The 57,671-nt window shown below is 46.9% G+C and carries 44 protein-coding genes (2 of these 44 cut by a window edge); 24 read left to right on the top strand and 20 right to left on the bottom strand.

Annotated elements, in window-relative coordinates; genetic code table 11:
• The 4 genes from R8N47_RS06910 to R8N47_RS06895 all read right to left on the bottom strand — a co-directional run.
• On the bottom strand, positions 1-597 hold the 5' end (the start) of the coding sequence (locus R8N47_RS06910) for an alpha-amylase family glycosyl hydrolase (protein ID WP_064354974.1). 1,017 nt of this gene lie to the left of the window's left edge; 597 of the gene's 1,614 nt are visible here — the first part of the coding sequence; the start codon lies at positions 595-597; the stop codon falls past the left edge of the window.
• 120 nt (positions 598-717) lie between these two features.
• A complete protein-coding gene (locus R8N47_RS06905; protein WP_017634473.1) occupies positions 718-1,224 on the bottom strand; it encodes a hypothetical protein in 507 nt (168 codons plus the stop codon).
• A 316-nt stretch (positions 1,225-1,540) separates the two neighbouring features.
• Positions 1,541-2,350, bottom strand: a complete 810-nt coding sequence (locus tag R8N47_RS06900) for a MalM family protein (protein ID WP_064354976.1) — start codon at positions 2,348-2,350, stop codon at positions 1,541-1,543.
• Between the two features lie 100 nt (positions 2,351-2,450).
• Positions 2,451-3,722, bottom strand: coding sequence for a maltoporin (locus R8N47_RS06895; RefSeq protein WP_005374784.1), 1,272 nt, complete (start codon positions 3,720-3,722; stop codon positions 2,451-2,453).
• Between the two features lie 446 nt (positions 3,723-4,168).
• On the opposite strand from R8N47_RS06895, the gene glgX reads away from it, so the two are divergent.
• Entirely contained in the window at positions 4,169-6,160 is a 1,992-nt protein-coding gene (gene glgX / locus R8N47_RS06890) for a glycogen debranching protein GlgX (RefSeq protein ID WP_017634476.1), read from the top strand.
• Positions 6,161-6,238: 78 nt separating this feature from the next.
• Here the strand turns inward: glgX and R8N47_RS06885 are convergent, their stop codons facing one another.
• Complete coding sequence (locus R8N47_RS06885) at positions 6,239-7,609, bottom strand: L-serine ammonia-lyase (protein WP_017634477.1); 1,371 nt, start codon at positions 7,607-7,609, stop codon at positions 6,239-6,241.
• A gap of 11 nt (positions 7,610-7,620) precedes the next feature.
• Entirely contained in the window at positions 7,621-9,165 is a 1,545-nt protein-coding gene (locus R8N47_RS06880) for a sodium:solute symporter (protein WP_213913621.1), read from the bottom strand.
• Positions 9,166-9,504: 339 nt separating this feature from the next.
• Between R8N47_RS06880 and R8N47_RS06875 the strand changes: the two genes are divergently transcribed.
• From R8N47_RS06875 to R8N47_RS06865, 3 genes are all read left to right on the top strand, one after another.
• Positions 9,505-10,800, top strand: coding sequence for an MFS transporter (locus tag R8N47_RS06875; protein WP_064354978.1), 1,296 nt, complete (start codon positions 9,505-9,507; stop codon positions 10,798-10,800).
• A 101-nt stretch (positions 10,801-10,901) separates the two neighbouring features.
• Complete coding sequence (locus R8N47_RS06870; RefSeq protein WP_064354979.1) at positions 10,902-11,918, top strand: nuclear transport factor 2 family protein; 1,017 nt, start codon at positions 10,902-10,904, stop codon at positions 11,916-11,918.
• Positions 11,919-12,095: 177 nt separating this feature from the next.
• The gene (locus tag R8N47_RS06865; protein ID WP_064354980.1) at positions 12,096-13,181 is read left to right on the top strand and encodes a porin; all 1,086 of its coding nucleotides are present in this window, start codon (positions 12,096-12,098) and stop codon (positions 13,179-13,181) included.
• A gap of 69 nt (positions 13,182-13,250) precedes the next feature.
• Here the strand turns inward: R8N47_RS06865 and R8N47_RS06860 are convergent, their stop codons facing one another.
• The 4 genes from R8N47_RS06860 to hisD form a co-directional block, all read right to left on the bottom strand.
• Positions 13,251-13,964 carry an alpha/beta fold hydrolase gene (locus R8N47_RS06860; protein ID WP_064354981.1) on the bottom strand — a complete coding sequence of 238 codons (714 nt, stop codon included), beginning with the start codon at positions 13,962-13,964 and terminating at the stop codon, positions 13,251-13,253.
• 1 nt (position 13,965) lies between these two features.
• The gene (locus tag R8N47_RS06855) at positions 13,966-14,970 is read right to left on the bottom strand and encodes a hypothetical protein (RefSeq protein WP_064354982.1); all 1,005 of its coding nucleotides are present in this window, start codon (positions 14,968-14,970) and stop codon (positions 13,966-13,968) included.
• An 83-nt stretch (positions 14,971-15,053) separates the two neighbouring features.
• On the bottom strand, positions 15,054-15,788 hold the full coding sequence (locus R8N47_RS06850) for an SDR family NAD(P)-dependent oxidoreductase (RefSeq protein WP_064354983.1): 735 nt from the start codon (positions 15,786-15,788) through the stop codon (positions 15,054-15,056).
• Between the two features lies 1 nt (position 15,789).
• Entirely contained in the window at positions 15,790-17,082 is a 1,293-nt protein-coding gene (gene hisD, locus R8N47_RS06845) for a histidinol dehydrogenase (RefSeq protein ID WP_005374756.1), read from the bottom strand.
• Between the two features lie 289 nt (positions 17,083-17,371).
• On the opposite strand from hisD, the gene R8N47_RS06840 reads away from it, so the two are divergent.
• The 12 genes from R8N47_RS06840 (at position 17,372) to R8N47_RS06785 (ending at position 30,578) form a co-directional block, all read left to right on the top strand.
• Entirely contained in the window at positions 17,372-18,121 is a 750-nt protein-coding gene (locus tag R8N47_RS06840; protein WP_033906643.1) for an HpcH/HpaI aldolase family protein, read from the top strand.
• Positions 18,122-18,271: 150 nt separating this feature from the next.
• Positions 18,272-19,228: a LacI family DNA-binding transcriptional regulator gene (locus R8N47_RS06835; protein ID WP_025768661.1), complete on the top strand. Its 957-nt coding sequence runs from the start codon at positions 18,272-18,274 to the stop codon at positions 19,226-19,228.
• A gap of 267 nt (positions 19,229-19,495) precedes the next feature.
• Positions 19,496-20,491 (top strand): TRAP transporter substrate-binding protein, encoded by a 996-nt coding sequence (locus R8N47_RS06830; protein WP_213913619.1) that lies wholly within the window; start codon positions 19,496-19,498, stop codon positions 20,489-20,491.
• Positions 20,492-20,549: 58 nt separating this feature from the next.
• Entirely contained in the window at positions 20,550-21,113 is a 564-nt protein-coding gene (locus R8N47_RS06825; protein WP_025768663.1) for a TRAP transporter small permease, read from the top strand.
• Positions 21,110-22,390 carry a TRAP transporter large permease gene (locus R8N47_RS06820; RefSeq protein WP_033906641.1) on the top strand — a complete coding sequence of 427 codons (1,281 nt, stop codon included), beginning with the start codon at positions 21,110-21,112 and terminating at the stop codon, positions 22,388-22,390. The genes R8N47_RS06825 and R8N47_RS06820 overlap by 4 nt, the downstream gene beginning before the upstream one ends.
• Before the next feature lie 524 nt (positions 22,391-22,914).
• On the top strand, positions 22,915-23,889 hold the full coding sequence (locus tag R8N47_RS06815) for an ester cyclase (RefSeq protein WP_017820104.1): 975 nt from the start codon (positions 22,915-22,917) through the stop codon (positions 23,887-23,889).
• Between the two features lie 49 nt (positions 23,890-23,938).
• Positions 23,939-24,934, top strand: a complete 996-nt coding sequence (locus tag R8N47_RS06810) for an ester cyclase (RefSeq protein ID WP_017634491.1) — start codon at positions 23,939-23,941, stop codon at positions 24,932-24,934.
• Positions 24,927-26,660 carry a sodium:solute symporter family transporter gene (locus tag R8N47_RS06805; RefSeq protein ID WP_064354985.1) on the top strand — a complete coding sequence of 578 codons (1,734 nt, stop codon included), beginning with the start codon at positions 24,927-24,929 and terminating at the stop codon, positions 26,658-26,660. The genes R8N47_RS06810 and R8N47_RS06805 overlap by 8 nt, the downstream gene beginning before the upstream one ends.
• A 216-nt stretch (positions 26,661-26,876) precedes the next feature.
• Positions 26,877-27,884 (top strand): LacI family DNA-binding transcriptional regulator, encoded by a 1,008-nt coding sequence (locus tag R8N47_RS06800; RefSeq protein ID WP_318124386.1) that lies wholly within the window; start codon positions 26,877-26,879, stop codon positions 27,882-27,884.
• Between the two features lie 146 nt (positions 27,885-28,030).
• Complete coding sequence (locus R8N47_RS06795) at positions 28,031-28,675, top strand: recombinase family protein (RefSeq protein WP_064354986.1); 645 nt, start codon at positions 28,031-28,033, stop codon at positions 28,673-28,675.
• Complete coding sequence (locus R8N47_RS06790) at positions 28,672-29,856, top strand: multidrug effflux MFS transporter (protein ID WP_017820099.1); 1,185 nt, start codon at positions 28,672-28,674, stop codon at positions 29,854-29,856. The genes R8N47_RS06795 and R8N47_RS06790 overlap by 4 nt, the downstream gene beginning before the upstream one ends.
• 77 nt (positions 29,857-29,933) lie before the next feature.
• Positions 29,934-30,578: an START domain-containing protein gene (locus tag R8N47_RS06785; protein WP_017820098.1), complete on the top strand. Its 645-nt coding sequence runs from the start codon at positions 29,934-29,936 to the stop codon at positions 30,576-30,578.
• 81 nt (positions 30,579-30,659) lie between these two features.
• Here R8N47_RS06785 and R8N47_RS06780 read toward each other — a convergent pair whose 3' ends face one another.
• Entirely contained in the window at positions 30,660-32,414 is a 1,755-nt protein-coding gene (locus R8N47_RS06780) for a hypothetical protein (protein ID WP_318070357.1), read from the bottom strand.
• Between the two features lie 427 nt (positions 32,415-32,841).
• Between R8N47_RS06780 and R8N47_RS06775 the strand changes: the two genes are divergently transcribed.
• Positions 32,842-33,795 (top strand): M23 family metallopeptidase, encoded by a 954-nt coding sequence (locus R8N47_RS06775; protein ID WP_005374721.1) that lies wholly within the window; start codon positions 32,842-32,844, stop codon positions 33,793-33,795.
• Positions 33,699-34,151: a bactofilin family protein gene (locus tag R8N47_RS06770; RefSeq protein WP_080276973.1), complete on the top strand. Its 453-nt coding sequence runs from the start codon at positions 33,699-33,701 to the stop codon at positions 34,149-34,151. Before R8N47_RS06775 ends, R8N47_RS06770 begins: the two co-directional genes overlap by 97 nt.
• 87 nt (positions 34,152-34,238) lie before the next feature.
• On the opposite strand, the gene R8N47_RS06765 is transcribed toward R8N47_RS06770, so the two are convergent.
• Entirely contained in the window at positions 34,239-36,989 is a 2,751-nt protein-coding gene (locus R8N47_RS06765; RefSeq protein WP_318070356.1) for a M16 family metallopeptidase, read from the bottom strand.
• A 364-nt stretch (positions 36,990-37,353) separates the two neighbouring features.
• Between R8N47_RS06765 and R8N47_RS06760 the strand changes: the two genes are divergently transcribed.
• A complete protein-coding gene (locus R8N47_RS06760; RefSeq protein WP_064354987.1) occupies positions 37,354-39,240 on the top strand; it encodes a methyl-accepting chemotaxis protein in 1,887 nt (628 codons plus the stop codon).
• A gap of 117 nt (positions 39,241-39,357) precedes the next feature.
• Here the strand turns inward: R8N47_RS06760 and fecE are convergent, their stop codons facing one another.
• The 6 genes from fecE to R8N47_RS06730 all read right to left on the bottom strand — a co-directional run bounded on the left by fecE (position 39,358) and on the right by R8N47_RS06730 (position 47,447).
• Entirely contained in the window at positions 39,358-40,122 is a 765-nt protein-coding gene (fecE, locus tag R8N47_RS06755; protein WP_064354988.1) for a Fe(3+) dicitrate ABC transporter ATP-binding protein FecE, read from the bottom strand.
• A gap of 2 nt (positions 40,123-40,124) precedes the next feature.
• Positions 40,125-41,096, bottom strand: coding sequence for a FecCD family ABC transporter permease (locus R8N47_RS06750; RefSeq protein WP_005374716.1), 972 nt, complete (start codon positions 41,094-41,096; stop codon positions 40,125-40,127).
• Positions 41,093-42,052: a FecCD family ABC transporter permease gene (locus R8N47_RS06745; RefSeq protein WP_372061600.1), complete on the bottom strand. Its 960-nt coding sequence runs from the start codon at positions 42,050-42,052 to the stop codon at positions 41,093-41,095. Before R8N47_RS06745 ends, R8N47_RS06750 begins: the two co-directional genes overlap by 4 nt.
• A 74-nt stretch (positions 42,053-42,126) precedes the next feature.
• Positions 42,127-43,050, bottom strand: a complete 924-nt coding sequence (locus R8N47_RS06740) for a Fe(3+) dicitrate ABC transporter substrate-binding protein FecB (protein WP_025768676.1) — start codon at positions 43,048-43,050, stop codon at positions 42,127-42,129.
• A gap of 101 nt (positions 43,051-43,151) precedes the next feature.
• Positions 43,152-45,290 (bottom strand): TonB-dependent siderophore vibrioferrin receptor PvuA, encoded by a 2,139-nt coding sequence (gene pvuA / locus R8N47_RS06735; RefSeq protein ID WP_213913616.1) that lies wholly within the window; start codon positions 45,288-45,290, stop codon positions 43,152-43,154.
• 120 nt (positions 45,291-45,410) lie between these two features.
• Positions 45,411-47,447: a TonB-dependent siderophore receptor gene (locus tag R8N47_RS06730; RefSeq protein WP_318070355.1), complete on the bottom strand. Its 2,037-nt coding sequence runs from the start codon at positions 47,445-47,447 to the stop codon at positions 45,411-45,413.
• Positions 47,448-47,698: 251 nt separating this feature from the next.
• On the opposite strand from R8N47_RS06730, the gene R8N47_RS06725 reads away from it, so the two are divergent.
• The 5 genes from R8N47_RS06725 to R8N47_RS06705 are packed head-to-tail and all read left to right on the top strand — an operon-like array spanning position 47,699 to position 54,946.
• Positions 47,699-48,910, top strand: a complete 1,212-nt coding sequence (locus R8N47_RS06725) for an ATP-grasp domain-containing protein (protein WP_053307985.1) — start codon at positions 47,699-47,701, stop codon at positions 48,908-48,910.
• Positions 48,907-50,739, top strand: coding sequence for an IucA/IucC family protein (locus R8N47_RS06720; protein WP_064369566.1), 1,833 nt, complete (start codon positions 48,907-48,909; stop codon positions 50,737-50,739). Before R8N47_RS06725 ends, R8N47_RS06720 begins: the two co-directional genes overlap by 4 nt.
• A gap of 5 nt (positions 50,740-50,744) precedes the next feature.
• Positions 50,745-51,950 carry an MFS transporter gene (locus R8N47_RS06715; protein WP_064354993.1) on the top strand — a complete coding sequence of 402 codons (1,206 nt, stop codon included), beginning with the start codon at positions 50,745-50,747 and terminating at the stop codon, positions 51,948-51,950.
• On the top strand, positions 51,922-53,751 hold the full coding sequence (locus R8N47_RS06710) for an IucA/IucC family protein (protein ID WP_064354994.1): 1,830 nt from the start codon (positions 51,922-51,924) through the stop codon (positions 53,749-53,751). The genes R8N47_RS06715 and R8N47_RS06710 overlap by 29 nt, the downstream gene beginning before the upstream one ends.
• A complete protein-coding gene (locus R8N47_RS06705) occupies positions 53,744-54,946 on the top strand; it encodes a type III PLP-dependent enzyme (RefSeq protein ID WP_064354995.1) in 1,203 nt (400 codons plus the stop codon). The genes R8N47_RS06710 and R8N47_RS06705 overlap by 8 nt, the downstream gene beginning before the upstream one ends.
• Positions 54,947-55,018: 72 nt before the next feature.
• Here the strand turns inward: R8N47_RS06705 and R8N47_RS06700 are convergent, their stop codons facing one another.
• Positions 55,019-56,263: an ABC transporter substrate-binding protein gene (locus R8N47_RS06700; protein ID WP_064354996.1), complete on the bottom strand. Its 1,245-nt coding sequence runs from the start codon at positions 56,261-56,263 to the stop codon at positions 55,019-55,021.
• A gap of 2 nt (positions 56,264-56,265) precedes the next feature.
• On the bottom strand, positions 56,266-57,671 hold the 3' portion of the coding sequence (locus tag R8N47_RS06695; RefSeq protein WP_064354997.1) for an ATP-binding protein. 25 nt of this gene lie beyond the right edge of the window; only the last 1,406 of its 1,431 coding nucleotides appear in the window; the start codon falls outside the window, past its right edge; the stop codon is at positions 56,266-56,268.

The following is a 57,671-nucleotide window of genomic DNA, read 5'->3' as shown; positions in this document are numbered from 1 at the left end:
TGGGTAATCAACGGGGTTGCTCGATCCCGATGGCAACAAACCGGAGGGAGATGGTTTGATCAAACCATTCTTATGGTGGCCAAATACGCCATCAAAAAACACGTACAAACCGCGTTTGTGTGCTTCATCGACCAAGGTTCTCGCCGTTTCTAAATCACCAAAACGTGGATCAATGGTGAAGTAATCCGTAGCAAAGTAGCCCGTGGCATCCAGACGATCGGCCCAGTGTTCTTGGCCCGCTATCGCTTCCGATTCAAAAACTGGCGTCAACCAAATCGCGTTCATCCCTAAATCTTGGATGTAATCGAGTGAATCAATCACTCCTTGCAAATCGCCGTTATGATGGCTGGTGCCATAACCTGTACCGTGACCAATGCTCGCATCACCATCTACAAAACTCTCTACCATGATTTGATAAGTACGAAGTTGGTTACTTTGCGCCATGACATTGGCTTGGCAAGCATAACTGGTATCCGGTAGCGGAGTGCTACTATTAGTGTCGCCACCACCAGAAGAATTACACGCAGATAAAGCACCAATCACACTTAACGCAAGCAACGATCGAGACAGGCGATGGTTACGTAGGATATTACGCATTTTATTCTCCCTAACTTACTCAAATAAACTACGGAAATTTGAGTAATAAAATTAACCCCGACATGTGTTTCATGCAGGGGTTAATAAATAAAAATAGATTTTAAATAATTGAATGGAATATTATTGGCACTTATTTACCATGACATGAACAGGTTTGCCTTTTCCTTCAAACTGAAGACTCCATACATATTTACCATCTTCTTTAATATCAACCGAAGTATCCGTACCGTAACCACCAAATGTTAATGGTGTTAATTCACCAACGTTCATTCGATTACCTTTTGCGGTAAATTGTGGGAACCATAATTCGGTCGCATACTGCATTTTGTAGGAGCCTACTTTTTCTTGAACCACGGCTTGGTAGAAATTATTCCCTTTGTAGGTGTATTGACGCTGAGGCACGTGTTTCCAATCGGAATCCGCAAAAGTACCCACCACAAATAGTGGTTTAGAAATAGGTCCTTTCGCCGTGCTGTCTGGGTTGTCACACGCTTTCATGAAAGCAACCACTTCGTCTTGAGACATATTAACAACTGGCTCTGTGGCCGCTTCAGGTTCTGCCGTCGATTGACAACCTACTAAGGCAACAAGTAGGGCAGCAGCAAGAGAGGTCTTCATCATGTTCATTTCACGTAATTCCTTTTTAGTATATCCAAAGCAAAATAAACTCAACGGTTAAAAGAAATATTAATCGTTATTAAAATGGAAATATCAAACGCCAAATAAATATCGTCAGATTGCGAATTTAAATCACTTCGAGAAGTTTGTTTATTTCCTAAGTACAAAAAATAAGTTAGGAACTGCCATTAATTATTGATCCAACCTATATAAAAAACAAAGTAATAAAAATAATTATGTGAATAAGGTAACTCTATGTAGGGGTATTTTTATTGGTTTATTTTCTATGAAAAAGGTCAGCATTTCGCTGACCTTTTTTATCTGATTATTTTCTATTTACGGCTTTCACAAACACTTGTTGTGCACCTTCGATACCCAGCTCTTTTGCTTCATCAAGCAAAGTGAGCGCTTTCGGAATATCATTCGCTGCGACTGCTGCTTCAATTGAGCTGTAGTAGTAGCTAGTAAGGTCCGTACCTTGGGGAATGTTGTCGTTTTTCGCAACAATCTTAGTATTCACAATATCATTCGCGGATACCGAAAAGCGGAACTGACCGAGTGGGCTATGTTTCGCTAGAGGGTCTGCAATATCTGGCGGCTGAGTGTGGCGCGCCATGGCGAAGGCTTTTGCAGGGTGTAAAACTTGTGTACTTCCTTTTAGATCGGCGGAAGTCGTGTAAACCAACACATGCAGATCGTTACCTGTCATGTCTGGAATCACATTGAGATCAAGTACGAATTTATCGTTGTCCAACAGTTTTGCTGGTTCGTACTTAAACTTTGAAAAATCTGCTTGGTAAATGGTTTCTCCTGCCGAGTTCATCACTGCGACATTAGGAGCATAAAATTGAAGTTCTTTACTTACGAATGTCTCTAATTTGATATCGAGACTGCCACGGTTACCTGGAAGAGCAAACGCTGCAATAGCGCCAGCACTGTTACCATCCAACAACATTTGGCTTTTATCAGTCAAAGCGAATTCAGTAACCACAGGCACGTTAAGCGGTACCCATTGAATATCACGCGATTGCGTGATCACTTGTTGCTGACCTTTTGGACTCATCTCTACTTGTTCTACAGACGCACAACCAGTAGCCAACATGCCCAGCAGTACGGGAGCAAGCCATTTTTTCATTACTGTCTACCTCGACTCTTTATTGTTTTTTAAATAAATACAGCCAGATAAGTTCTGGCTGTATCATTCTAGGACAATTTAGGACTTAGTGGTTAGATGATTACCACCAAGCTTCAGCTTGTACACCGAACTGGAACGTATCGTCTGAACGACCGTTGTCAAATGTGTTTGAGTTGTCTTCTTTGTCAGCCGTTAGGTAAGAAGCGTAAACACGGATTTCAGGACGAGCCCAGAAGCTAGAGCCAGCAGACCATGCTTGAGCAACAGTTAGCTTACCGTATTTGTTTTCTTCGCCGTCGTTATCGTCGATAGCGTAACCAGCTTCGAAGATAGTTTTGTGGTTGTCATCCCATTTGTACATTGGACGAACAACAACAGACATTGTTTCCCACTTGTCTTGGCCAGCCCACATGTCTTCACCAACACCGTACACTAACTGGTGACCCATTTCCCAGCTGTCGCCCATGCCGATTACACCCCAGTTGATTAGGCGGTAACCAGATGCACCGTTGTCAGCTTCTGCGCCGTACCAGCTACCGTCGCCGTAGAATGCCATTGTTTTAGAGTAACCTTCAGTACCGTACTGAAGCACTGTTTTGTTGAAACCAGCGTCTAGACCTTGAGTCAATTCTGCTGTGAACATTACGCCGTTTTTCGCATCTTTAGTGCCGTTTGGCGCAGCGTCAGTTTCGTTAAGAATTGCGTAGTTCAAGCCCATTTCTAGAGAGCCGTTGTCCCATAGAGGAAGACCTGCGTAACGTACGTCTAGAGTGTTTACGTTTGTTGCGCCACCATCGTTGCCTGGGTCTGCGATATCGCCGCGGTCGTTACGAACCCAAGCGAAAGAAACTTTACCAGGACCAGCTTCGATACCTTCAACACCAGCGCCCGCGCCAGAGATGTTCCAGTAGTAGAAGTCAGAGATATGAATGTCGTGACGTTGGTAGTAGCGTTTACCTGCCCAAAGCGTTGCTTCAGGAGCAAAGTTTAGTAGGCCTTTAGCTTGAACGTTGAACTGACGTAGTGCGAATTGTGCATCGTCTACACATTTCACTTCGCCGTTATCCAAACCACAGTTAGCAGAAGTGCTTTCCCAGTCGTTTGAACCGTTAGAAGTCATTGCAACCATAGAGTCTACGTAGAACGTTTTGCCGTTGTTGTTGTAAACTTCTTTACCTAGTTGAATCTCGCCGTAGATATCGCTTTCATTACCTAGACGACCGATCTTGTTCTTTTCGAATGTTAATTGTTGACCACCGTCAGCGTTCACGCCAACGCCAGCACGCATGTAACCGTGGAAATCCACTGCGAATGCAGAACCAGCAGCTAAAGTTGCAGCTACAGCAGCAGCAATTGCACTTACTTTTTTCATTCTTAACTCCATTAAGGGTATTTATAATTCTGTCTTCCCTGCTCACTCTTTTAGGTGAATATAGGCAGTAAAAACACACCTAAAGAAAGAGAGGTAAGATGGGAACGAATCCCCGTTTGTTTCAACAGTTGTGAGATTACCCGAGGCGTACAAGGATGACTTCCTCCGCCCTAAACTAATTTAAGGGGGATGAGAAGGGAGTAGAAAATTTACCGAATGGTGTTTTTTCGAGTCAGATCACCAATCTAGGGAGGAATTAGTAAGTTTGTTCGGTTTTGAGCCGCTACAAAGTGATAGCCATTTCATATTTTTGACTCTAAGCCGTCACATAAAGTAATTAAATTACACGAATATTTTTATATTTAGGGTGGTTGACCTTAGTAAGACAAAGTTTTTAACTTATAGTTTCCTAAAGGTAGCAATAAATATTAAATAAAGTATCTCCGATGACACGACTTCTCTCTCGCCCCTACCCCCTGGGCGCAACATTGAATAAAGAAGGCTGTAACTTCTCTATTCATGCTCCAGGCGTAAAAGACATTCAACTGGCATTGTTTGCAGACGATGGCAGCTACGAGCTTCACGGTTTACCGAATGAATACGCTGGCATACGTCATACTTTTATTCCAGATATTAAGCCGGGGCAAAAATACGGTTACCTTGTCTCCCACAAGGAAGAGCCACTGTTAATTTCTGATCCGTACGCAAAATCAATAGATAAAGCCCTCCACTATCACCCTCCGTACTCTCCAGCCAAAAGTTTCGATATGCCGAAGTGCGTCGTTATCGAAGATGATTTTGACTGGCAAAACACGGATCACCCGCGTATACCCAGAGAAGAGATGGTGTTGTTTGAGACGCACGTCAAAGGGATTACCCAACGCCACCCAGAGGTTGAGGACAAGCTGAGGGGGCGCTATTTAGGTCTTGCATCACCTGAAATGCTGGCCTTTTACGAACAACAAAACATCAACACGCTGCAATTGCTACCTGTCGCAGCATGCATGCATGAGCCTCACCTACTAGAGATGGAAAAGGTCAATTATTGGGGATACAACCCTTATCTCTTTATGGTGCCCGATCCGCGCTACGCAGAACAAGACGCCGTTACGGAATTAAAAACAACAATTCGCGAATTGCATAAAAACGGCATCGAAGTGATTCTCGACGTGGTTTACAACCACACTGCTGAAGGTGGTGAAGGGCCTACAATTTTCAACCTGAAGGCCCTCGATTCCTGTTTTTACATCAAACATGGCAACCACTTCGCCAATTACACTGGCTGCGGAAATACAGTGGATCTCACCTACCAACCAGCCTTAAACCTTGTGATGGATACATTGCGCTACTGGGTTAGCGAATTTAAAGTCGATGGCTTCCGTTTTGACTTGGCTGCAACGTTAGGTCGACAGGGCGATGATTACAACCCAGAAGCAGCTTTCTTTAAAGCCGTTGCGCAAGACCCAATTTTGCGTGAAACCAAATTGATTGCCGAACCTTGGGATATTGGTCCAAATGGCTACCAAGTGGGTAACTTTCCATTTGGTTGGAACGAATGTAATGACAAACTGCGTGATATTTCCCGCAGTTTTTGGCGCGGTGATCAAGGCTATTTAAAAGAGTTTGCCACTCGATTAATGGGCTCTCGTGACATTTACAGTGCAGCGAACTGGCCATACAAACTCACCGTAAATTACATCACGTATCACGATGGCTTCACACTGCAAGATTTAGTGTCTTACAAGCACAAACATAACGAAGCCAATGGCGAAGAAAATCGCGACGGTCACGGTGACAATCGTTCAGAAAACTACGGTGTTGAAGGCGAGACCGAAAATCTGATGATCATCGCCACGCGTGAGAAGCAAAAACGCAACCTTATTGCTAGCTTGCTGTTTGCCTTCGGTATCCCACACATTCTCACTGCTGATGTTCTGTCTCACACCCAAGGCGGTAACAATAATGCCTATTGCCAAGATAACGAAACCAGTTGGCTGAACTGGGAAGAGACAGAACGTAAGCAACATTTCAAAGCATGGATGTCACAAATGGTCGCCAACCGAAATCAATACATGGTGCCATTTATCCGAGCTTTCAGTGGCGAGAATCGCAATAACAACCGTATTTTCTGGCGCCGTACAGACGGTCGCTTAATGGAGCACGATGATTGGAACCGTTTAAGCTCTGTCGCACTTCACCTTGGTATCGGTAAAGAAGGACAAGAGCTGGTTTACCTCATCAACCAAACTAACGCCACAGCGCGCTTTAAGCTCCCCAATGAGCGAAAGCAAGAATGGGTGACGATCTGTGATACAAACGTACGTAACCTCAACCCAGGACATGCTGAAGGCGAAGTCTTGCTGTCACCCACCTCGATGGTGATTTTGCACTATCAACCAAACCAAAGCACACCAAAAGGTGAGCAAACGCATAGCTAAGTTATAAACGCTCCAAAAAAGGAAAGCCGATGCATCTCAGTGCTTCGGCTTTTTTGTTGGTTAGATGTGCCTAACTCATTATTCGCAAGGCGGCGCTAGGTGAATCAAAGCTAACCCACCCAGTGACGTCTCACGGTATTTCTTGTTCATGTCTTTGCCCGTTTGGTACATGGTTTCAATTACCTTATCCAACGAGATCAGACATTTACTATTACGCTTTAATGCCATGCGAGATGCATTGATCGCTTTCATTGCGCCCATTGCATTACGCTCAATACACGGTACTTGCACTAAGCCACCGATTGGGTCACAAGTCATGCCTAGTGAGTGCTCCATGGCAATCTCAGCCGCAATACAAATTTGCTCATTGCTGCCACCACGTAGCGCGGTCAAGCCAGCTGCCGCCATAGAAGAAGAAACACCGACTTCACCCTGACAACCTACTTCGGCACCCGAAATAGACGCATTGGTTTTGTACAAAATGCCAATCGCACCGGACACAGCAAGGAAGTCTTTAAGCTGTTTAGTATCAAGCTCTTTGATGAAGCGATGGTAGTACATCAATACCGCAGGAATCACACCCGCCGCACCATTAGTTGGCGACGTTACGACTTGTCCACCAGCCGCGTTTTCTTCACTCACAGCAAAAGCAAACAGGTTAATCCAATCCATGATTTCCATCGGATCGTTTTCGATTGCTTCATTTGCTTCAAGCTTCTTCAGTAAGTTAGGCGCACGGCGGGTCACATTCAAGCCGCCATCCAAGATGCCTTCTGTTTCGAAACCACGCTCCATGCAACGCGTCATCACACGCCAGATCTGTTCTGCACGTTGATTGATGGCTTCCATATCCTGAAACGCTTGTTCGTTTTTCAGAATCATGCCGCCAAGGCTCATGCCATTCTTCTCTGCCTGTGCCAACATTTCGTCTGCACTGGAGAATGGGAACTCAACTTCTACGGGAGCAGTCGCACTGCCATTTTGCAGTTCATCCGCCGTTGCGATGAAACCACCACCGATAGAGTAGTAAGTTTCAAACCCAACCTGATTGCCGTGCGCATCTAACGCAGTAATCGTCATTCCATTCTCATGCAGAGGAAGGTTCTCTTCATGGAACAACATGTCCGTTTTGTAGTTGAATTCGATTTCATGACGGCCATCGACAGACATCATGCCCTCTTCAATCGCCTTGCGCATCGCTTTGTTCGCAGAAGCGATTTTGATGGTATCTGGTTTGTTACCCAACAGACCCAAAATGGTCGCACGGTCTGTATGGTGACCAATCCCCGTTAACGAAAGTGAACCGTATAAATCAACTTGAATACGAACCACTTTTGCCAAGTTAGATTCAATCAAACGAGTGAAGTGGTAACCCGCGATCATTGGACCATTGGTGTGAGAGCTAGAAGGACCCACACCAATCTTGTAAATATCAAAGATGGACAGCATAAACTTACCTATTACGACAATGCAGCATAAAGCCAATCAGGGAGAACCATACAAGCAGCGATGGTCGCCACGGCGAACACCAACAGCCCGTAATGGCTTGCGGTTGGCTTTGCAAAAAGATGTTTTTGATTATTGATAAAAATTTGTTGCTCGGCAGTCACAGCGCCCCAACGACGGCTCACTAACACACCAAACAAAAGGAAGACAAACGTACCAATTGGCGCGAACCACGGCCAAGCCACGTCGAGATACATGGCAGTAAACACCGCAATCACACTCATGATACTGCCAACGATCACGCCTTTCTCATTGGCTTTCGCCCAGAATAAACCAAGCACGAATGAACCCAGACGGATACCAACAAAGATAGAAGTCAGACTAGCGATGGTTTTGAGTACCGATTCATTCGATACCGCCAGAAGAGCTGGCACTACCACCATAGCCGCAGCGAGCAAACTCATCTTTCTTGCGACTTTTTCGTAGTGCTCATCATCGGCACTTTTGCGAACGAAACGCTTGTAGATATCGAACGTTGCGACGGTCGCCATTGAGTTGTAGGTAGAATCCAAGGTCGACATTGCGGCGGCCGCCGCCAATGCGGAAATGATCAAACCAACGACGATTGGGTTAGTGTGGTTGAAGACGAAATCCAAAATCACTTCGTTGCTGTTTTCAAACGATTGATCTTGATAGAAAACACTCAAAAGAACACCGAGTACCGCGAAGAATAAGTACACAAAAAATGCACCGTAACCACACAACAGCATCGACTTCTGCGCCGTCTTTTCACATCTCGTCGCTAACGTGCGTTGGATGATCAATTGGTTGGTGCCGTACACACTCAAATGCAAAAAGCTCACGGCAACCACGCCAGCCCAGAGTGTGGTATCTACGCCTAAATCAAAGTCTAAGTTGATGATATTCAGGTGATTACGAGAAAGGTAATCTGCCGCATTAATCTCTGTCATTAGAATGGCAAAGATAGCGATGCTGCCTGCTACCAATACTGCAGATTGCAACATATCGGTCCAGATAACCGTGGAAATTCCGCCCGCATAGGTATAGCAAGCGGTGAAAATACTGATGTAGATAATGGCTTCAGAAATACTGATAGGCAGAACTTGCACTAAGATCAGCGCCACGGCATACAGAATCACACCCGCAGATATACATTGAACCACAATGAACACAATCGAGTTGATGGTTCTTGCATACACCCCAAAGCGGTGCTCAAGATATTCATAAATCGAAGTCAGACCCAGCTTATAAAAGACAGGCACAAAGAAAATAACAGTGAAAAAGATAACGATGGGATAGTTAAGGTGAATACTCATCGCTTCCATGCCAGAGCTATAAACCCAACCTGGCATCCCTACAAACGTCATCGCACTAATGTAAGTCGCAAGTATCGAAACACCTGCCGTAAACCAGCCAAATTGCTTTCCACCCGTAGAAAAGTCGCCACCATTGCTGTAGCGATTATTCACTAAATAGCTGATTAATATGGTGATTAACACGTATAACGCAATCACCACAAAACTTGAGTACGTAACCATTTCAGGGTTTCCATAATTCTGGGTGCTAATTATTTGTGCTTGGATATTACTTTAAAAAAGCATATCTAAACGATAATCCCGCCATAACTGTGACTATAGTCACCAATATAGACGGTTATATATTCAAAAATGCCAAAAAGACCGATTTAATGAGACTCCCATCACTAAAAACCACTAATTGGGTACGCATTCATTTTAAAATTGATATTGATCACGGATCTAATGACCTTAAAAAAACTATGATTCACCACGACACGAAATCGAAGATGATCCCAATAAGATCGTGTTCTTTAAGTTTGAATAGCAACAAATCCTAAGTGAAATAGAGGTTTATCGGTCATGAATGCCAAAAGACACATGAGCGAAGTTCCTATGATTCAAAGGGTAGCTGCCTATCTAGCGATACTGGTTGGTTACTTTTTCTATTGTTATAACTTTGTAATTATTGACTACGTACGCCCATACATCGTTGAAGCGTATGATGGTATTAGCCTGTCAGACACTGCCCAGTTCTATACATGGCAGTCGGTTGGTGCACTTATCGGTGCATTGAGCTGTGCTTGGTTCGCAACAAAATTTGGTAAGAAATCCACTCTTATTACCATCACAGCCCTAAACGGTGGCGCAACGATCATCAATATGATGTTCACCGACTACACAACATGGGCAGCAATGCGTTTCATCATTGGTTTGTCACTGGGTGGTTACTTCACCGTGGCAGTAAGCCTAATGATCGGCCTATTTACGCCAACGGTACGTGGTAAGTTGACGGCATTCGCGTCTTCTATGTTCTCTGTAGCACTGATGGTAATGGGTGCGTATGCAGCGTTTATTGCAAGCATCGATGCACCATGGGAAAGCCTAATGCTTGTAGGTGGTATCCCACCATTGGCAGCCGCTGTAGTCATGATCTTTGTACTACCTAACGACAGCAAAGTGATCGCTTACGGTGAAGAAGAGCAAGCAAAGGCAGAAGAATCAAATGCACCAGCGAAAAAAGGCTCTTGGGGCGAAATGTTAAGTAAGCCTTACCGTAAGATCACTCTAACGTGTCTATTGCTGGCTGGCCTTAACTTCTACGGTTTCCAATTCTTTGGTGGCTTCGTAACCACTTACCTACGTGATGTGCGTATGTTCGACGGTGCAACCATCGGTCTCATCTTCTCTATCTCAGCATTTGGTTCACTGTTTGGTGCGTGGTTCTGGGGTTGGGTAGCTGACAAATTCGGTCGTAAGGTGAACGCATTTGGCTTCATCCTAGCGGGCATCATGGTTTCAATCTTCTTTGTTGCACCTGGCGACATGGTGATTGGCGGCCTAAACATGCTGGCTCTACTTGGTCTGATTTACAACTTCGGTCTGTCTTCTTCAGCGGTATGGGGTGGTTACTTCTCAGAACTGTTCCCAGCACACCTACGTAGCTACGGCGCAGCGCTATTCCACGGCGGTCGTATCCTCGGTATGTGGGCACCAATGGTACTTATCTTCATCCAAGAGCGTACCGACCTACAAACCGCAATGTGGGGTTCACCAATCGTATGGATCCTTGCTGGTCTTCTATGGCTATCACTGCCAGAGACACTAAAAGGCGGCGTGTTCAATAAGAGCAAAAAAGCCGAAGCAGCAAAAGCGTAACTGAATTTCAAAAACTCCGGCTGGCTCCCCGGCCGGATGAAAAAACTTAATTTCGAGTCCTGTTCCCAAAGCCGACTCGACAGCAAATAAGAGAGTTTATTATGTCTAAATATCAAGAAGCGAAACACGTTGTGCGTGAATACTTCAGCGCAATGGAAAACGCAACTCACGAGAACGTGGCAGAAGTACTAAAAGCACACACTTCAGAAGATTACCTATGGCGTGGTGTTTACCCATTCCGTGAACAACAAGGCGCTCAAGCAGCGGCTGACGTTTTCTGGGCTCCTTTGATGAAATCAATGACTCGCATGCAGCGTCGTCAAGACATCTTCATCGGTGGTGAGAACGAAGTAACATCAGGTGAAATCTGGGTAATGAGCATGGGTCACTTCATGGGTCTATTCGACGCTGAATACCTAGGCATGCGCCCAACTGGCAAGATCATGAACATCCGTTACGCAGAATTTAACTGTGTTGAAAACGGCAAGATCACTAAGACTGGCCTATTCCTAGACCTTCTAGGTGCAATGGACCAAGCGGGTTGTTACCCACTACCACCATCAACAGGTAAGCACTTCGTATACCCTGGTCCTCGTAACCACGACGGCCTACTGTTCGAAGACGCAGCACCAGAAGAAGGCGTAGCAACACTAGCACTAGTGAACAAGATGGTTGATGACCTATCTGCACTAAACGACAGCGGCGCTATGGGTTGCCCACCAGAAGTTCTTGAAAAGAGCTGGTCTAAAGACATGATCTGGTACGGTCCATGTGGTATCGGTGCGTCTTACACAATCCCTCGTTACCAACAGCAGCACCAATTGCCGTTCCGTAACAACCTGAAAGACAAGAAGTTTAATGGCCACGTATGTCGTTTCGCAGAAGGTAACTTCTCTTGTTTCTTCGGCTGGCCAAACCTATCTAACACGCCAATCGGTGGTTTCCTAGGTATGACAGGTGGTGAAGTACGTGCAGACATGCAAGTGGTTGACGTTTACTACCGTGACGGCGACAAGCTATCTGAGAACTGGGTACTGATCGACCTACCTTACTGGCTAAAACAGCAAGGTCTAGACGTATTCGAGCGTACTCAACAGATCCTAAACCCTTCTCTATAAGAAGTCCTAGGGGCGGATTGTCAACCCGCCTTTATGTTGCCTGAATCCCCTCTCGGTTCAGGCGACATGCTCCCAACTCGTGCCTCAAGGATGGGGCACAACCTCAAGATAGAACCCTTATTCAAAACGGGCATGAACGCACGGTGGCTTTCTGCGCCCTGAATAATGAGATTGATGATGAAAAAGTCGACCCTTTCTGCAGTGATTTTAGCAGCGCTTACTTCTAGCTCAGCCTTTGCTGCACACACTTTTGTTAATGACGCTGGCGACAGCCTAACCATCGATGGCCGTTTCGATCTTCGCTACCAAGACCGTGGCGGTGATGACAACGGCGAATGGAACAGCGGCAGCTCACGTTTCGGTTTGAAAGGCCAAATGGGTCTGGATAACGGCTGGACTGGTTTCGGTCACGCGGAATGGGGCTACAACTCTGGCGCGAACGGTGACAACATTTACGACCGCTTGCTATACGCAGGTGTTGATCACGAAAAATACGGCAAGATTGCTGCAGGTACTAAGCAGTGGTCTATCTTCTACGACGTAGCATGGTACACCGATTTAGGTCGTGTATTCGGTACTCGTGGCTCAGGTGTTTACAACCTAGCTGACTGGGGTATCGCATCCGGTGCTGGTCGTGCAGAAAACTCAATCACGTACCGTAATTCAATCAATGAAAAAGTGAGCTACGGCTTTACTTACCAAACCACGCGTGAAGATGTTGCTCTAGCAAGCAATGCGACAGCCTCATTGAAAAACGGCATGGGTGCGTCTATCACTTACAAACCGGTTGATGGCGTAACACTTGGTGCGGCTTACCATCAAAATGAAGTTGCTGATTTAGACGCAAGCGTGGTTGGCGTAGAAAACGGCGACAACATGCGCATCATGCTATTGGGCGCAAACTACAGCAACGGTGGCTTCTACGCAGGTGCGACTTTCCACGTTGGCGAAAACTGGGAAGCAGTGAGCCAAGGCGGTACGGACGTAATGTTCGATACCCTAGGTGGCGAAATCTACACTTACTACCACTTCGATAACGGCCTACGCCCAACGTTGAACTACAACTACATGGAAGATCGCGGTGACGAGACACAAGGCTACGAGCGTAACTTGCTGATTCCTGGTCTTGAATACCACTTCCAGAAGAACAAATTCCTAGTTTGGACTGAATACCAGTTCGACCTAGGTAAAGATCAGTACGATGGCAGCAAATTCGAAAACCGTGATGATCAATTCGCGGCAGGTATTCGCTACTACTTCTGATAATACTCATCGCTCACCACCTATACCCAAGTAACCTTAAGGTGGTGAGTGATGAAGTTCTTATCAACACTAAGCAAAGTTATCTTGAAGCCAAGTAGTCATCACTTCACTAACAATTAAAGGCTGCTCAAGCGTAGATAGATGCCCACACTCAGGGATAACATGAAGCGTGACGTTTGGGATGCATCTCTCCATGAGCAGATGATTGTCTAGCGGACAAAGCTTATCTTCTTTACCTGTTATCACCAACGTAGGAACTTGAATGTCCGCCAATAAAGGTCGAGCATCCGGGCGAGTTGCTAACGCTTTAGCATGTGCTTCAAATGCCTCCAAACCTACATTGACCGCCATGCCTTCTATACGCTCAGTTAACGCTTTGTCTTGCAAACGGCTTGGATGAATCAGCACAGGCATCAGAGTGTCAGGCGTAATGCGTTCAAACTCACCATTTAATGCCTGATTAACCAGTGCATCACGCTTTTGTGTCACCTCTGGCTTTTCATCTGCTGCATTGGTATCCATGAGGATCAAGCCTTTGACTCTGTTTGGCGCTTGACGGTACACCTCAAAGGCAAGAATCCCACCCATTGATAAGCCACCCAAGACAAACTCCTGCGGTGCGTCTTGCAACACTTTCTGCGCCAGCTGTTCCATTGACGGCAATGAGGCCAGCGTCGGGCATGAAGGCTCAACCCAACTTGGCAACGCTCGGTTGACTTCCTCAAACAATGTGCCATCACAAAGTAGTCCGGGTAGCCAAACTAACGAGGTGGGTTGTGTCATTTTATTCTCCTGCCAGCGGCTTTGGTTGATCAGACCCAAGAATGCAATACGTCAAACTATTACCACGCAAGTTCGTCAGTGAATAAGACGTACCTTCTGGAACATTCAGCACATCACCGCGCGTTAAAACAACACTCGCTTGTTCGCCTTGATGCGTGAGGACCACTTCAGTATCGCCATCAAAGTTGATAAGCACTTGTTTTTCTTCTCGGCAGTGTTGAGGAATCGAGCCACCTTCAGAAAGCTCATAAGCCATGATGCTCACTTCATCTTCACTCTTTACTTGGAAGTCATAACTCGCCAAAGGATGACCCGTTAAGGCGTATTGTTTCACGTTGCTTCCGCCGAAATCGCCTTTGATTTCACGATAATCTTTTTGCAGAGCGACAAATGGCATCATCTCTTCTGCGGTGTAGGTATCGAAGGTCGCGAGCTCTTCTTCGGTAAGCAGCGGCATCAATTCTGATTCTTGTGGCACCGGGTCGCCATTAATGGTGTCCACGAGTGTGCCATCGGCTTTGAGGTATAAACCATAACCTTGACTGTCTTTAATAACGTTTGGATGCCAAATAACGCCGCCACCTGAATCGTCGCCGCCAAGTACCGAGAACATAAAGCCGTAATCGCGGCCAACCACTTCAAATCCACGGAAGAGATTGGTTGGAATCGAGATGACGTCACCGTGAGACAACACCGCCTCATGCTCTCCATCGTTCCCCCAATAAAAACGGAACTGACCTTTGAACACCAAGAAAAGCTCAGCGGTGCGATGAGAATGTAACGAATTTTTGATGCCCGGCGGTTGGCCTGCGGCACCAATATTAAAGCCCGCCGTATCGCGAATATGAACATGCTGACGACTGCTCTCTGCCACCCCAGCACCGATAATGCAGAAGTTATCTTTCAGATCACTGCCTGGCGTGCGCGCATCAATAAACGCACTCGTACCCGGAATCAGTTCCATGTAGCGGACCAGATTATTATTCATTTTAGATTGTAGAGTCATTGTAAATCCTTGTTGTCCTTGTTTGGACCTAGCCTTTGAATTGTTAGTTACAAGCCTAAAGTTAGTTACAGACCGAAAGTGTGTTACAGACCTAAAGGTCGCCCACCATCAACCGCGATGGTATTGCCTGTCGAGAAGGTCAGAAGATCTGCCGCGGCGTACACGGCTTGAGCGACTTCTTCATCATTGGCTAAACGCTTAAGCGGTGTGGATTGTTCTTGTTGATTACGCCATGCGTCATCCAAGCCTTTGACAAACTCAGTGTCGACAAGCCCTGGAGCAACAGCCAAAACGCGAACCTCGGGAGACAGAGCGCGAGCTAAAGAACGGGTCATGTTCTCCGCGGCAGATTTACTTGCACAGTAAGCAATGTTGCTCCCCATCGCAGTCTGTGCCGCGATAGAAGTAATGTTCACCACACAACCATTGGCTTGCTTAAGCCAAGGCTCAAACGCTCGAACCATGGCAAAAGGCGCACGAACATTCACTTGGAATATTTGGTCAAACAGCTGGTCATCTAAGCTTTGCAAATCAGAGTGCGCGACGAATTTCGTCATCCCCGCACAGTTGACCAACAGATCCAGCTTGTCGCTTATTTCACTGACTTGATGTTTAAGCTGTTCAATCGCACTAGAATCTGCCACGTTCAGTTTGAATGCTAGATGCTCGTTACGTGGCAGCGAAGAAAGCACATCCTCGGCCGCTTTCTGATTACTGTTGTAAGTCAGAATTACGCGATATCCCGATGCAGCTAGCTTGCGACAAATGGCGGCACCCAGTCCGCCACTGCCGCCTGTGACTAAGGCAAGTTTCGACATATTACGCCTCTTCCACTTTGCCTTTGTAACGGCGTACACGAATATCCGCTTGCTCTTTGTGACCTGCGAAACCTTCGAGAGCACACAAGCGAGAGCAGTACTCACCGACTTTGAGGGACGCCGCTTCCGTTACACGCTGGTAAGTACAGGTTTTGATAAACTTACCTACCCAAAGGCCACCGGTGTATCGCGCCGCTTTCTTCGTTGGCAGTGTATGGTTAGTACCAATACATTTGTCGCCGTAAGAAACGTTGGTTTCACGACCTAGGAACAAGGCACCGTAGTTGGTCATGTTATCTAGGAAGTATTTAGGATCTTCCGTCATCACTTGAACGTGTTCAGAAGCGATATCGTCTGCCACTTCCACCATTTCTTCGTAGCTATCACACACAATCACTTGTCCGTAATCTGCCCACGCTTTACCCGCGACTTCAGCCGTTGGAAGAATGGTTAACTGACGTTCAATTTCTTTGATGGTTTCTTGCGCAAATGTTTCGCTATTGGTCAACAATACAGCGGGAGAGTTGTAACCATGCTCAGCCTGACCAAGCAAATCTGCCGCTGCTAATTCTGGGTCACAACCTTTCTCATCGGCAATGACTAGGGTTTCCGTTGGGCCTGCAAACAAATCGATACCAACGCGACCAAACAGCTGACGTTTTGCCTCTGCTACAAATGCGTTACCCGGCCCTACAATCATATCGACCGGTGCAATAGTCTCCGTCCCCAGAGCCATTGCACCTACCGCCTGAACACCACCAAAGCAATAGATTTCATCCGCACCCGCCATTGCCATCGCAGCGACAATCGCCACATTCGGCTGGCCATTAAACGGTGGCGCACAAGCAATAACACGTTTTACGCCCGCGACTTTCGCCGTCAGTACACTCATGTGAGCGGATGCAACCAATGGGTATTTACCGCCAGGGATGTAACAACCCACGCTGTTGACTGGAATATTTTTATGCCCCAGTACCACACCAGGCATGGTTTCTACTTCGACGTCTTTCATTGAGTCACGTTGAATTTGAGCAAAGTTTCGAACTTGTTGCTGAGCGAACTCGATATCATGACGAGTCGATTCATCAAGCGCATCCACACAGGCTTGGATTTGCTCTTCTGACAGGCGGAATTGCTCCGGCGACCAGTTATCAAACTTTTCAGACAACTCACGTACAGCGCTATCACCTTTCGATTCAATATCAGCAAGAATGTTTTCGACAATCTGACGCACTTTTGCGTCATTTGATGCTGATGCTTCTTCAGTGATTCCGTTTTTTAAAATGCGTGCCATTGGGTTTCTCCTTGAACATTGAGGCTGACGAACGGTTATTTTTATGCTTTTGGATACGAATGCAAAATCAGATTAAACACTTAATTAACATTTGACAAGTTAAGTAAACAAACCACAAAAACAATCCTTAAGCCTTTGTATTTATTAGTTTAAACAAATAAAAGCAAGTAATAAGGACCTTGATTGAGTTTAATTTTTAATCAAAAATGAGTTTTAGATCACATCATTTTTACTCATCATTTACATTTCGCCGTGTTAGCTTTTGCATACCTTTGCAAAGGAGATAATCATGAGCAATTTTAAGCAACGTCTGACTAAAGAAACGCTATTAGGTACATTTGTTAAAACCCCTCATCCTCACATTATCGAGGTATTGGCACTGGCAGAGTTGCCTTTTGTGGTACTGGATGCAGAGCACGCACCTTTCGATCGTTCCTCGCTTGATCTGTGCATCATGGCGGCCAGAGCGAATGACCTCGCGTGCGTGGTACGAGTACAAGACAGCGCCCCTTCAACCATTTTGAACGCGCTTGACTGTGGCGCGGCGGGTGTACAAATTCCCCATGTTTGTACTGCTGAGCAAGCGACGCAACTGGCGAAAATCTGCCATTACGGCGAAGGTGGCCGAGGGTATGCTGGTTCCAGTCGAGCAGCGCAATACGCCACTAAGCCCATGGTTGAACACTTAAAAGACAGCCGTGCGAATACGATTGTCATTGCACAAATTGAAGACCCTCAAGGGGTTGAAAATGTTGAAGCGATTGCCAATGTTGAAGGAATTGATGCGCTCTTCATTGGCCAAGTTGATCTCACTGTCGCTTATGGTGCTGATAGCGCTCATGATGAGAAAGTCGCACAAGCAAGTATGCGAGTAATCGAAGCGGCCAGAGCCGCCAATAAACCTGTTGGCATGTTTGTCGCGACGGCTCAACAAGCTCGGGAATGGCGTGAACTCGGCGTTAGCTTCTTTTGTGTTGGCTCTGAACACAAAATGATCATTGATGGCTTCAAGCAAGAGAGAAATGTGATGAATTCTTGAGTTTTCTCTGATATTTACGCCTTATCAATGTAATGCTCTAGACACAGAAATCCCCTAGCCCATACACTCAGCACGTATGAGCAGGTTCAATGGCCTTAAATAAGGAGTATCACCATTAAAGCGAAAGTAACTTCGATCGACGTCGCGAAGATGCTCGGCGTCTCTCAATCGACGGTATCTAGAGCATTCAGCCCGACTGCGAGTATTAGCGAGAAGAAACGCAAAATGGTGATGGATGCCGCAGCTAAGCTCGGATACACACCGAATGCCATCGCCCGAGGTCTGATTTCGAATCGTTCAGGCTTAGTGGCGATTGCGTTAGATAGCGAATCAAACCCAATGTACGACATGCAATCTCGTGCTTTGGCCGTCGAAATTCAAAAGCGAGGCGGACAAGTTGTGCTTTGCCCTATCGACAAGGACGACCTCGATCTCGCCATTTCACGCGCCATTGAATACCAAGTGGACGGACTCGTTATCGCCACCAGCCGTTTAACCTCACGCGCGTTTGCCCAATGCGAAAAGTTTGGCGTTCATTTAAGCTTGATTAACCGCTACGCCGAGGGTATTAATGCCAATAGCTCTGGTATTGATAACCGATTGGCGGGCCAACAAGCAGCCGAGTATTTAACGCAGAAAGGCGCAAAACAGTGTGCTTATATCAGTGGCGATGCTGGCTCCATGACCAGTGAAGAGCGTTGGCTGGGTTTCTCTTCAAAATTGCAAGAACTCGGCTCCCCGTCACCAACCTTTATCCAAGCCAAGTACAGCTTTGAAGCAGGCTTAGAAGCGGCGAAAGCGATCTTGTCGCACACTAGCAAACCCGATGCAATTTTTTGTGCAAACGACATCCTCGCCATGGGTGTGATGGATGGCTTGCGACAAGCCGGAGCAAAGATCCCCCAAGACTTCTCTGTGATGGGTGTAGATAACATTCCGATGTCTGCATGGCCGAGCTATGATTTGACCACCATTGCTCAACCAGTCGACAAAATTGTTAAACGAGCGGTTGAAGATTTGATGAATCGAATCAACGGCAACCTGGATGCAACTGGCGAATACCTTTTCGAGCAAGGCACCTTGATCGAACGTAGTAGCACCATTTAATAAATCCATTTTTATTCATTCTTCATAAACAAAATGCCTTGCTTTCGAGTAAGGCATTTTCTGTGATCACGATTAAATTTTCACCAATCGTTATTTAATTCCTCATCAATTCATCAATCTTGTTATTGACTTGTTACTTTAATGTTTTATTTTGGATTCGTATGCAAAATGGATATGAATTGCTCAACTAATTTATAAAAACATAAAAAGTTGTGTGACTTGCCGACGAATGCCCATGGCAGGTCATACCAGAAACAAGGAAGAACGATGAAGAAAGCAATCCTTACTTCACTTACCGCACTGGGGCTTGCATTTAGCAGTATGAATACGTTTGCAACCAGTGTTATTCGTCTTGCTCATGACAGTCAAGAAACCTCTCCCGTACACAAAGCAATGCTCTATTTCGAACAAGAAGTGGAAGCTCGCTCAAACGGTGAGATAGAAGTTGAAATCTATCCGGCAAGACAACTAGGCGATGTGCGTGAGACGACTGAACTCGTACAGCAAGGCAACTTACAAATGACGTTTGGTGCGTCAGTTTTACTCTCTCCCTACGTCCCAGAGTTTAACGTGCTCGACGTGTTCTACCTTTTTGATAGCGAAGAGCAAGCACACAAAGCGCTCGACAGTGAGAAGATCGGACAACCATTGTTGAATGCTATGGAATCAAAAGGCTTTCATGGACTTGGCTTTATGGAGGTCGGCTTTCGTAGCGTGACCAACAACAAACAGCCAATTGATAGTATTGAGGACCTGAAAGGGCTAAAGATTCGCTCGGCATCTAACCCCACTCAAATAAGCGCGTGGAAATCTATTGGTACTGCGCCAACACCTCTGTCTTGGGGAGAAATTTTCACCTCGTTACAACAAGGCCTGATTAACGCTCAAGAAAGTGCTATCTACTCTATTTATGCCGAACGTTTTTACGAGGCACAAAAGTACCTCTCTTTAACTAACCATATATACACCAACTACGTGTTGTTCATGAACAAATCGTTTTGGGATTCACTGCCTGCAGAGCAACAGGCGCTGATCAGTGAAGTAAGCAAAGAAACCATCGCTAAGCAGCGCGAGCTCGCCGCTAAGCAAAATCAAGAAGTGATCAAAGATCTCGAAGCGATAGGCATGACGGTTAACATCGTCCCAGACGAGGTACGCAGCATCATGAAAGAGAAAATGAATGCGGCCGTGTACCAGGACTTGCGCAGTAAAACGGGTAAAGACTTGTTTGACAACGTGATGGCCGAGATAGAACGCCTATAACTCCCACTCTTTTGCACGATCTGGCAACAGGTCGTGCTTTCTCGTTTTGGAGGTGAACATGAAGTGGTTTCGCTTACTAGACAAATACCTAGAACCAACCCTTATCGTTATCGCGATCTCAACGATGACAACTTTACTGTGCTTGCAAATCGCCCTACGCCTGTTCGATGCAACGATCGCGTGGGCTGAAGAGCTGGCTCGTTATTTATTCGTATGGGCGATGTACCTGAGCATCAGCTACTGTATCCGAGATGATCGACACATCCGCATTCGTGTGTTCATCGATAAACTTCCGGGCAATTGGACGCAATTCAGTTTGATTGTCTCTGATCTTATCTACCTTGCCTTTAGTGCAACTGTCGCCTGGTTTGGATTTAAGGTTATAAACCGCAGCCTGCAACTCGGTCAGATTGCACCCGCAATGGAAATTCCTATTGCGTGTTTGTATGCCTCTGTTTTAGTTTGCGCACTATTAAGCTGCGCGCGCCTAGTGACAAGCATTTATCAACGTGTGAACGCGTGCTCCACCAGCAATGAACGAGTTCGCTTTTCTCGCCAACGCTATCGCCATATCAAAGCAAAGTATCGTACTTCTAACCGACTATTGGAGTTTAACGCATGACGTCTGCACTTTTGTTTGGCAGCTTTGGTCTGCTTCTGCTCATTGGCGTTCCGGTCGGTATTGCTCTGGCGGCAGCCAGTATGGTCGCGATACTCAGTCTGCCGTTTCTTAACATCGAGTTTTTAGTCCAAGGAATGGTAACAGGGCTCGACTCTTTCCCTCTCCTCGCCGTCGTTCTATTTACCTTGGCAGGTAACCTTATGAGCCAAGGAGGGATCTCAAAACGATTATTACACGTGGCGGAGGTCTTCTTTGGCCACTTTACTGGTGGGCTTGGCATCGTCGCCATTGTGGCGTGCATGTTCTTCGCTTCCATCTCTGGTACGGGGTCTGCCACTGTTGCCGCTATCGGCCTGACGATGATTCCATCTATGGTGAAGAAAGGCTACGACCGCAGCTTTGCCGGTGCCTTGATAGCCTCTTCCGGCGGAATTGGGGTCATTATTCCACCCTCTGTGGTGATGATCGTCTACGCGATCACAGCTGAAGTCTCGGTAACTAAAATGTTCATGGCAGGCATCATTCCTGGCTTGGTCGTCGGTATGGTATTGATCGGCTATTGTCTAATTGTCTCAAAAATGCGGGGCTACACAGGTAACGAACGCAAAGCCACTTGGTCAGAGCGTCTTGATGCACTAAAAGAAGCCAGTTGGGCAATGCTACTACCCGTAATCATTCTCGGCGGTATCTATTCCGGTATCTTCACGCCTACCGAATCCGCAGCGATTGGCGTGCTCTATGGCTTATTCTTTGGCATGTTTGTTTATAAAGAGCTCAAACCAGCGCAAGTTGTGAAAATCATTCTAGAGTCGTCACTGTTAGTTGGCGCAGTGCTCGTCATTGTGGGTGCGTCCGTGACGTTTGGCCGCATATTGACGCTAGAGCGTCTGCCGACTGAGATCGCTCAGTTCATTCTATCGATTACCGAAAACAAACTTCTGATACTGCTTTGCATCAATGTCCTGTTGTTGCTCGTCGGTACCTTTATGGAAACGCTGGCAGCGATTGTTATTCTCACACCAATTCTGTTACCCATTACGTCAGCACTCGGCATGGACCCAGTTCATTTTGGTATCGTGATGATCGTGAACTTAGCCATTGGCTTTGTTACGCCTCCTCTGGGTGCCAACCTGTTTATGGCAAGTCAGGTAGGCAAAGTACCGATAGAGTCGCTCTCTAAAGCCATCATGGGTTGGATTGGTGCAATGATAGTGGCCTTGATGTTGATTACCTTCATCCCTGCCATCTCGCTATCGTTACCTGCGCTTTTATCCTGATCGTTGCACTCATAGAGCGCTTATGACTGTTATAGCCACTAGATAAACACCTTTCTAGTGGCTTATTCGTTATCTACTTCCGATTTAATAAAAAAGCCTTTAAGCATTCGTATGCAAAAGGAAAATTTGAAAGATATAAGGATAATTGACACCAAAATAGCTGAATATTAGCGATAAAGTCTATTTGGGTGCCTTGATCTGCATGATTATCAGTTTTGGCTTAATCATTTGTTTCCATTCAAACAGATCAAAATAAATTAAGCGATTAAAAAACAATAAGATATTATGAAATTCATACAAAAAACTTTGACCTCCTTTCTTATTAACACGTCTCGATAAGAGATAGCTTCCATCTCTCCTGTACTTTTTTAGTTTATTTTCCGCTCAATTGTTAAAAACCTGATCATCAGCACGCTACTTAAACAATCGAAAAACAATCCGTTGACAAAATGGCAACATGATATATTTTGAATACGTAATCAAAACATAATTCAAACATAATTATTCAATTACGGAGGTGATTTATGGCCATGGTTGGCTTCGATGAAAAGTGGCGTGATTTTCCCGACTACATTCTTGGTATCACAAAAGAGATTTGGGAAGACCGAGGTTTAAACACCTTAGAACACTACTACTCTCCCGACATTGTTGTGCGTACTCCACTCTCTATCGTTCAAGGAAACGAAGGGGTGATCAGTGCAACAATGGCGACACTGGCCGAGTTTCCCGATCGCACGCTATATGGCGAAGACGTCATTTGGTCAGGCACCCCGGAACAAGGCATGCTTTCTTCTCATCGAATCATCTCTACTGCAACACACAGTGGCAACGGCTTCTACGGGCAAGCCTCGAACCGCAAACTTCGTTTCCGTATTATCGCAGATTGCCACGCTATCAATAACCAAATCAATGACGAATGGTTGGTTCGCGATCAAGCCGATATCGCGAAGCAACTGGGCATGACGTCAGAAGAGTTTGCACGCCAACAAATCGAATTTGAAGGTGGCGTGGAATCAAGCCCATTTCCGTTCACACCTGAAGTCGACATTCCTGGACCTTATTTGGGCGTAGGCAACGACAACGAATATGGTCAGCGATACGAAGCAATTCTCAGAAGCCTTATGAATGCCGAGTTCTCAATAGTACCGAAAGAGTACGACCGCGCTTGCATCGGCGAATACACTGGCGGTCAAACTGCCCTATCACACTCGGAAGTCGATCATTTTTGGATGGCACTTCGTGCGTCTTTCCCAAATGCTCAATTTACCGTTCACCATCGTATTGGCCGAGATGACGACATGATGTCACCACGCGCGGCAATTCGATGGTCTTTGCACGGTAAGCATGAGGGATATGGGATGTTTGGTAAGCCTTCAGGAAAAGAGGTTTACATCATGGGGATCAGCCACGCTGAGTTTGGCCCTTGGGGTCTTCGTCGCGAATTCACTTTGTTTGACGAGACCGCAATCTGGAAGCAAATCCTGCTTCAGCAAGGCTAACGGCTGACTAAACACTATTTATTAAAATCACAGACAGTAAGGAAGCAACATGTCACTCAACATCATCGAACAGTTCTACCAGAACTACTTCAAAGCCGCAGACATCGAGCAAAAACAGGCCGCTCTGCAAACTTTGAACCCTGACGTAAAATGGTGCGTGGCGCACCCTGTGAACGATCTTAATGGCCCAGATGCAACCCACGAATCTTTCCTCTCACCACTTGTTAATGCTTTGCCTGACGCCGAGCGCCGACCAATAATTGTTATGCACGGCGAATACGAAGGCCGCACTTGGTACAACTCTACCGGCTACTTTATCGGTACATTTGAACAACCACTGTTTGGCATCCCAGCAACAGGGAAAACACTCTACTTGCGTTACACCGAAATGGTGTGTGTGGAGAACGACCAAATCACCGAATCTTACATGATCCCAGACTTCATCGACGCGATGAATCAAGCAGGCTGCAACCCTCTTCGTAAAAGCTTAGGTCACGATGGCTTGGTTCCTTCTCCTGCAACTTCTAACGGTATTCAACAATCTGTTGTGTCTTTGGAAGAAAGTGAAAAGAGCGCCCAGCTGGTTGAAGATATGCTGTCTTGCTTGGGTCGTTTTGATGGCAAAGATCTTTTCTCGATGGATTTAGAAAACTACTGGCACAATGACTTCATGTGGTACGGCCCTGCTGGTATTGGTACTACGCGCGGTATCAAAGGTTTCCGTAACCACCATCAAGCGCCATTTGTGTTTGCGTTCCCAGATCGAAGTGTCGATATTGAGGTCAATTTTTTGGCCAAAAATGACTACGTATCCACAGGTGGTTGGCCACATATGCATGGTACTCACACTGGTCACAGTGGCTGGCTCGGTCTCGCCCCGACAGGAAAACACATCGAACTTCGCGTTATGGACATTTGGCGACGCGAAGGCGATTTACTGAAGGAAAACTGGGTGGCGATCGACATCGTTCATATCCTGCTGCAGCTTGGCTATGACGTGTTTGCACAAATGAAAGAACAGTTAGAAGGACCTAATTATGCATGAGTTTGGCGCACTTAACTGGAGCATCCTTGGGGGATACATCGCCCTAACGCTAGTATTGGGTGCGGTGATTGGTAAGCGAGTAACTTCAGCTAGCCAATTCGCTTTGGGTGATAAGAGCATCCCTTGGTGGGCGATCGGTATTTCTGTCGTTTGTACTTACGTGAGTGCCATGTCGTTCCTTGGCGGGCCAGCTTGGTCTTACAAAGAAGGCCTGTCGGTTATCGCGATTCACCTCAATTATCCGCTGGTGATCTTCTTCATCGTGGCTGTGTTTATGCCGTTTTTCTACAACAGCGGTTTAACCTCCATCTACGAGTATCAAGAACGACGCTTCGGTAAGGCTTCACGACTGACTTTGTCGTTTATCTTCCTTATCAAACAAGCATTGAGCTCGGCAGCCGTACTCTACGCGACAGCAATGATTTTAGAGTTCATTACTGGTATCGACGTGATGTACTGCATCATGATCGTCACTGCAATTGCCCTTATCTACACCGTAATGGGCGGTATCGCGGCTGTCATTTGGACCGATGTGATTCAAGCAGTAATCTTATTTATTGGCGCATTCATCATCATTGAAGCCGTTTGGAATGGCATGCCTTCTCCAATGACGGAGGTCATGGCAGAGCTCAAAGCGAAAGGAATGACCGATGCCCTACAGACAAGTTTTGACCTAAGCCAAGTAACGACGGTATGGGCTGGCGTTATCGCAATGACGATGTTCCACACCACCGTGTATGGCGGTAACCAGATGATGGTACAACGTTGTATGGCCGCGAAAAACATGGGCGATGCGAAAAAGGCAATGTTGATGATGGGCTACGTGGCCTTCTTTATTTACTTTGTCTTTATCTTGCTTGGCGTCCTATTCAACGCTTATTACGACGGTAAAGAGTTTGAAAATGGCAACACCATCATTCTTCATTACGCGAGTGAATATGGAATGCCAGGCTTGATGGGCATCATTGCAGCTGCGATTCTGGCGGCAAGTATGTCGAGTCTCGATTCCGCCTTTAACTCAATGGCGACCGTTTCTGTGGCTGACTTTTACAAACGCTTCTACAAGCAAAACGAGTCGGAAGAGCATTACTTAAAGGTATCGCGTTTCTTCACGGTGGCGTGGGCGATTTTGGTCATCATTCCAGCGATCATGTTTGCCACCAGCACCGGCTCGGTACTGGAAGTGCTGAGTAAGGCAGGCTCTTACTTTGTCGGTGCGAGCTTCTGTATGTTTGTCCTTGGGTTCTACTCAAAACACATTACTGAAAAAGGCTTGTTGATTGGCGTTGCTGCTAGCTTCTTGGTGATTTGGTATGTAGCCGTTGCGACCGATATTGCGTGGCCTTGGTATTGCGTGATTGGCGTCCTTGTGAATGCCGTTGTTGCTTACATTGCTAGCCTTCTCCTGACGGGTAAACAAGATGAAATGCATCTTTACACAGTGAAAGGCCAGCAAGCGGAATATGCTCGTCTAAATAAACCAATCAAGGAAGATGGTTGGTATGTCGTTCCCGGCAAAATCGATGCTCCATGTTATGGCTTACTAGTGATGTTTGTGTTCTCTCTCGTGATGCTTTGGGGGATCAACGCGTTTACCGACAACGCTCCTATGCTGATTAACTTTATGTGTGGCTGCTCTATTCTTGTCGCAACCGCTTGCATCGGATACATGGGGTATTCACTCCTCTCCCCGAAACGTAAAGTTGCAGTCAAACAAGCAAATTAATGTTCTTTACGTAGATACTGTACGTCCAACAAACGGACAGTATCTACGCTCTAGCTCTAGTGCTAGCTCAAAGCAAATCGAATGGGTTAACCCACATTTTGCTTTTTAATACTCCAAAGCCATTATTCTACTTAGGATACCCGTTAGAACATTTATGAATACGTACCTATTTATGCTAGTCTTATGACCTCAATTACTGGCAACTAAGTTTTATTCATGAAATCAATTAAACACGTAGTCACATCAAAAGATGTGGCAAAGATGGCAGGCGTCTCTCAATCTACTGTATCGCGCGTGTTTGTTCCGGGTAGCTCAGTATCCGAAAAGACCAAGCAAAAAGTCTTTGAAGCGGCTAAAGCCCTTAACTACCGCCCTAACGCCTTTGCACGTAGCCTGACCACAAACGAATCGAAATTGATAGGTTTGGTGTTTCCTGATGCGGATTACCCTATCCATATGAAAACACTGCAATTAATTTCCAGTGAGTTACAGAAAAAAGGTTATTCTGCCGTATTGATTCCATGGCAAGTGGATGAAGAAGAGGGCCACTCAATCCCAAATATCTTCCAGTATCGCGTCGATGGTGTCATTGCTGCTTCCGCAACCTTCAATAAGTCCCTTTATGAAGAATGTGAAGAGTTTAATATCCCAATTGTTCAATACGCACGAGTTGTTGAAGGTACTAGGAGTAGCTACGTTATCAGTGACAACTACGAAGCAGGCCAACAAGCTTCGCAACTTCTGCACAAAAGTGGCGTGAAGAACGCGGTTTATTTGACGGGAGAAGTGCCAACCTTTACGAATGACGAACGCCAAAGCGGCTTCTGCTCTGAATTTGAAGACCTAACCGGCAAGACGCCACGCATCATTGAAGCCAGCTATGACTACGCGAGCTCACTTGATAAAGTCCGTGCCATACTGGCAGACAAAAATCGGCCTGAAGCAGTGTTCTGTGCAACCGATAACCTTGCGATGGCGGTCATGGATATCGCCCGTATAGAATGCGGGTTGAGGATTCCTCAGGACTTACAAGTCATTGGTTTTGATAATATTCCTCAGACAGAATGGTTAAGCTATCAATTAACCACGTTCCGCCAGGATTTCCGTCGCCTCGCTCGCGAGTGCGTGAAGATCATTGTTGATCAAATTAATACGAAAAACGGCAGCCTAGTAAAAATGATGGTGCCAGTGAAGTTAATCGAGCGCCAGACAACAAAAGCTTAAATAGCTATAGCCAGCCATTCGGTTGGCTTTTTTATTTGCCTCTGACTCCCAAACGGCTCATTTAGTGTTGTAAGCATTAATGAACCCATGTATATTTATGAGCTATTACACTATATGAACCAAACAAAAAAAGGCTCATAATCCTTATGACCACGTATCTTTACACTCGTTATTCGCCAAAAAATCGAGCTTACCAAGAGCACCTTAATACTCTAAAAGCTTTTGCTCCCGAAGCTCAGCATTTTGAGGATAAGGTTCGTGGTTGCATGCCTCCAACCGAGAGAGAGGCATTCTTACGACTGCTCGATTCCGTCAGAGCTGGGGATACGATTGTGCTCTGGTGGCTGACCGCATTTGGTAGCGACTTTAGTCAAGCATTGAACACGGTAAAAATGCTACTCGATAAAGGGGTAACATTGAAAACTGTATGTGAATCAATAACTTTTGAGCCAGGTTCTGTTCAGACTCAAACACTACTCACAGTGTTATCTGGATATGGGAAAGTGCAGACTGAACATCGCCTGTTTGCCGCAGAGCAAGGGCGACAGGCCATTAAAGAGCAGCCAGAATTATGGAAACAGAAGTTTCGCGGCCGCCCCGCAAACAAAACCAAACACCAACAGATCGCAACGTTACTGCTAGAAGGCTACACATTGCAAAACGTAGCAGAGCAATGCGAAGTCAGTCTATCGACTGTGAAGCGGGTCAAAGCAAAGCTAAATGAAGTGGATGACGAAGGCGGCTTAAGCTCACGACGCCAAAAAGGTTGTTTGAATGGAGACCAGTCATGAGTCGCCCAATCAACTTTCATACTATACTACTCGCCTGTCTTATTATTAGCGTTGGCCAGTTGAGCATGGGGCTAGTTATGCCCTCTTTGCCATGGATAGCAAAAGACTTTTCCATCTCCCTCGACCAAGCTCAACTGCTTGTGAGTATTTATTTGCTCGGCTTCGGCCCCTCTCAATTTATCTACGGGCCAGTGTCAGATGCTTTAGGACGAAAAAGAGTATTACTTACCGGTTTACTCATCGCGATGTCTGGTCTGCTGATAATTATTTTCTTCAGTGACACATTTACAGGGATGGTGATGGGGCGCTTTTTACAAGGGTTAGGTACAGGATGCTGCGCGGTACTCGCGAGGGCGTCGACTCGAGATAGATTTAGCGGGGATGAACTCCCAGTGGCAATGTCTTACATCGCCATGGCGGCTTCAATCACGCCACTTATTGCACCTGTGATTGGCGGCTTTATCAACTTCCACTTCGGTTGGAGTATGGTGTTTATTTCTCTGTTGGGCTATGTCTCGCTGGCTTGGGTAATCATCGCCTTTAAGTTCACAGAAACCATCACAAAACGTTCTGTCATTCCGTCACCCCGAAAAATGTTACTCCAATACAAGAGCTTACTTACGTCTCGTTACTTTATGAGTTTCGCCAGTATCAGTTGGTTAAACTTCAGCTTAATGATTACGACAGTCTCTGTGATGCCATTTATCATGCAAGATCAAATTGGCATGACCTCCGCTCAATACGCGATGTGGGCGCTCATTCCCGCTTTGGGTATGTTATGTGGTACCACGATTTGTAACCGAGTAAGGCCAATTATTGGCAATAAAAAAATGCTGCTCTGCACCCCATTTCTTCACCTCGCTGCCGCAATATGGTTATTTTTCTGTCCTGTTGAGCCTCTATTTCTGATGCTAGGACAGCTATTAATGATCTTGGGTAATGGTATTGCCCTACCTTGTGCACAAGCGATGGTAATGCAACCTTATAAAAAGCAAGCAGGTGCCGCAGCGGCAATGTCTGGTGGTGGACAAATGGTCGTCTCCTCATTGGTCAGCTTAACTCTGGTGCAGCTTGGATTGAGTCAAGCATGGCATCTAGCGATCGTTATCGTAATATTTGCATCGCTTACCTTCACCAACATTCAACGTGGCTTCAGTGCAGAGCAACCTTCAGAACGATAACAAAAAACATACTATTGTCCTTATAGTTACGACAAATCGTATAAACTTAAATTTAGGAAAAGTTGGCGGATACTAACATGATGTTGCATTTAAGAATGGGCGCCTTAACACTCGCCACATTGATATCCGCTGGCACTGATGCGAGCGCCAACGAGAACTGGCAGTTCGAGAGTGACAAGAATGGAATCACAATTTACTCCCGAGAACATAGTGACGGTTTAGTTGAGATCCGTGCCCGGATGTTCACACCCACCAGCTATGGTGCATTTTTAACGCTACTGGAAGACAGTGACAATATCCCGAACTGGATTGACAATGCCAGTCATAGCCGGGTTTTAAATCAGATATCGGCCACCGAGAACATCGTTTACACCCAGTTTAAAGCACCATGGCCTGCCAAAAATCGGGATATGGTCACCTACTCAAAGTACTGGGTCGATGAGCTGGGATTCACGATAGAAATCAAAAGCGCACCTGACTCATATCTTGCTGAACAAAATGGTTATGTTCGAATTCGCTCGGTTGATGCGACTTGGGAGTTACAAAAACTCACAAACGATACAACACTCGTGGAATACAAGGCGTTTGCTGACCCCGGAGGTCTATTGCCAAACTGGCTGATCAACAAACTCTCAAAAGAAAGTGCATGGGCGACATTTAGTAATTTAAGAAAAGAGTTACCTGAATATCAGCAATACTCTCATCCTCAAATAGATGAGTAAGCGTCGCTCTTCCCACTCGCTTTTTAATACGGTACATAATAACAAAAGGCGGCTTCAAGCCGCCTTTTTCTACGCAATGTGTTACTGCTGTGCAACCGTTACAGGTTTAGTTGCACCGCGGTAATCAAACTCAAAACCAATACCTTGGTCTGTCACGTCCATCGTCATACCACCAACAAGCTCGCCTTGTAAGCTTTTGACAACATCATCCGGAACCGGCTCCCCTGTGATTGACGACGCACTCTCTAACACTTCCAAAATACGCTCTGAATCAAAATCAAAGCTGAACAAGCCATTTGGAGAAAGTGATTGCGCCATCACTTCTTTGCTTGCTTCCGCAGCACTATCACCACTGTAAAGGGTGAAATGGTTTTCGTTTAGACGAGCAAACACGTCCACCTTCATGCCAGTATGCATTTCTAATAGGTCACTGACATTAACAGGTTGGTTATCCGGTTGAATTTGCAATTGAGCAAGTTCAGGAACGAACATTTGCGCAGTTTGAATAAGCATCATTGGATCATTGGCAGAAAGAGACAACATACCATCTAGCTGGCTAAATACTTCACCATGCTGAGCATTAGTATCTACTTTGATATCAAACATTTGCAGGCTTAACCCTTTAAGGCCATTAACCATGCCTGACCCCATGCTTACAGCGGCTGCTGGATTCTGGCCGCCCATCTCTTGCTGCATTTGTGTCAATAAAGAGCATTGATATTGAGGCTGGGTCAAGTCAGCCCAAATCTGACCAATCGATGGCGCTAGAGTATTAATGTCTAAACCAAGCGCCATACTAAAGAAACTCTTATCACTTTTAGACTCAGCCAATACACCACGAATCGACTTGAGCGCATCTAGAATCGCTTTATTGTTGGACTCAATAACAAAAGAACCTTTAATGAACGCCTGATCGCCTTTCATCTTGTATTCTGCAAACGCGACGGACTGAGGCCAGTTTTCTGCAACTTGAGTAAGCTCAGTATGGCAGGCTGGTGAACGCATTTCCTCAATAGTTGGTTCAGGATCTATTGCATCCAACGTGCTAATTTGACGAGCAAACATATTGCCATCTTTCGTCGTCAAACCTTTAATCACTTCGCGATGATCAAAGTAACCAAAAGAGTTGTTGTTTTCACCGTATTTGGCTTGCAACGCCTCAAGACGTCCACTCTCAGCAATATTTTGACTTGGTGCTTCAAGCCCTAATGCCATTTTAATCGGGTTTTGAACGCCCAGTTTCGGAACATCAACCGTTAACGTAAGCACGTTATCAACCACGGCTACAACCAAGCCAATACCGTCCTGCGGGTCAATTGAATCAGTCATCTCGTAACGACGATACTCGACTTCACCAAGCTTAACCAACTCATGCTTAGCGCCGCTCATCTGCTCTTCATGATCCAGTGTTTTCCATAACGCGGCAGGGTCTTCAATATCCACTTTGTACACCGGTACCATACCAATTGTGTACAACACAGGATTAATGTTTTCCCCGGTGCCCAAATAAGCTTTTAATGTTTCTGGCGACGCAGCACTCTCTAGGTATCCATCGAATAAGTTAACTGCAAACTGCTGTTGTGGAGACAGTGGTTCATCGGCAAAAAGTTCTGCAATCGAGCCTTGATTCGCCGTACCGAATGCGTTCATGTATTTATAATGGTTAAAAGGTTCTGTCTGATACGTCACCATAAGTGAATCTGCAGGAACTTGCGTTAACAGTGAGCCTGCATCACTCGCGGTAATATTGTTTTGGTACAGGTAGCCAGCGCCCCCTGCTGCTGCGACCACTGCTGTAGCCAATAGTAGTTTTTTCACGACCAACTCCGTTGTCATAGTTATGTGTTCCTAAACGAAATGTAACGCTTAGGTTTAAAGCCAATGAATAGTGCTTTATATCAACCGCTATCATAAACAAGTTATCGATGTAATGAATGTCGGTTTGATAAATTATCCAACATTTATAAGGCAAACCGTGAAGTAAGTTGAATTGCGTGCGGATGCTATTGGCAATATTCACAATCCAATTTCTCGGATAACCGCCTTAAAAATCATAATATTCAGTTAAATGAAGCGATTTGGAGTAATTACGACCAAAATCAGCAGAATATTAAATCTTTATTGAGTCTTTTATCTAATATCTGAAAACGCCTCACGACCTGACACTTCTTTCCAATTTGCCTCTGGCAGTCCCTACTCGTTTTCCTTACATTCCTACTAACTCAGTGACGAGACGTATACCAAATACGAGCAATAGAAGACGATGAAAGACCAGTTGACGATCTCTATATCAACTATCAATGGCTCAAGACATTGGTACTTCAGTAAAAGGATGCAACGCAACATAAAAACGTTTTTCGTTTTTTTTGTTGTTGCTCTGGCCGCGACCGTAATCTTAATTCATCACTTGTACACTCGCGTTGATAATGCAGCGTTAAAACAAGCTGAATTGACAGAGCATTCACGCACCATGGGTGAAGAGCTCAGCACACTGAAAACACTTAAATCAGAGCTAGAAAATGACCTTTCAGAACGGGAAGAACGGGTACAACTTGTTTCGGAACGTTTGGGTGAACTAGAGAAAGTGCTTGGGGTTGGAGAACATACCTCGACAAACAACTTGGATGCTAGGCTCGATGCGGCGGCGATAACCTCAAACGTTCGCATGGTGTTATTAAACCAAATACCAAGTGGCTCTCCAGTCGGCAACGTACGGCTATCTTCCGGATTCGGTAAGCGTATCCATCCGGTGACAAAAGTTGCCAAGATGCATCGTGGGCTCGATTTTGCCGTAAATATCGGCACCAAAATTTATGCCCCTGCCGATGGGGTAGTGGAAGTCACCCGCCGCAGTAATAAAGGCTCTGGTAACTTCCTCAGGCTGCAACACTCTTTCGGTTTTTCGAGTTCTTATTCGCACTTGAAAGCGTTCAAAGTAAAAAGTGGTCAGTTCGTCAAAAAAGGGCAGCTGATTGCAATTTCCGGCAACAGTGGGCTCTCTTCTGGCCCTCACCTGCATTACGAGGTGCGATTTGTTGGGCGAGCACTGAATCCGAAACCATTTGTCGATTGGAGCCTTAATGATTTCGAAGACATTTTTACTAAGGAGCGAAGAATACGATGGGAATCTTTAATCAAAACAGTGGAACAACGAGTAGCTCAGCAGCTTCAACTCTCATCGCCAAAGGCTGTTCTCTTAGCGGAGAACTCAAAGTAGAAAACGATGTCCAGATTGATGGCATCGTCGATGGTCAAATTAACGTGGAAGGCACTCTCGTTGTCGCAGAAAGCGGGCGAGTAAACGGTGAAATCTACGCTAAACAGCTGATCATTAATGGCATGATGGACGGAAACTGTCACGCAGAACACATTCAAGTGCTTGCCAAGGGACGCGTAAGCGGTAGGATCTGGAGCAATAACCTCAGCATTGAACCTGGTGGCAAATTCTTTGGTGAAGCAGCCGAATTACCTGAAAAGGAAGTGGTAACGTTAAAGGGTAAGGCTCAAGACAGTGCGATCACAAAAGAAAATAACACCAACAATGAAAAGCGACTTTCGCGTAAATCAGCATAAAAGCTTTGATTAAAGTGCTTAAAAAAGACGGCTTTCACGCCGTCTTTTTTATTACTATTGCCACGATTTTCGTCAGAAACTACGTGATTATTCGGCCGGATTTAAAACCATTACCGAGCGTTTTGCTTGTGGACCAAAAGCTGATTTTGCATGCGCTTTCACTTCATCTAACGTCACACTCTTAGCCACTTTCTCAACGTCAAGCAACACATCGACGCCGTAATCATGCACCAAATAACGAGTATATGCCCATGATCTCTGTGCTGGGTTGTCATCCAATCCTTGCATCGCGACTGCCAGTTGTTTCGCGGCCGTATCCACTTCTTTTTGGGTAATATTTGACGCTAAACCATCAAACACTTTGCCCAGTTTACTCTCTAAAAGTGCCACGTCTTCGGGCTCAACTTGAGACTCCAAGAGCCAATCAGAGATGGGTTCGCGATCTTGTGTCATGGTGTAAATGCTCGGGCTGTAATCAAGGCTAGACTCTTCTCGCACAATATCCAAAACACGTGCATTACTAATACGTTGCAAAATATCTTCGATAACCGTGTCTCTTGCCGTACGTTGGTAATCGCTCGTATTAGTCAAACGCATTACATACAACGATGAAGGTTCATGCCCATCCGCAACCACAGTTCGCTCCGGCACTTCCGGGTTAAACGCAACGTGATAATCAATCGAACGACTCGGTTTCATTTCGATAGAGGCCACATACTTACGCAAAAGTGGTGTAATTTCTTCCGGCTCTACGTTTGCAACAATAACCATCTTAAAACCATCATTGGTTTTGAAAAGTTGCTCATGCACCGCTAGTATCTGCTCGGAAGTCACTTGTTCAACATCATCACTGGACACTATACGATGACGACTACCCGGCAAATAAGAATTGCCGTTTGCTTTTTGAATCAGTTTTCCCATCGGTGATTCAAAAAAAGCGCCGCTCTGCTGTTTAAACTCTTGCTTCGCTGCTTCCATCTGGCGCTCGTCGACTTTAATCTCCGTCGCTAGGTTGTATAGTCCATTCAAAGCATCAGTTAGGTGCGTATTTGGCGCCGTAATTTGAGCTCCGTGACTGGTCGCATCAAGCATCGCGCCAAGCGCAATGTTGTTTTTGCGTAAGTAGCTATCTAGCTCTGAACCAGAAAATGTCCCTAACCCACTGCGTATTGCCGTTGTTGCTGCGATTTCATAAGCGGCATACAACGTCGGATCAACAGCGGCTTTACCACCTTGGCTCGCATAGTAAATATACGCTCGACCACCCGCTTTAGTATCTTTTTGGAACCACACTTCGATACCGTTTGATAGCGTATAGACTTGAAAACCACCCGCTTCCTGACGCATGCTCGTGATGCTGCCTTCCTGGGTAGGCTTTAAGAATCCATCCACTTTGTCATACATCTCTAACGGTTTTTCGCCAGTTTGAAGATAGGCACTGTTTAGAGCGGCAAATACACCATTGAACTGTTCTGACGTTTCGCTTTTCCCCAAACCAATAAAAAAGCTTGGCTGCTGAGATAACAAAGCCGTCAATTGTGTGTTAATGCTCTCTAAATTCTCGTTGTTGATGAATTCTGCCAAACTCTGGGCATAATTCTCTTTTGATTGGCTGACACTGTCTTGTCCAATTTGAAAAACACGTGCTTCTGCGTAACTGTTTGGCTTACGCTGACTCCAATCTGAATCAATATTTGCAAGTTCACCTTGCCAATTTGACATAACGCTATCTAACTCGGATTGAGTCGCACCATAATCTCTTAACGACGCCAAGGTACGAATGAAAGTCTGGTGCATTTGTTCGCGGCGATCTGGTGCAAACGAAGTCCCTGCCGACATCATACGCTGATAGTTAGAGTAATAGGGCTCTGCATAAGCGTATTGAAAAGGTTCAGCGGCATCACTGAGTACACGGATCAAACGCTGTTGAATGAGTTGTGTTGCGACTTCATCACGCCACACTTCATGTTGTTGCTCAATCGTCGCGCTGCCACTTAGACCACGCTCAATCACTAAATGAAGACTTGGTGATTCCATCGTGTTACTTGGCAAGATTCTGTTTTCGTTGTTCACTCGAATATCACGGCGCTTCTCTATTACCGTATCCGAGGTACTTTCCCAGTTCGAGAACTTGCTTTTGATAATCTTGGACAGTGAATCTACGTCGATATTACCAGTCACAATCAACTCGGCATTTTGTGGCTGGTACCACTTGTCGTAAAACGCCTTTAACTTACTCGAGGAAGCGTTTTGAATCGCTTCGCGAGTACCAATTGGGTCATGTTCACCATACATAGTGCCTTCAATCGAGGCTTGGTAAGCATGCATAGAAAAGGACTTATCATCTGGATTAGCACGTCGCCATTCCCCAAGAATCACCCCTTTTTCTTTCTCTACTTGCTCAGGAGCAAACTCAAGTCCGTTACCGATATCTCTCATCCACTTCAGGGCATCTTCTAGCTTCGTATTATTCGCAAGGTCAAGTTGGTAAGACGTTTGCTGATAACTGGTAAAAGCGTTGATATCAGCGCCAAAGCTACCACCAGATTGCTCAAAAAGTTTGACAACGTCGTTACCGGTAAAATGCTCACTACCATTAAACGCCATATGCTCAACAAAGTGAGCGTAACCCTTTTGAGAAGATGTTTCTTGGAATGAGCCGATATTCATCACCAAACGGACCGAGACTTCTTGGTCTTCTGTTGGATAGAGATGGTATTTCATACCGTTCGATAACTGGTCCACGTGCCAGTTGGCGTCAGGTTGAATCGGCGTCGACTGTTGTATCAGAGCACACCCTGACACTAATAACGCGGGGACTAACAATATACTGCGCATAACGATTGCCCATAACAATGATTAAGCTAATCAATATATATCCGGTGCTATAACCTTCACATTTTTAATGGATTATCAGACACGCAAATGTGATAAAGATCACCATTTATTGAAATCAATTCTCATTTACAAAAATCGACAAATCCTTACTTTACAAATACATAAATAATATCGTTCCAAATCCTTTTGCTTATTTGGTGTAAAACTCAAATTCGCGACATGGAGTCAGTATTTATTTTGAGCAATAAAATATAATTATTGAACAGATTCGAATCTGACTTTCTGCTGCATATTCAACAGCGCAGAGAGCACTGATGAGAATAAAAACACAACAACTATTATTCAAAGATCTATTATTCGCTTTATGTTCAAAAATCTATCATTAAAAAACAAACTGGCAATCTCTGCCAGTGCCGCCATCATTCTAGGGGGAGTGCTGGTAGAGGGGCTGTCTTTTCGAGATTCATTAAATAGGCTCGATGTCGAAGTCGCACAGCGACTAGAAAGCACTAGCGCATCTTACAATCAATACGTAAAGGACTGGCTACTCTCTAAAGAGCGCGCACTAACTTCACTCTCTTCTGATTCAGAGAAACGTTCTCTGGTTACGCATTTGAAACAAGTCCGAGACTCTGGCGCGTTCGATAACGTTTTCCTCGCTTACCCGGACGGGTCACAAGACAACGCTAATGGGGTGGTTTTGCCACCAGGTAATAACGATCCTCGTAAGTGGGGCTGGTACACCAATGCAATCGCCAACCCATCGAAAGTCTTTATGGATAACCCGACCGTCGCAGCTGCCACGGGGGCTAACGTCGTGTCGCTCGGTAAAGCCCTGCAATTGCATGGTCAAACCGTCGTTCTGGGTGCTGACGTAGAGATCGGTGATATCCTGAACAGTCTCAACCAAGTGATCCTACCGGGTGAAGGTTATATGTTTATTGCCAATGAACAGGGCAATATTTTCACTCATAACAACGGTAAACTGCTGAATCAACCGGTTAGCAAGCTGGGCCTCAACAACAACGACATTACGTCTGCCGCACGTTCAGGTACAGAGCGTCGCGTCTCTATTAACGGCACCGAATATGTGATTTACGCGCGCCACATAGAGGGTACCAAGCTCACAACAGTGACGGTGTTAGATCAAAACTCGTTGGTTGCCCCACTTTACGATGCTGTTTGGGATCAGATCATCGCAACCACCATCGTCGTCGTTATCTGCGTAGCTTTGTTTAATCTGCTATGTAACATCTTGTTCCGTCCGCTCTACAACGTTTCGAATGCGCTTGCACAAATCGCAAACGGTAGCGGCGACCTAACTCAACGTATCAAAGTAGAAAACCGTGACGAAGTTGGTGAGCTGGCTGAAAACTTCAACCAGTTCGTTGAAAGTTTGCAGCAACTTATTGGTCACATTCGTCACCAAGCGGAAGAACTGAGCCAACAATCGGAGCTGAGCACGACTCGCGCGAATCAGTCGGTTTCTGATCTGAACCATCAGCAACAAGAAATCACTATGGTGGCGACCGCTGTGACCGAAATGGCATCGGCAACGCAAGAGATTGCCGTACATGCAGAGCAGACGGCTAAAGCCGCTCAAGACTCTTCAGCAAGCACACAAAATGGTCATGAGTTGGTGATCAACTCCAAATCGTCCATCAATAATTTGTCTTCTGAAGTCAACCAAGCGAGCGTTGTCATCGGTGAGCTCAACCAGCACGCGCAAGACATCTCAACCGTGCTATCAACGATTCGAGACATCGCAGAGCAAACCAACTTACTGGCTCTGAATGCGGCGATTGAAGCGGCGCGTGCAGGAGAGCAAGGTCGCGGTTTTGCCGTTGTTGCAGACGAGGTTCGCGTGCTATCACAACGCACACACACCTCAACCGAAGAGATTCGCTCGACGATCGAGACCTTGCAGCAAACCACACAACGCGCAGTGACCATCATGGATACAAGCTCTCAGCTCGCGCAAGGTTCGGTGGAAGATGCAGATCGCGCAGCACTGGCTCTGGATGAAATCAACGCGGCCGTTGCGCTGATCAGCGATATGGCAACGCAAATCGCGACCGCCGCCGAAGAGCAAACGCACGTAACCAATGAAATCACGCAAAATGTCACGTCCATTAAAGATGTGACCGATCACTTGGTAGTTGGTGCCGAAGAATCGATGAATCAATCTGCTGAGCTGAAATCGCAAGCTGAGGATCTCAACTCGAAAGTGGCGACGTTTAAACTGGCTTAAACGCCACATTAAGGACGCTCTTAAAAACAACAAACCCCGCTAGCAACTTTGTTACTAGCGGGGTTTGTTTTTATGGATCGACGTTTTTATTGCAGATAGCTTTCCAAAGACGTAAACCTACACCGCCACACACATCGGCGTGCCTGAGATTGGGTCATTAAATACTCTCGCTTGTAAATCAAACACCGATGACAACATGCCTTCTGTCATTACCTCTTGCGGTGTTCCCTGCGTGACTAACTGACCTTTTTCCAACACCACCAAATGATCGCAGTAACGGCACGCTTGGTTTAGATCGTGCAGCACTACGACCACTGTTTTGCCTTTGTCGTTCATCTGCCTCATGAGTTTCATCAGCTCAACTTGGTGAGAGAGATCCAAGTAAGTGGTTGGCTCATCAAGCATCACTACGTCGGTATCTTGCGCCATTACCATCGCAATCCACGCTCTTTGCCTTTGACCGCCAGACAACGATTCAACTGGCTTGTCAGCAAACTCAATCACGCCAGTATCTTGCATTGCTTGCTCGACCAAGGCTTTGTCTTGTTGACTTAACCTGCCCCAATGAGAGAGATAAGGCGAGCGGCCATATTCGACCAGTTTTCTGACGGTAATACCTTCAGGACTGACAAGAATCTGCGGCAGCAAAGACAACGAACGCGCCAAGCGTTTATCACCGTAGCTGCTTAGTGGTTTGTCGTTATACAACACTTGGCCAGAAGCAGGTTTATTGATGCGTACCAAGGTTTTTAATAGTGTCGATTTACCGCAACCATTTGGACCAACTAGTGCGGTAATTTTACCTTGAGGAATCGACAAAGAGAGATCTGGAATGATGGTCTGTTTGCCGTACGCGACGGATAAGTTCTGCGTTCGTAACATGCTTACCAACCTCTGTAACGATACAAAAGAAAAATGAAATATGGTGCGCCAATAACAGATGTTAGCACTCCCGCTGGTAGCTCAATTGGCGGCTGTAAGCCTCTCGCTAAACCATCGGCGCAAATCACCAACAAAGCGCCAAGGGTTGCAGCGGCTGGAATCAACAACTTGTGGTTGTGGCCAAACAGCAAACGCGCAAGATGCGGCGCAAGCAGGCCAACAAAGCTGATCGTGCCTGCCACAGAAACACTGATGCTCGCCAATAGCACGGCAGCAATCAGCGCAAGAATTTGGATCTGTCTTGGTTTCGTGCCAAGTGTAGTGGCGCTTTCTTCTCCCAGTCCCATAACATCTAGCCGCCAAGCCAGCCAAAACGCCAATGGCAGTAGCAGCAATAAAGCACTCCAAATAAACGGCACTTGTTGCCAGTTTCGTCCCCACAAACTGCCGGTTAGCCATACCATCGCCGTGTTGATTTCAATAGGGTGCACAATCAGAAGAAAATCGATACCGCTGGCTAAAAATGCGCTGACAGCAACACCAATCAGCGCCAAACGTGCTGGTGTTGGTTTCGACCAGTAAGCCAGCACAGCAATAAAGCCAGCAGCAAGCAAGCCTCCCGCCATGGCGACCATCGGCAACATTGCCACTGGCGCATTCGGATACAGCACCAAACAAGCGGTAGCCGCCAGTCCTGCTCCGGCGCTTATCCCCATTAAATCTGGTGAGGCAAGTGGATTACGGATGACGCCTTGAACTAAAACGCCTGACAGCCCCAACCCAGCGCCCACGCCAATGGCGAGCAACATTCTCGGTAATCGATATTGGTGAATCACAAAGTCCGAGTCAGAGAAAGAAAACAGTAATGCAAAAACCTGTTGAGCCGACATGTTCGCCGCGCCAACAAACAGCGTGAGAGAAGACGTAATCAGCAACAATCCAACTAATGCAAACAGTTTGGTTTGATTCATCATGATGATTTCCTCATTGCAATCGCGATAAAGCAAGGTGTGCCCAACAGCGCGGTAATCACGCCCACTGGCGTTTCAGCCGGAAAAGCAATCGCGCGTGATAAAGCATCTGACCACGTCACTAATGTCGCGCCACACAAGGCGGAAACCGGAATGAGAATGTGATAGTTGTGACCAACAATCGGGCGCACCAAGTGCGGCACTAACAACCCGACAAAGCCAATTGGTCCAGCAATCGCTACGCTAGTTCCTGCCAACAGCACAACCGATAAACCACTGATAAATCGCGTAAGACGAATGTTACCACCTAGCCCAACAGCAACTTCGTCCCCCAACGCGAGTAAATTTAAGTTTCGCGCTAAGCCCATGGCGAGCACCAAACCTAAAGTCGCAAAAGGCCACAGTTGCTGCCACTGCTCAGAATCTACCGCAGAGAGTGAACCCGTTAACCAATGCAACACGCTGTAAGCCATGTCATCCGCCAAAATTACCGACGCACGAGTTAACCCTATCAGCAGTGCACTGATGGCAATGCCCGCTAGCACTAAACGCAATGGGTGAGAACGCGCGGAGAAAAAACCGCCCAACAACATGACCGCACCACCACTTAGTAGCGCGCCGAGTACTGCGTTGATGATTGGGTTCAATTGACTAAAGAATGGTACGCCGATAGACGCCAAGGCCATAAAACAAGCCGCACCAGCATTAATGCCGAGAATGGATGGCGACGCCAAAGGGTTACGAGTTAATCCTTGCATCAGCACTCCGGATACCGCAAGCGAAGCGCCAATTAATAACCCAGCATAGGCACGAGGCGCACGCAGCGTCGCGAGGATTTGATGCAGCATATTGCCCTCAGCAAACGCAAACCAATAGCTTGTCAGATCATTAACGCTCAAAGAAAAGTTGGACCAGCCAATCATTGAGGCTGCATAGCCTGAGAGCGTACACAACGCCATAGCACAGACAAACAAGCTCGCTTTCCAATGCGATTTGCTAACCGAAGACGCGCTTTCCGAGCTTATCGCCGAACTCATGAGCGCTCCAATAACGCTTCAAGATTGCGGGCAATTTCTTCCGCAGCCAACATGCCGCGATTTAACGACCACAGCTCAGGAGAGACCTCAACAAGTTGCTGTTTTTTCGCAGCGGTTAGCAGCTTAAATAATGGGTTTTTGCGCCACTCATCCACAATATTTGGTTGAGAGTAAAGTCCAACTAACAACCAATCAGGGTTGGTTTTTAGTAAAAGTTCGAAACTGGTTGGGATATACGCTTTTTGCTCAGATGGAGCCAGCGGGCTTTGGATGCCCAGCATACTCAAAACGCCCCCAGCGTAAGAAACCGGGCTATGCAACCACATCCCTTTGTCAGAAACCACACCAAACTGAATGGTTTCCTGTGTTGCAAAATGCTGTTTGAACTCCGCCATTGTCTGTTTGTGCTGCTCAATTCGTTGTGTCATTTTCGCTTGTTTGCCAATTGCCACGCCGATTTTGTGTGCGGATTCGAGATTTTCTTGATATGTCTCACCACGGCTTTTTAACAGCAAAGTTGGCGCAATTCGCTGCAAATCTTGATAAATTGCGCGATGACGTTCTGCATCAGCAATGATCAAATCCGGCTTGAGCACCGCAATCGCCTCTAAACTCGGTTGCGAGCGCATGCCGACCGATTGCCAAGGACCAACCTTGGCACGAACAGCAGGAATGACTCGTGTGGCATCGTTGTCATCGGCGACGCCTACAGGTGAGACATCGACTGCCGCTAATGCATCGACAAACGAAAATTCTAAAACCACAATACGTTGAGGTATCGCTTCTAGCTCAAAAGTGCCTTGCTCATCTTGCACGCTGCGCGCCTGAGAAAATGCGCTAAATGACATCAAAGCTGAGCTCAACAGCATCAGCAAAACTGTTGAAAAGTGTTTGATCGTAAATTGTTTTTTATTTTTCATCTTGCTTTTTTCCAGTGCTAAGAGTTTTCCATTACCTAAGATCGGCAAAGTCGCCAAGGTAAATTGGCGACTTTTCTTTTCAAACTCGGTGAACGAAACGCTTAAAACTGATAGTTCAGATCCAGTGTGTAAGAGCGTCCCGGAGCTGGGTACCGACCAACTGGGCTTGTATCAATCCCGCGGAAGTAATACTCCTCGTCAAACAAGTTGTTCACCGCAACATTCATGCGTAACTTGCCTTTGTCGTCTTTGTATAAATCCGTCCCCAAGTTGAAGTTCCACACCATGTAAGATGGTACTTTACCCGTTGCGCCAGTTGCATCTTCGGCACTGGTGTTGGCGTTATCGGTATACGAATCACTAAAGTAGAAGCCCGATAGCGTGGTGTCCATGCCGTAAAATGCGTAGGTTGCATCCCAACCAAGCTGATGCTTAGAGGTGTAAGGCAGTTGATTACCTTTATTCGCGCCTTCTTCTTCAAGCGTAGCGTCTAGATAGTTGTAGCTTGCGCCTAAACTCAGTGCAGGTAGTGCTTCAGGCACGTAACGAGCAGAAAGCTCTATGCCTTGGTGAAGTGTTTTTCCGATGTTATCGAAGGTCTGCGTTGAGCTTTGCCATTGCAATTGATCTTCAAAGTCGATGCGATAAAGTGCAGCGTTAAAGCTGGTCGCATCTTGGGTGTAACGCGCGCCGACTTCGTAGTTCCAAGCCAGTTCGCTACCTTCTTCACCCAAACCTCGGATGTAGGCAATTTGTGGCGCACGAAGTGATTTTTGCGCGTTCGCATACGTCACCCACTGGTCAGTTAAGTTGTATGCCACCGTCAAACCTGGCAACCATTCCGTCACGGTGTTGTCTGCCGTTTGTTTTTTACCACGATCGGTAAACGTCATTCGAACCGACTCAACACGCAACCCAGGCGTTACCTTCAATGTATCATTGAACAAACCAATTTCGTTGCTAACGTATCCAGCAAACGCGTCCGTATCTAGATGCCAATCACGCGGAACGCTGGTTGCACTACCGGCGATTGGAGTCTGAGTGAGTTTGTAGTAAATGTCTTCATTAACATAACGGGTACCCACGATCCAGTTTTGAGTAACGGATTTACCTTCGCCAAAGTACATCGCCATTTTTGGCTCTATACCATACACGGTAAATTCACGTGGAGAGGTACGAACGTCCGTCGCTGGCAGAGCCGGATCCGCCCAATGGCCACCCGCGCTGTTAAAGCCCCACTTGAAAAGACGCTCTGACTTATGGCCAAACGTTAGCACTTCTAGCTCGGCACTGTCGGCAAATGGCAAATCGTGGATGTACTTAACACTCCAGCGCGTCGACTTACCTTCATAATCATCGTAAGGACGTTTCGATTGGTGACGATCTTGCTCGTAATCTTGTGGCGAAAGTGCGCCCGGCATTTGCGTTTCAGCATCGTAACGTTGCAGGAATGCTTGAATCTCTTGAGTGTCACTCAGTAGCCACTGTGCTTTGGCTTGGAAGTTCTTCACGTCCGTATCGGAATGTTCACGGAAGCTTTCACCTTTTAGGAAGTTACCTTCCAACTGTAGTGCAAATGTGTCGCTTAACCAGCCGCCCGTGCGTAGGTAAAAATCATTCAGCGGCGCATCACCGCCATCAAACACGGTAAGGCGGTTACTGATTTCAGTTTGCCACGTGTGTGGAATCGGTTTGGTCACTAAGTTGATCACACCACCGACGTTGTTTGGGCCGTACTGTACTGCGGCACCACCGCGTACAATGTCAATACGATCAAGCATCGACAGTGTTGCTGGGAAGATAGACTGACCAGTGTGACCATATGGCGCAAGTGTTAGCGGTACACCATCCATCAAGAACTGAGCATGACCACTACGGCTTGCTTTCAAACCACGTACGGAAATGTTAGGCAATACGCCCGTTCCGCTTTCATCCTGAACTTTAATACCCGGCACGCGCTGTAGCGCGTTATCAATCGAGCCTGCGGCGGTTTTCTCGATTTGATCGCGGGTAATGACGGTACGAGCACCTGGGTACTCTTTGACGTCTTCAATTTCAGATTTACCAATCACGCTACCAGTGACAACGACGGTTTCCATCGTGGTAGTTTGTTCTTTTTTAGCAGGAGCAGCAACCGCGCTCATGGATGTGGCAGAAGCGATTGCAATCGCAAGCACACTGTAAGTGGTAGACAAACCAGCACGTACACGCACTTTACCATCCAAATTCTGGTAAGACATTAAGATCTCCTTTGCGAGAAATTGAGCCTCGGGCAGAATACATCCCGTAGGCTCTAGGGGCTAAACATCCTCAATATGAGGCAAAAATCGGCTAACAGGCGCTAACTACGCACAAAAAGCCTAGAACTGATATCCGTAGCTGAGCATGAACTCGGCTGGTGCGCCGTAGCCAATCTGGTTTAAGCCAGACGTGCCGTTTGTTGCGCCAAGAATGTATTTCTCATCCAAAATGTTGTAAGCGTTCGCTTGGATTTTGTGACGACCAGTGGTGTACGCCGCCATCAAATCCACCGTTGTGTAATCGCCAAGTGCGACGGCTTCGTCGTTACCTGCGTAACGGTCGCCCACGTACTTCACACCACCGCCTAAACGCCAGTTGTCATCCAATTGGTAAGTGCTCCAAAGAGAGAACAAGTGGTCTGATACATCGTTAGGCTTTTTGCCTGTGGCTTTGTCTTCCGCATCTAAGTAGCTGTAACCAACAGAGATGTCCCACTGTTTGGTGATTTGGCCGCGAGCCTCTAATTCAATGCCTTGGTGACGCACTTCAATTTTATCGATCACATCGCCGTCCACGTTAGTTTGTGGTTGCTCTTGATCAATCTGGAACAGTGCCGCATTCAACATTAATGCGTTATCCAAAAGGTACGCTTTCGCACCCACCTCTTTTAAGTCGGTGTGGAAGAATTCCGCCAATTTTGGATTGATGTAGATACCAGCGTACGGTAACTGCCAAGAGCGCGCTAAACTGGCGTATACGGATGTGTCGGAATTGATGCGGTATACCAAACCAGCACGGTAGCTGACTTTGTCATCATCCAACTTTTCCTTATCTGAGCCCGCTTTTTGTTGTTCGAGCTCCATCGAGTCGTAACGCACGTTACCGATCAAAGAAAGGTCGCCCCACGTATAGACGTCTTGCACATACAAACCTGTCGTGGTGGTGGTATTGTCACGAAATGGCTTAAAGCCCGGATCAGGCGTTGGACCAACGACTGGGTCGTATATATTTTGCGGAGGAAGCGTTTTGTCACTTGCCAACGTTAGGTCGATATCGATCTGGTTGAAATCTGCACCCACCATCAATTGATTGTCCCTGGTTTCCCAAACCAACTCAGATTGTAAAGTGGTCGTAGTACGTAGATCGTAACCAAAGTTGTTGACGGTTTGAGACACTTCATTACCCGTCACTTTGCCCTGACGCGTGCCTTTTTGCTCAAGTTCGATATGGTTGAACGCCGCTCGGTTGTTCCATACCCATTGATCATTCAGACGCCATTCGTAATCCACCGCAATACGGAGACTGTCTGACTCCTGATAGTCGTTTGTACCGCCAAAGTAAGTGCTTACTGGCAAATCAACTGGCTTGCCATTTTTTGATGGCACACCACGATACGGCACTAGTTCTTGATGGGCGTATTCCACGTCAATATCAATGGTGTGACCTTCCGCTGGTAACACACGAATGGTCGGTGCAATGAAGAAATCGTTTGAATCAACATGATCAACGTACGAGTCGGCTTGACGGTATTCCAAGTTAATACGCCCGTTGACCTTATCTGTAAACGCCATTGAGCTGTCGACCTGACCAACATATTGGTTGTTGCTGCCTACACTACCGTTTACGTGAGTAAAATTCTCACCGTTAGCGCGTTTCGTCACCAAGTTGATGATGCCCCCAGCCGAACCACGGCCATACAAAGCACCCGCAGGGCCTTTCACAATTTCAACGCGTTCAACGTTCGCTAAGCTGCGGTAAGACTGCAACGTACCGTCATCTCGCAAGCCATCACGGTACATATCGTTGAGTGAATCAAAACCACGGATCATGAACTGATCGCGGCTGCCTTCGCCCAAGGTGTTATTGACCCCGGCTACCCCATCTAGCGCATCCACTAAACGCACCGCGCCTCGGTCTTGCATTTCTGTTTTCGTTACTACGGATACCGCTTGTGGCACATCAAGCCATTCCACATCGGTTTTGGTGCCTGATTGAGGCATGTGTTCAGCATAACCTTCGTACTGATGACCGAAGACTTGAATCGTTTCAGTTGCTGATGGGGTTGAGTTCGTCTCTTCTGAAGCCACTGCGCTTGGTGCTACTAATGAAGAACCAATCGCGACCGCCAAGGGGGTCAGGGTCAATAATTTATTCATTCCATAATTCCGTTTAGTTGTTATAAAGCCAACGGATGGAAATAAGAACAAATATTATTTCTATTTGCAATATTAATTTTATGCTCTATATTTATTTACCCTAAAAACACAACTAACAACAAAAAAAAACCAAATATCATAACAATAAATACTAAAACTTCTGCCCTCCGTCTCGAGAGAGGCACATTGGAAGACGACCGTGAGCGACTTTATCAACGTTAGAAGAAAATGTTAGAAAATTAGGAAAGCTCATGAAATCTACGATGATTATCGTAAGTCATGTCGTTAACGATGCAGTCACTCACGGCTTTGTGCCTGCAGCTAAAGCGATGGACCTTCACGTCGTTCTTATCACCGACCATAAGCTCAGCCATTTAGAGTTGGCGAGTCATGATAGTCACTTTAATCCGGATACCATTCTAGAATGTGATGTCTTCAACCCATTAGAACTCATCGAAACCATCACGGAGCATGAATTAAAGCCAGACGCTATTTTCAGCAATAGTGATCACTTACAAACTTCCACCGCCATCTGCGCGCAATTTTTTGGCCTCCCATCCAAAGATTGGTCTGTCACGTTAAAGGCCAAAAACAAACACTTAACTCGACAAGTGTTAAATGAAAAATCCTTACCCAACACACAAAGCTGTTTGCTGCATCGCCATTCGAATGTGGCATTAGGCATGGCCTTCCCTGTCGTAGCAAAACCCAAAGAAGGCGTGGCGAGTTTAGATGTACAGCGCTGTGACTCCCAAAGCGAGCTCGATGCTTACTCCGAGGCGTTTTGGCAAAAGCACCCAAACGCCGCCATTCTGGTGGAGCAGTTTCTTCAAGGACCGTTGGTTACGCTCGAAACTTTAGGAGACGGTAACCAACTTATCGCCGTGGGCGGTTTTGATGTGTCGCTCTCTGAGCCGCCTTACTTTATCGAAACCGCCGCAGACTGGAACGGACCAAACGGCATTGCTCACCGAGAAGCTTGCTTGGCTCAACTTAAAGCGTTCGGCGTTGGTTTTGGAGTTTGCCACAGCGAATTTATCATTACAGAAAATGGCCCGGTTCTGGTGGAAATTAACTACCGCAGTATTGGAGATGGCCGCGAATTCTTGCTCAACAATCTCGCTCACTTCGGTTGGTTTAGCACAATTTTGGGTCTGCATTTGGGCCGAAGATTGGCCGGCGATTACCAAATTCATGGGTCAGCGCACGTGCACTATGTGGTTGCGGAGCACAGTGGTGTGATTGACGGAGGTTCGACGTCGTTCATCCAACACGATGACGATATCATCACCCAGCAACAGGTACTAAAAACCGCTGGAGAACACTTCCAACAGAGTTATTCCAATAAGGATTATCTCGCCCGAATTTCGATTGTCTCACCATCAGGGCGAAACCTCGACCAAGCGCTGCAGAACGCGCTTAGCAATTTCGATCTAGCTCCGACTCGTGAGGTGGCAGCATGAACGACAACGCTTTGTATCTAACGCAACGATTGATCGACACTTGCTTACGCGAAGACATGTTTGGCATTTTGTCAAAAGCCAAGTTCAGTAGCGACGCGCCAAAAGAGGGAATTGTTCCTCAAGGCGAGCAAGTCTGGCTGATATTTGCCAACTCTGATTTCACGTTGTATTTACCCGTTGCGCCAACGTATTACATGCAGCACTGGCGCTACGGTCACGCCAATGACGAAACACCACAAGGTTGGTGGGTGGAGAAAAATGGCCAAGTCGAACATCAACAACATTACAAAGAGTGGATTGCACTACTAACGACACTGGCGCATGACAGCTCTCACGAATTGTTGGCGGGATACCTTCAAGAACTAGAATGTGCAGAGCAACACAAAGCGCTGTGTGACCAAGCGTTTCATCATCACGCAGACCACATTTCTCAACCAATATCCGAGCTTGGTTCTTGGCATCAAAAACTGCTGCTAGCCGACCAGATCGCTTCTTACCTTGACCATCCGTACTATCCAACTGCGCGGGCGAAGTTTGGTCTGAGCGATGAAGACCTTGCTAAGTACGCGCCCGAGTTTGCACCAAGCTTTGCTCTGCATTGGATTGCGATTGAAAAATCACTGGTGACATTAACCAGCGAACAACCTGATTGCTGGCCAACCATGGAGCAAGTTGGGCTTCCTGCTGATTTTGCACTGAGCCACGTACTGTTCCCTGCGCATCCGCTCACCCTGCGATCTTTAGAAGCCTTACCCGAAGGTATGATAGAAGCGCCTTTAACGTATCTAGACGTGACGCCGACGCTTTCCGTTCGTACGGTGGTCGTCAACGACGCACCGCACATTCACATCAAAGTTCCGCTGATCATGCGATCGCTAGGCACGAAAAACATTCGCTTAATCAAGCCTTCAACACTGTATGACGGCCACTGGTTTGAACGCCTACTCAGCCACCTTGAACAAACGGACGCAGACTTAAACAGTCGCTTGTTCCATTGCAACGAAAAACACGGTGGACACGTCGGCGAGGATAAAACCTTCGCGTACATCGTACGTGAGTACCCACTTATTCATTGCGAAGACAAAGCGCTAGTTCCGGTTGCCGCACTGGCAAGCCCAATGCCTGACGACCGCTTGTTCTTAGAACACTTGGCAGAGCAGTACTATCAACAAGATACGCTGGCGTGGTTCAAAGATTACGTCGACCTATTATGCCAAGTACACCTTACCTTGTGGCTTCGTTATGGCATTGCATTGGAGTCCAACCAGCAAAACGCCATCATTGCATTTGATCAACAGGGCAAAATGACGCTCGCGATGAAAGACAACGACGCAGCGCGAATTTGGCCAGAGCGCTTCCACTTTGCAACAGAGCATGCTGCCCAAAAACACGGCGCAAAACTACTTCCAGTGGATTGCGATGAACTGCTCGATCAACGCATCAAAGTCGACAATGAATTGGCGCTCGGTCAGATGTTTACCACCATCACATTACAACTGGATATCGCAGCGATTGTAGAAGCCATGGCAGCGAAGGGCATTGCCTCTTCAGCATCGCTTTACGCCATCGTGGCCAAAAGCATTTCAGAACAACTCAACCGATTAGAAGGCGAAGGGTTAGAGACGAAACTGGCACGCGAGTTACTGCAAGAGGCGCCTGATTTGTACGCCAAGTACTTGTTGAGCTCTGGCAGTTTGCTCTCGAAAGAAGCCTCCGGCGCGAGCGACATCAATAAGTTCTATGGTTTGTCGGCCCCGAACTTCTTACTGCTTTCTAGCGAAGAAGCGCAACGCGCCTACATAGAAGCCATCAAAAAAAGCGTACGTTAACGATTATGACCAAACTCATCTACAGTGTGTTGTTGTGCCACTTTATCGCTGCGTTTGCCGCGTTAGGTATGCCGCTATTTCTACCCGTCGTGTTGCCAACGTTAGGCGCAAGCATTGATGCGGACTGGGCAGGGGTATTGTTTATCCTACCTACGTTTTGTACTGCGTTGGCGGCGCGATTTTGGGGCAACTTTGCCGATCGCTACGGTCGCCGCCGCTCACTCTTGCGTGCACAACTTGGCCTTGCAGCAGGGTTTGCGCTGTGCGGCTTGGCAGACAACCTCGCCATGTTTGTGTTTGGTCTTATTGTTCAAGGAACCTTTGGCGGCACCATGGCCGCCTCGAACAGCTACTTATCTAGTCAAATTAAAGAAGCCAAAACACTCGGCAAGTCACTCAATAAAACCCAACTATCTGCTCGCTTGGCGCTGATCGTTGCGCCCATTGGGCTCGGCTGGAGCTTGTCAGAGACCAACCCGCTCAACGCGTATCTTTGGTTATGCGTTTTGCCTTTAATTGCTATGGGCATCACGCTAACACTGCCTGCGGATAAACCTGCCGAACGAAACCTCGAAAAGCCAAACTCAGAATCTCAGCAAGAAAAACCGGTTGCACAGAAAAACGCAATGCATGCCATTCGTTGGATCTTCTTTGCTCAGTTCGGGTTTGCGTTTTCCATGGTGGTGACCTTTCCTTATTTCTCGCCGTTTGTGCAGCAATATGGCATCACTCACCACGCATGGATCGGTTTTTTGTACGCACTGCCGCATGGCATCTATCTGTTGCTGGCAGGCAAAATCCACGTGTTGTCAGATGGGCTGAATCGCCATCAACCGCTGCGCACGTTGTGGCTCGGGTTTGCATTGCTTGCCGTGAGCTCTGCCTTGCATTTGATTGCGTCCGAAACCGCACTCATTGCTGCGAGAATTGTCTTCGGCATCGCGATGGTGTGTTGCTATCACGGATTGCATCAGCATCTTGCGAGCCATCTGGATCGCAAACTCAGTGGCAAAGTATTTTCTCGCTTTGATGCCATGTCCAAATGGGGTGGCGTGGCAGCGGGATTTTGCGCTTCTTTCATTTCTAGCTTGGGGCTACTTGAGGTTCCTTTCCTACTTTCTGCGATAGTCAGCGTAATCACCTTGATCGCGCTGGTTCTCCATTCAAAATTTGGAAATCAACATGTTACAAACTCAATCCTCTCAGACTAGCGAGTTGCGCGCGCATGATGTGCAGCTCAATCGGGAGAAGGCCCAACTCAACACGATTATGGGTGTTCTTAATTGTTACTTACGTGAATTTGCGCTACCGAATCAACAAGTGGAATGGCACTACCAATCGACATCGCTACCCCAAACGTTAAAACGCAACTATTCCGCCAAGCAGCGGGTAGCCGTTTATCTTTCTCAACAAAATGGCGTGCTGGTTTTGCCGATTCACTACGCGAGCAAACTGGGCAAAATCAAATTGGCAGAACTGCCATGGGCGAAAATGCCGGGATCTGGTTGGGCGAAATTGGATGCCACGCAAACTCTTACGCTTTTGCTTAACTATCTCAAGCAGGTATTGGCGATCCCATTTAACCATGAGCTGATCGAACAACTGGAAAATAGCGTGCTGGTTACCGAGCAGTTTCTCAACGTCGCGCCCAAATCGCATCACAACGAGTTTATCGCTTCGGAACAGTCTCTGATTTGGGGGCATACTTTCCATCCGACCCCAAAAAGTCGTTCGGGCGTCACCATGGATGATCTCTTGGCGTTTTCTCCAGAAGTCGGCGCGCAAGTCCCGCTGTACTGGTTTGAAGTGGATACGTCCTTACTTGATGTGCTGAGTTCCGACGGAGAAGCTAACCCTGCTCAGCACATGCTACAACAGCTCGCGCCACAACACGCCACCAGCAATGGGAAGACCCTCTACCCTTGTCATCCTTGGGAAAGCTACACCATTTTGAGCAACCCAAGCGTGAAGCGTGCCATTGAACAAGGCAAGATCACGCCACTGGGTTTAGGTGGTGAAAAGATGCAGCCGACCTCTTCAGTTCGTACCCTCTACCACCCAGATATGGATTGGTTTGCGAAATTCTCCATCAACGTACGATTAACCAATTGCGTGCGCAAAAACGCGTGGTACGAACTCGACAGCGCCGTGCAGCTCACGTCGATTCTCAAACCAATTCGAGAAAACGAACAGCTGCACAACCCCGTATTTAAAGTGATGACAGAGCCTTACGCCACCACATTGAATCTAGAAAGTGTCGCTGAGCGTAATTGGGATGACAACACCAAAGCGCGCGAATCGTTTGGGATTTTGTATCGCGAAAATTTCTCGCTGAGCGAAGTCGATATCTTAAAACCAACCCTCGCTGGCGCTCTGTTTGCTTACGACAAAAACGGCAACAGTTGCATTGCTCAACGCCTTAAAAACAAAGCGCGTACTACGCAAAATCGCTATTCCGACATCGCGACACTGTGGCTTGAGCGCTATTTGCATTGCCTAATTCCGGGCGTGTTTAATTACTACTTCAAACACGGGGTGGCGTTTGAGCCGCATTTGCAAAACACCTTGATTGGCTTTGAGCAAGAGATGCCGTGTTGTGTTTGGATTCGTGATTTGGAAGGCACTAAATTACTGCCAGAGTTCTGGCCAGCAGAAACATTAACTGATTTGTCTGAACGCGCGCGACAATCGGTTTACTACAGTCGCGAACAAGGCTGGAATCGCATCGGATACTGCACCTTTATCAACAACATCAGCGAAGCGATTTTCTTCATCGCAGAAGGTGATGAGCCACTAGAGCAAACGCTATGGAATGCGGTGCAAAGTGCCATTGTGCGTTGGCAATCAGTGAATGGAAAACAGCCGGAACTAGAAGCGTTGCTGAATGGCGGTCACTTCCCGAGCAAAAATAATTTCACCACGCGTTTGATGCAAAAAGCCGATAAGGAGTCGGGCTATACCCAAGTCGCCACGCCTTGGCAGCAACACGAAAAAGGAGCGCAACATGTCTAATTCCCTCTCTCTACCGACACGCGTTAGCCAACAAGTTCACACACTCGCACAGCAGCAAAGTCAACCCTTGTGCGCATACGTGTATGACCTAAGCGCCTTAGAAGAACACATCAAACAACTGCGTCACGTTTTGCCGAGAAATGTCGAGCTATTTTACGCAGCCAAAGCCAATCCATCGGGCCCGATTCTTAAAACGCTCGCGCCGTATGTCGATGGTTTTGAAGCGGCATCTGGCGGGGAGTTGACACACCTCCACCAGCAACAACTCGATAAGCCATTGATCTTCGGTGGCCCCGGAAAAATGCTAAGTGAATTGCAACAAGCGATTGAGCTTGATGTTGATGCAATTCATGTCGAAAGCCTCACCGAGCTACAACGCATTGGAGCACTAACCGAGCGCCTCAACCGTCCTGCTTCGATCTTTTTGCGTATGAACATCGATATTGGCGACATCACGCTCAGCAAGTTGGCGATGGGTGGCAAGCCGACTCCATTTGGCTTGGACGAGTCCGAGCTGAGTAATGCTTTGATGTTGCTGCGCGATTTCCCGCAAGTGTCACTCAAAGGCTTCCATTTTCACTTGATGTCGCATCAGCTCGATGTTGAACGTCACTTAGCGTTAATGCAGCGCTATTTCCAAGTCGTGAAAACGTGGCAGCAGGAGTTCGAACTCAGTGAGCTGATGATCAACTTGGGCGGCGGCATGGGGATTAACTACCAAAACCCTGAGCAACACTTTCCGTGGATGGAGTTTTGCGACAAGTTGGAATTCCTCATCGCCAAAGAGCAAGTGCAAGACTGGACACTGCGTTTTGAATGCGGACGTTTCATCACGGCGGCATGCGGTTATTACGTGATGGAAGTACTGGATATTAAGCAAAATCTTGGCGAAAACTTTGTCATCGCGCGCGGAGGAACTCACCACTTCCGCACGCCAGCGGCGCAGAGCCATGATCATCCATTCGTCATCCTGAAAAGCGAGCAACACCATGAGATTTCTCATCCAATTCAGCATGCACAAGCGACCTTTGTCGGCCAGCTTTGTACGCCCAAAGATGTGCTGGCACGCAATCAACACGTCGCCCACGTCGATATTGGTGATTACGTTGTGTTTACCTTAGCGGGCGCCTATGCGTGGAACATCTCCCATCAAAACTTCTTGATGCATGAACCGCCGATCTTCCACTATTTTTAAACGGCATACTTCGCTTTACTCAGCCCCAATCATTGGGGCTTTTTTATTCCACTCGGCACAAATTAATTGCCATTAACCGCTTTGCGAAATAGCAATAATGCGTTTTATCAGCTCGTCGGGTTCCATCTTGGGATTGCGGTAAAAACGGAAGATTTCCGAGTTTATCGCTTGCTGAGCAACCGGATTGACCGCCATTGAATCAATCATACTCGGCACAGCGAGGTTGTGTTTAACGCCGTAGTGAAAGTCTTGATATGACTGGACCTGACACGGATTAAAATCGCTGATGTCGATATCGGTACGCACCGGAATCGAGCCTTTTACCTTATTGAACTTAGCTTGAAACTCGACGTCTGCCAGCGCGCTTGCGGTTTGCTGAGCCGCCTCGGCAGAAAACGACTTGCTCGACATAAACACCAAGCTGTCCATGTTGTAGAGGAATACACCATCGCTGTCCGGCGTTGGGTAACAGCCGACCTCTTGCGGAACCGAGACTTGATTGACGAGCAGCTCACCTAATATCCAATCACCGCCGATTTGAAACAGTGCTTGACCGTCGGCTAGCGCTTGGGTCGCCGTATCCCACTTACTGTCGGGCAATTGGTTGTCGATCAACAAACTGAGGCGACGAAATTGCGTCAGTGCTTGGCGCAGGGTGTCGCTGTCGATGCTATCTCGCTCAAGTTTAACCATCGCATTGGTGTAGAACTCAACGCCGCCAGTGGAGATCACTAAGTTCTCGAAAAGTTGGGCGACTTGCCACGGCTGCTCACCGACCGCGATCGGTACAATGCCATTTTGCTTAGCAAGCTCCATGGCAGCGAACATCTCTTGCCAGTTTTTCGGCGCGGACAGATTCAGTTGTTTAAGCAGTTTGTGGTTGACCCACAACCAGTTCAAACGGTGCAGCGTAAGTGGCAGGGCGATATAGCCGTTTTGTGTTTTATTGATTTCAATAGACAGCGGGTAGAGCACCTCGTCCCAGCGCTGCTCATCCGCTACCGTGTTGACGTTGTGCAAAATACCGATGGCATCCCACGCCTTAATACTTGGCCCTTCTATTTGCGCGAAGCTCGGTGGATTGCCCGCCAGCGCGCGAGCTTGCAGTACCGTCATTGCGCTGTCGCCACCACCGCCTAGCACCGGGCTTTGCAGCAGCTCAATATCGTGCCGTTTTAGCTGAGCTTTGAGTGTTTGCAGCGCTTGCTGTTCGCCGTCAGAAGTCCACCAATGTAAAAACTCTACCCCTTGTGGCGACTCAGCGTGAGCGACGCAAGGGGCGAGCAACAGTGGGAACAAGAATGCCAGTTTGTTCATAGTCAGTCTCTCGGGAAAGTCAGCGTGGCGCAGAGGCCGCCAAACTGAGAATGGCTCAGCAACAAGTTGCCGCCATGAGCCTTTGCAATACTCTGTGAAATGGTTAACCCCAGCCCACTGCCTTCTTTATCGTTGCTAGCGCGGAAGTATGGCTGGCAGAGCTTTTCAAGTAATAAATCGTCAACGCCGCCACCGTGATCTTCAATTTCAATCTGGATCGACTCTGGGCTTTCACTCAGCGTAATGTCCGCTTGATGGCCGTATTTGAGCGCGTTATCGACCAGATTCTGAATGCAGCGCTTAATCGCTAACGGTTTACCAGCAAAGTGGGTGCGGATTTCACCGTGGATGCGAATTGTGTCCGGCGCATCGGCGATATTGGAGGAAATGTGCTGAATCAGTTGGGTGAAATTGATCGGCTCGATTTCCTCGTGGATATCGGTCTCTTTAATGCATTGCAATGCGCCTTTGACCATCAAATCTAGGTCGTTACTCAGGCGGATAAAGCGTTCTCGGTCGGCGTCGTCATCCAGCATTTCCGCTCGCAGTTTTAGGCAGGCAATCGGCGTTTTCAGATCGTGGGAGATGGCGCTGAACAGCATCTCGCGGTCTTTAATGTGGCTGTCGATGCGTCGATTCATTTTGTTAAACGCACGTACCGCCGCTTTCAGTTCGTTACTGCCGCGCTCAGAAACTTCGGGCACGTCTAATCGGCTCGACATCAGGGTTGCGGCTTTTGCCAGCTCTCGAATTGGTTGAATTTCTTTGCGAACGATAAACCAGGTACACAGCAACAGCATTAGCGCGGACAGCAATAGCGTCAGCCATTGGCGCAGCTCAAAATAGTTAGTCTCTAGGTTGATGTAAGGCGCGGGTAGCACCGCCGCGAGATAAAACCATTCGTTCTGCGCGACTTCGACCTGCATCACCAGAATGGGTGGATTGAGGTCACCAAACGAAAGCGAATAATGCGCCCACAATAGTGGCAGTTCATCGATAGGTAGCTCGTTGTTGAACACTTTGAGTTTGTCGCGCTGGGTGAACTCCACCTCGATATTAGGAATGCCGCTCAGCTCGCTTTCTAATACCTCACGAACTTGGTTGATGACCAGCGTTTTGCGCTCGCTCTCTGGCAGCGGGTCGACGTCAATCTGGTGATTGTTGAGTGAGACGAAAAAGCGCGTACCACCCATGTTGCGTAGTTGATTGAGCACCAAGTGGCGATATTCCGAAGGGAGGGTTTGAAAGAAGGCGATGGTAGAAGAAGCGCTCAGTGCTAAGCTTTTGACTGTGGTGGTCAGGCCCTCTTTATCGCGTTCGCTGGCGTGTTGATACCAGATAATTCCGGATAATACCTGCGCCAGAATGATCACCAGCAACAAGAACACACTGGTGCGAACGACCAGTG

It is taken from the genome of Vibrio sp. 2132-1 (assembly GCF_033344315.1).
Note: the sequence above shows the minus strand (reverse complement) of the source record. Positions and strands in the feature narration are given on the sequence as shown.

Bases quoted from the DNA above. Each gene is read 5' to 3' on its own strand.
- R8N47_RS06905 (WP_017634473.1), bottom strand. From the start codon at position 1,224: ATGAACATGATGAAGACCTCTCTTGCTGCTGCCCTACTTGTTGCCTTA.
- R8N47_RS06900 (WP_064354976.1), bottom strand. From the start codon at position 2,350: ATGAAAAAATGGCTTGCTCCCGTACTGCTGGGCATGTTGGCTACTGGT.
- R8N47_RS06895 (WP_005374784.1), bottom strand. From the start codon at position 3,722: ATGAAAAAAGTAAGTGCAATTGCTGCTGCTGTAGCTGCAACTTTAGCT.
- glgX (WP_017634476.1), top strand. From the start codon at position 4,169: ATGACACGACTTCTCTCTCGCCCCTACCCCCTGGGCGCAACATTGAAT.
- R8N47_RS06885 (WP_017634477.1), bottom strand. From the start codon at position 7,609: ATGCTGTCCATCTTTGATATTTACAAGATTGGTGTGGGTCCTTCTAGC.
- R8N47_RS06880 (WP_213913621.1), bottom strand. From the start codon at position 9,165: ATGGTTACGTACTCAAGTTTTGTGGTGATTGCGTTATACGTGTTAATC.
- R8N47_RS06875 (WP_064354978.1), top strand. From the start codon at position 9,505: ATGAATGCCAAAAGACACATGAGCGAAGTTCCTATGATTCAAAGGGTA.
- R8N47_RS06870 (WP_064354979.1), top strand. From the start codon at position 10,902: ATGTCTAAATATCAAGAAGCGAAACACGTTGTGCGTGAATACTTCAGC.
- R8N47_RS06865 (WP_064354980.1), top strand. From the start codon at position 12,096: ATGAAAAAGTCGACCCTTTCTGCAGTGATTTTAGCAGCGCTTACTTCT.
- R8N47_RS06860 (WP_064354981.1), bottom strand. From the start codon at position 13,964: ATGACACAACCCACCTCGTTAGTTTGGCTACCCGGACTACTTTGTGAT.
- R8N47_RS06855 (WP_064354982.1), bottom strand. From the start codon at position 14,970: ATGACTCTACAATCTAAAATGAATAATAATCTGGTCCGCTACATGGAA.
- R8N47_RS06850 (WP_064354983.1), bottom strand. From the start codon at position 15,788: ATGTCGAAACTTGCCTTAGTCACAGGCGGCAGTGGCGGACTGGGTGCC.
- hisD (WP_005374756.1), bottom strand. From the start codon at position 17,082: ATGGCACGCATTTTAAAAAACGGAATCACTGAAGAAGCATCAGCATCA.
- R8N47_RS06840 (WP_033906643.1), top strand. From the start codon at position 17,372: ATGAGCAATTTTAAGCAACGTCTGACTAAAGAAACGCTATTAGGTACA.
- R8N47_RS06835 (WP_025768661.1), top strand. From the start codon at position 18,272: ATGCTCGGCGTCTCTCAATCGACGGTATCTAGAGCATTCAGCCCGACT.
- R8N47_RS06830 (WP_213913619.1), top strand. From the start codon at position 19,496: ATGAAGAAAGCAATCCTTACTTCACTTACCGCACTGGGGCTTGCATTT.
- R8N47_RS06825 (WP_025768663.1), top strand. From the start codon at position 20,550: ATGAAGTGGTTTCGCTTACTAGACAAATACCTAGAACCAACCCTTATC.
- R8N47_RS06820 (WP_033906641.1), top strand. From the start codon at position 21,110: ATGACGTCTGCACTTTTGTTTGGCAGCTTTGGTCTGCTTCTGCTCATT.
- R8N47_RS06815 (WP_017820104.1), top strand. From the start codon at position 22,915: ATGGCCATGGTTGGCTTCGATGAAAAGTGGCGTGATTTTCCCGACTAC.
- R8N47_RS06810 (WP_017634491.1), top strand. From the start codon at position 23,939: ATGTCACTCAACATCATCGAACAGTTCTACCAGAACTACTTCAAAGCC.
- R8N47_RS06805 (WP_064354985.1), top strand. From the start codon at position 24,927: ATGCATGAGTTTGGCGCACTTAACTGGAGCATCCTTGGGGGATACATC.
- R8N47_RS06800 (WP_318124386.1), top strand. From the start codon at position 26,877: ATGAAATCAATTAAACACGTAGTCACATCAAAAGATGTGGCAAAGATG.
- R8N47_RS06795 (WP_064354986.1), top strand. From the start codon at position 28,031: ATGACCACGTATCTTTACACTCGTTATTCGCCAAAAAATCGAGCTTAC.
- R8N47_RS06790 (WP_017820099.1), top strand. From the start codon at position 28,672: ATGAGTCGCCCAATCAACTTTCATACTATACTACTCGCCTGTCTTATT.
- R8N47_RS06785 (WP_017820098.1), top strand. From the start codon at position 29,934: ATGATGTTGCATTTAAGAATGGGCGCCTTAACACTCGCCACATTGATA.
- R8N47_RS06780 (WP_318070357.1), bottom strand. From the start codon at position 32,414: ATGACAACGGAGTTGGTCGTGAAAAAACTACTATTGGCTACAGCAGTG.
- R8N47_RS06775 (WP_005374721.1), top strand. From the start codon at position 32,842: ATGAAAGACCAGTTGACGATCTCTATATCAACTATCAATGGCTCAAGA.
- R8N47_RS06770 (WP_080276973.1), top strand. From the start codon at position 33,699: ATGGGAATCTTTAATCAAAACAGTGGAACAACGAGTAGCTCAGCAGCT.
- R8N47_RS06765 (WP_318070356.1), bottom strand. From the start codon at position 36,989: ATGCGCAGTATATTGTTAGTCCCCGCGTTATTAGTGTCAGGGTGTGCT.
- R8N47_RS06760 (WP_064354987.1), top strand. From the start codon at position 37,354: ATGTTCAAAAATCTATCATTAAAAAACAAACTGGCAATCTCTGCCAGT.
- fecE (WP_064354988.1), bottom strand. From the start codon at position 40,122: ATGTTACGAACGCAGAACTTATCCGTCGCGTACGGCAAACAGACCATC.
- R8N47_RS06750 (WP_005374716.1), bottom strand. From the start codon at position 41,096: ATGATGAATCAAACCAAACTGTTTGCATTAGTTGGATTGTTGCTGATT.
- R8N47_RS06745 (WP_372061600.1), bottom strand. From the start codon at position 42,052: ATGGCGTTGTGTACGCTCTCAGGCTATGCAGCCTCAATGATTGGCTGG.
- R8N47_RS06740 (WP_025768676.1), bottom strand. From the start codon at position 43,050: ATGAAAAATAAAAAACAATTTACGATCAAACACTTTTCAACAGTTTTG.
- pvuA (WP_213913616.1), bottom strand. From the start codon at position 45,290: ATGTCTTACCAGAATTTGGATGGTAAAGTGCGTGTACGTGCTGGTTTG.
- R8N47_RS06730 (WP_318070355.1), bottom strand. From the start codon at position 47,447: ATGAATAAATTATTGACCCTGACCCCCTTGGCGGTCGCGATTGGTTCT.
- R8N47_RS06725 (WP_053307985.1), top strand. From the start codon at position 47,699: ATGAAATCTACGATGATTATCGTAAGTCATGTCGTTAACGATGCAGTC.
- R8N47_RS06720 (WP_064369566.1), top strand. From the start codon at position 48,907: ATGAACGACAACGCTTTGTATCTAACGCAACGATTGATCGACACTTGC.
- R8N47_RS06715 (WP_064354993.1), top strand. From the start codon at position 50,745: ATGACCAAACTCATCTACAGTGTGTTGTTGTGCCACTTTATCGCTGCG.
- R8N47_RS06710 (WP_064354994.1), top strand. From the start codon at position 51,922: ATGTTACAAACTCAATCCTCTCAGACTAGCGAGTTGCGCGCGCATGAT.
- R8N47_RS06705 (WP_064354995.1), top strand. From the start codon at position 53,744: ATGTCTAATTCCCTCTCTCTACCGACACGCGTTAGCCAACAAGTTCAC.
- R8N47_RS06700 (WP_064354996.1), bottom strand. From the start codon at position 56,263: ATGAACAAACTGGCATTCTTGTTCCCACTGTTGCTCGCCCCTTGCGTC.